Here is a 57,437-nt window from a genome sequence, read left to right as displayed (position 1 = left end):
GCGGCCGCAGCGCCGGGACCGCGCGCGCCAGACCATTCGCCACGGTCTTCGCGAACACGCGCGCGCCGGCATCGCCGACATGGGTATAGTCGAACTTCCGCGTGATCTGGCCCCTTGGACCGTCGGGCTTGGTCGGCACATCGGGCAGCCGCGCCTCCGCCGCCGGTCGCGGCTTCAGCGTCGTCCCCGCCTGCGCCGCCGCCACTTCATCCTCGTTCGGCGCAGCCTGAGCGAGCTTCGCCGCCGCGACAGGTCCGAGCGTCTGCACGAGCGCCGCGCTGTCCGCGTTCAAGTCGACCAGCGGCGTCTTGGTCGCCGCCGCGACCTTGCGTATCTCTGCCGCCCACACATCGAGCGTGTTGTTGAGCTTGCCGCCCTTGAAGTCGCGCCGCGACAGCGGCGTCAGCAGAACCGGGATGCCGCCCGCCGCGCGCACTTCCTGCACATATCGCGTCAGATTCTCCGGGAACTCGCTCTGCATGTGGGTCCAGCGCTCGCTGGCACTCGACTGGTCGTTATGCCCGAACTGGATCAGCACATAGATAGCGTCATAGCCCTTCACGCCGATCTCGCCCCTGACGATGTCCCACGACCCTTCCTGGCGATAGCTGCGCGTCGAACGACCGCCACGCCCCAGGTTGAGACAGGCGACGCTCGACTTGACGTGCTGGGCACAGAAGGCCGACGCCCAGCCGCTGCCGGGCGCCATCGTCGAATCGCCGACCAGGATCAGCTTGATCGCCTTGATCGGCGGCGCGTCGGTACGCGTCTTCGGGATCTCGCCCGGTGCACGCGGCTCGGCAGGCACGCTCTGGGCCTGGGCAGCCGCCGGCGCTGCAAGCAGCGCCAGCGGAACGAGGATTTTCAGCATCGGGACTCCTCAGGAGAAGAACAGGCCACCATTGATGTCGAGATTGACGCCCGTGAGGAACGATGCCTCCTCGGACAGCAGGTAGGCGACCGCTGCCGCGACTTCGTCGGGATGCCCCTCGCGGCGCAGCGGCGTGTTGCCCGCAACCGCCTTGCGACCCTCGGGCTTCGAGAAAATGTCGTGAAAGCTGGTGCCGATCAGGCCCGGGCACAGCGCGTTGACGCGGATGCCCTGAGGCCCGAGCTCCTTCGCCCAGCCCCGAGTCAGCGTCATCAGCGCGCCCTTGGCAGTGGCATAGACCGTTGCACCCGGCCCGCCGCCATCGCGCCCGGCCAGCGACGCCAGGTTGACGATCGCACTCCCCTCCCGAAGGTGCGGCAGCGCCGCCTTGGTGACCAGGAAAGCCGACTTGAGGTTCAAATCCATCACATGGTCGAAGAACGCCTCGTCCATCTCGGCGAGCGTTTTGCGCGCCACCATGCCACCGGCGCAGTTGACCAGCAGGTCGATGCCCTCGCCATAAGCCTGGGTCGAGGCGGCGATCAGCCCGGCAACCTCATTGGCCACGGTCACATCGGCGCGGTGAAGCAGCGCGCTGCCGCCGGCCTCGACGATTTCGTCCGCCGTCGCCTGCGCGGAGGCATCATCGCTGCGATAGTTGATCACCACCCTGGCGCCTTCGCTCGCAAGCCGCTTCGAGATCGACTTGCCGATGTCGCGGCCACCGCCGGTGACGATGGCGACTTTACCCTTGAACTTCACTGTACAGCCCCTTGCTTGGAAATGGTTGGATCGGCGACGGGTGCCTCGCGGCCGCCGAGCACCCAGACGGCGAGCACGCCCAGCGGCACGATTGCGGCGGCCAGCGCGAAGATCGGCGCGTAGCTCTGCGCGGTCATCGCCGGCACCAGCCAGGTGGTGACGAGCGTTCCCGCCACGGCCGCGGTGCCGCCGATGCCCGCAAGCGAGCCGACCGCACCGCCCGCAAAATAGTCGCTCGGCAACGTCTGGATGTTGTTGATGGCGACCTGGAAGCCGAACAGGATGACAGCGATCAGCAGCACCGCCGTCAGCGGGTCCGATGCCTGCATCGTCAGCAGCAGCGGCGGGAACATGATCACGCCGCCTGCGGTGATCGCCGCGCGCCGCGCCTGCAGCGCGCCCCAGCCGCGCCGCATCAGCGCACCGGAGGACCAGCCGCCGACAAGGCTGCCCAGCATCGCACCGACGAACGGGACCCAGGCGAACAGCCCGATCTGCTTGACGTCGAAACCGAAGGTCTCGGACAGATAGATCGGCAGCCAGGATACGAACAGCCACCACACCGGATCGAGGAAGAAGCGGCTGACCAGGATCGCCCAGCTCTGCCTGTGGCGAAGCAGCGCCGCCATTCCCGGCACATAGCCCGCGCCGTCCTTCGCCGCTTCGCCCTTGCCCGCGATATGGGCGCGCTCGGCGTCGCTCAGCCAAGGATGCGCGTCGGGGTCGCTGCGATAGACGAACAGCCAGGGCAGCAGCCACAGGAAGCCGAGCACGCCGATCACCAGGAAGGTCGCGCGCCAGCCGATGGCGACATAGAGCAATGCCACCAACGGCGCCGACACGATCGCCCCGATCGCCGCGCCCGAATTGAAGATGCCCTGCGCCAGCGCGCGTTCGCGCGGCGGGAACCAGGTGGCATTTGCCTTGGCGGCGCCCGGCCAGTTGCCGGCCTCGCTCACACCCAACGTAACCCGCAAGAGCGCCAGCAATCCGATCGAGCGGACCAAGGCATGCGCCGCGATCGACAGCGACCAGAAGCCGATCGCGACGACGAACCCCAACCGCGTACCGATGACGTCCAGCACTCGCCCGAACAGGGCCTGGCCAACCGCATAGGCGATCATGAACATCGTCACGAGCAGCGCATAGTCGTTCTTGTCCGCGCCGATGTCCTTCGACACCGCGGGCCACATCACCGCGAGCGCATTGCGGTCGATATAGTTGATCACCGTCGCCACCGCGATCAGGCCGATCACCAGCCAGCGCAGCCCGGCTATCTTGCGGATCAACGCACGTCTCCCTCGATACGGGCAAAGTGCCCCGTCCACCGGACCGTGCGACCGTCGATCACGGCGCTATGGGTCTTGTCGGGCGCGACATCGTCGGCGATGGCGAGGATCACGGGCGATCCCTTGAGCGGCTGGATCAGCACCAGATCGCCGTCGCTGCCACGAACATGGCGCAGCGACCTGATCTGGCTCTGGCTGGCGACGGTCGTCTCCGCCGCGGGATCATAGGCGCCGTGCGGCTCGAGCAGAGAGACGAAGCTGGCGTCGGCCTTGCCTTCGACCCGCTGGAGAAGCAGCGGCTCGCGGCGCAGGTTGAAGCGCGGATCGTTCGCTCCGCTCTCGCCGAGATAGATCGTCGCGCCGGCCGGCGGAAGCATGTGATAGGTGTAGAAGCGCTCGCCGTTGATCCAGGTCAGCGCCGCGCCCTCCGGGCCGGAGGCGCCCACCGCATCGACCCAGATGTGCTGATAGCCGTTCGCGCTTCCGAGTACCGGCCGGTTCGCCGGGTTCGCCTTGGTCGGGAAACCGACCTCGACGATGTGGCCGGCATAATGGAGCGGGAGGTCGTAGGTCGCCGGCTTGTCGCCCGCCACCCGCAGCAGGTCGAGCACCAGCGGGCTTCCCTTGCCGAGCCGCAGTTGCACCAGCGTCCGCCGGAACGTCACGCCCGGATAGGCGCCCGCCATTTCGGCCGTGCTCACCTTCGTCGGTCCGTCACCTGCGAAGAACAGCTGGCGCGGCGAATGATCCTCGCCATCGCGCCACTTGCCGGCGAAGTGCGAGCCCTGGTTCACCACAAGCGTATTGTGGGCGACGCTCTGCTTCGCCCAGCTCTCGTTCTCCTTGAGGTAGCGGCCGCCGTCCTTCGCCTCGATGTTGAGGAAGCGCGCGGCGCCATAGTCGGTGACGATCACCCGCCCGCCATCGTAGAGCATCCAGTTGAGCTTGTCGAAATGGCCGTGGCCCATGCCCATCGCGCTGTTCTTGGCCACCAGCACCTGGGCGCCTTCGTCCTGGTCGCTGCGCATCACCGCCAGCGCGCCGCGATCGCCGTCGGGCCCGTCGCGGTAGAGCTGGGAGGGGAAGGGAAACGGCTGGGACTTGCCCGCGGCGAGATCCCGCGCGACCGCAATGCCGTCGGGGGTCAGCGTCGAGCGGCCCTGCCACTTCGCGATCGACAGGAAGCTGGGGTCCTTCGTCGCGGCATAGCCGATCGCCACCGCCTGGTAGAGCTCGTCGGTGCGCAGGCTCTTGTCGCGCATCGCGTCGTTCAACGGGAAGAAATAGCCGTCATAGGTCAGCTGGATCGAAGTGCGGATCGCCTTCAGCAATACGCCGTCGCGGCGTTGCCAGATACCGAGATCGGGTTGATTGGCTGCAATCGCGCGGGCGAACACCACGAAGGGCTGGATCGCGTAGCGCTGATAATAGGGGCCCTCGGTATAATAGCCGTCGGGCGAGAAGAGCTGGTCGACCTGTGCAAGAAACCCGGCCTTGCCGCTCTTGTCCGTTCCCTTGAGCGCCCGCGCGACCAGCTCCGGATCGCGCAGGACATAGCCGGTCATCCCCACGCCGGCGGCGGCCCAGGTTGCGTGATTGTGAATCCGGTTGAAGCTTGCGGTATTGTCGACCGACAGGAACTGCGCCATCCGGCGGAACACTTGGTCGTCGATCGTCTTGCGATCGGCGGGGCTGAGCGTGTCGCGGATCGCGTCATAGCCCTGGATGCCATAGACGAGCCACACGCTGTCGTTGAGGCTCTGCCAGAATAGTCGGCCCGCTGCCTCGTTGGCCTTGGCCGGGTGCGGCCCGAGCGTCGGGTAGAGCGTCGCATAGGCGAGCAACAGCCGCCGCGCATAATCGGCATAGGCCGCATCGCCGGTAATCCGGTAGAGCAGCCCGGCGCCATAAAGCGCCATATAGTTCCGCTTGTGCTGCTCATGGGTGTAGCCGCCGCCCGGATCCTTCGGCACCGGCACCTCGATCGGCGCGCGCATCGCGGCGTCGACGGTCTTCTTGACCCGCTTGACCTCGGCGGCGAACATTGGCGGCCGGCCGCCAGGCTGGCGCACATTGCCATAGGCCGTCGCGTCGAACAGCACCGGTGCCGCCGACTGGCCATAGGCAGGCGCCACCAGGACGATCGTGGTCGCAGCCGCGGCGAGTATGGGCCGGATCACGATGGTTCCTCCAGATTGTCGGCAAGCAGTGCCCGGGCCGGGCCGCGGTAATGCAACTCGCGCACGCTCGGCAGCGGCGTGTCGGCGAAGCGATTACGCTGGATCCGCGTGTCGGGGTCGCCGACGCTATGAACGACTTGCACACCCTTGCTGCGCACGAAGCGATTGCCGCGAATATCCGTTTGTTGCACGCCGGAGAGCAGCACGGCACCACCATCGGTGACGGTCGATCCGGTCATCGAGAAGCGTGGCCCGAAGGTGCTTTCGTCGGTACCGCCGCGGTGGAGGTCAGCGACCATGCCGACCCGCGAGAAGCGGCTGCCAGCGATCGTCACCTGCTCCGCGCTGTAGAGCCCGTCGCTGCCCGTCTCGGCGTGACCCGCGACTACAGCCCCGTCAATGCGATCGAAATCGCTGTCCTCGATCTCGATTGCTGCAGCCAGCGTCGCGGGCGTGGCGGCGATCACATCCCCCGCGAGGTTCGAGATGCGGCCCTGCGCAATGCGGACCCTGTAATTGCTCAGCATCGGTCGAGCGCTCGCCCGGATCACAGCGCTGCCCTCGGGAGCAGCGCCGCCATCCACCGCAATGCCTTCGAGCCGCAGCGCACCGCCGTCCTCGAGCTGGAACAGCGTCTTGCCGGTCATGCGGATCGTCGCGTTGCCAGGCCTGGCGCTGAGGGTAATCGGCCGATCGACGACGATCGGCTGCGCCACGATATAGCGCCCCGCCAGTCGTACGGTGTCGCCCGCCGCGGCTCGCGCCACTGCGTCGCCGAGCGAAATGCCGGGCCGCGCAACCCGCGTGCGGCCGCCCTCGAAACGTATCGCCTGTCCTGCCGGCTTGGCATACCAGGCAACACCGACCGCCTCGCGTGCGGTCGGCTGAAGGTCGCGACTTGCGCCGACTGCGAGGGTGCGATCTTTGGGATAAAGCAGGCCGTTGGCCGCGCGCTCGAGCGCCACGTCGCGCGCCGCAATCCCCGCCACGGCACTCGCCTTCCCGGCGAGCATATTGCCCTCGAACAGCACACCCGAAGCATCCGCCTCGATCCGCACCGGGTCCTTACCGCGTAATCCCGAAATGAGGTTGCCCGCGATCCGGACCTCGCGCGGCGCCTGAGATCGCTCGGCATCCGCGCCGGCACCGATCGTGACGCGCATGACGTCGATGATGGTGTTCCGCTCGATCGCCGCGTCGTGGACCGGCATGTACCGGTTGACCGGCGAGTTGGGCACGCCGTTCATCACCGCGATGGCGCTGGTAAAGTTGCTGCCCGTCAGCCCTTCCAGATAGTTGCTCCGGATCACCTGCCGCTCGTTGATCACCCGGATCCCGCCGGTATGCGGCGCGCCGCGGCCCAGAAAGACATTGTCCTCGACACGGTTGCCGCTGCCATGGCGCAGCACCACCGAGCCCTGCGATTCCAGGAACAGGTTGCGCCGGATCACGTTGCCGCCCGACTTGACCGAGACGATCTCGACCTCGCCGTCGCACCGCTCGAAGAGATTGTCCTCGACCACGGTCATCGAATCGCTTCCCGACTCCGTGCTGGTGCCGATGCGGATCGTCTCGCCGCCATTGGAGCCGAGCGGCGGCCGAGGGCCGAAGTAGTTGTGATCGATCCGCGCGCGATTATCGAGCGGCATTCCCTTTTGCCGCACCACGACCAGCATCGCGCCAGCATTTGCCTTGCCTTCGAAATGCGAGTGGTCGACGCGGTTCCCGCGGCCATAGATCGCCACCCAATTGTCCTGCCTTCGCCGGTCGGGCTGGTTGAACCGATCGATGACGATCGCCGTCACCCGGCTGTCATCGGCCCATGCCTTGGAACTGGTACGAAAGGACACGACCTCGCCATCGGGGGACTGCCCGTTGCGGAAAACAAGTCCCGACACTTCAAGATGGCGTCCGCTCAGCTTCAGATTGGATGCGCCGGTCAGCACCACCCGGCCCGGCGTCTGCGCCGCCAGGCGGATCGGCGCGTCGCTGCGCCCTTGCCCCGTCAGACGGATCTGAAAATCCTTCCACTCGCCGTTCGCGAGCAAGATCCTGTCACCGGGCGCGACCTTCGACGCCGCGGCGACATATTCGGATTGGTCACGCACCAGCCATTCGCGCGCCTGCGAAGGCGTCGCCGCTGCAGCGATCAGGCCAAAGGCGATAAATCGAATGCCCCGCACAAGTCCCTCGTCCCGATTCGCAGTCTTATCCGACTGTCTGCAGCCAATGTCTAACACGATATCGCTGAACCTAGGCCACATGTCTATACCAATCATGTTGACCACGCCTTCTGCGTGTCAAGCAGGCGGTCCGGTGTCATCGGGCAGTTCGAGCGTGGAACGCGCATCGGGAGCCGCGTCCCGCAAAACCGGTTGCGCTCAGGATCACGGGTGGATCCTCCAGCCTGTCCATCTCACGCGCGAGAGTCAGGGTGTCAGCCGCGCATAGTTGCCTGCGCCCCGCTCGATCGGGAGTTTCCGGCCCGTACGCGACCGCGTTGTGGCCGGACCGTTCAGGGCGACACTGTGCGCGAGGCGGGACTGGCGACGCCCCTGAGCGCTGACATCATGGCATTACTATATGCGATATGCGTCGGATTCACTGCGTGATCCCCCTGTGCCGATGGAGCGATGCCGAGCGCAGCCGCCGGAGAGAAAGTCAGTTCACCGAAGAAAATGCAGTCACTGCCATCGTAGAGATCCACCCGGACGAACTGGAAAGGCTCGGACAAGGCGCGAGCCGCCCGGATCATTGATGCGATCCTTTCGGGCGCTGGACGCCGATAGGTCGATGGCCATGCAAGGCCGTCGGCAGGATCGAACGGCTCCAGATCGGGAAGCCGAAGCAGGCGGCTCCACGGACTGCCAAAGCGGCTATGGTCGACCTGGCAGACGATCGGCACTCCGTCGACACAGTGGAATTTATAGTCGTCCGGCGATTGTCCGGAGGCAGTATCCACCAGCATCTCGACGATGATTTGCTTGCAGAGCCCATGATATTGCATCTCGCGCAGGACAAGCGAGTAATCCATGACCGAAAGCGCGAATAGCGCCTCGAGTTGCCGCGCCGACCGCAAGTCGCGAAGCATCACCACCGATCCACTCGCATGCGCGGGCTTTGCGATCGCTGGCAGGCCGGCGAACGGCTCGAGCGCCTGATAGAGCGCTTCTGCACACGCGAGTCCTTCCATCGGTATGACGGCCACCGTCCGTGGCGCTTCAAGCCCCGGCGCAAGCCTGGCGGCTTCCAGTTTCGCCGTCGCCTTGTCGACCATGGCGTGTTCAAGCCGGGTCCAGGCGGGATCGATCATCCGGTTGAAGATATAGTCGTTTATCAGCGCATGGGGATCGCTGACTGGAAGCGGCCAGCGCTGGAAGCGGTGCGCAAATTGGGCGCCGGCGACCAGATGGTTGAACCCCCGGGTACATGGCAGCGAACGCGCCCGATCACGCCCTCCACCCCCGACGGAGGTCGCGATAGTCGATGGAAAGTCGCATCTGGGCGAAGGACGTCCGAACATTTTCTATCTTCCTGAACTTTCTAGAGAAACTCCAGCAAGAGCGGATCGTTCAATGACTTCGGATCATCCGGTCCGACCATCCCAATATCGGAGTCGCGACTGGTGTTTGTCATCTCGATCGTGCTTGGTGGCTGCCTGAGGGGACCACCAGTAGAATTCGGCATCAACGAGGATACGGGTGGTCACATCACCTATGCGCTCGGTGCTGCCCAGGCGCTTTCCGAATGCCGCGACGTGACTCGCGTCGAGATCGTCACGCGGCTTATCGACGAGCCCCATCTGGGGCCTGCCTATGCCGCTCCCCTCGAGACGCTGTCGCCCAAGCTCGCGATCCGCCGCCTCGATACCGGGAATCGTTCTTATCTGAGCAAGGAAGCGAATGCGGTCGATCGTCCCGCCTTCGCCAACGCGCTGATCGCCCATATCGAACGGCTCGATCGGCGACCCGACGTCATCCACGCGCACTTCGCCGACGCCGCCGACGTGGCAGAGCAGGTCAGGCAGCTATTCGGGATACCGTTTGTCTATACCGCCCATTCGCTCGGCATCGACAAATTGGTCTGCAGCGATGGCCAGCCCTCGCACCTTGCCGCGCGCATTGCCGAAGAGGATCGCGCCATCGCCGCGGCGGGCGCCATCATCGCGTCCTCGCGGGATGAAGCCGAACGACAGCTCATGCTGTATCCCTCGGCCTGTCCGACGAGAATTCATTGCGTGCCACCGGGGGCCGGGCTTCCCGGCGCGGCAATCGCGAGCGCCGACCGCGCACGCCATCTAGTCGCGCCTTTTCTCCGCGAAATGGAACGGCCTGTCATCCTGGCGATAGCGCGCCCGGTCGAGCGCAAGAATCTGGTCGGGCTGATCGATCTGTTTGCGCAGCACGCGGATTTACGCTCGCGTGCGAACCTGGTCATCGTCGCGGGCTTGCGGCACGCACCCGACAGCGGGGAACCGGAACAGCAGCGGGTGATCGGCAGCCTGCTCGCCTCGATCGATCGACATGATCTGTACGGCAGCGTCGCGCTCCCGAAGCGTCACAGCCAGGATGACATCGCGGCGCTCTATGCCCTGGCGCGGCAATCCCGCGGCGTGTTCGTGAACCCCGCGCTGAACGAGCCCTATGGGCTCACGCTCACCGAAGCCGCGCTTCACGGGCTGCCCGTTATCGCCACCTGCCATGGCGGGCCGGCGGATACGGTTGCGCGACTGAAGCATGGCCAGGTCGCCGATCCGCGTGATCCAGCGCGGTTCGCGGCGGCGATCCGGGCTCTGCTCGACGATCCGGTGGAATGGGACCGCGCGTCCGCCGCCGGTATCGCCAACGCGCGGGACCTGGATTGGCATGGCTATGCCAGGCGGTTTGTCGAGATCGTCACGAACTTGACCAGGGTGGCACCCGTTATCGAGGCCCCTTCCCGCCTGTTGTTGTGCGACATCGACAATACCCTGACCGGTTGCGTCGCCGGGGCACGCGGAATGGCGACGTTCCTGGTGAGCGAACCCGGGCTGGCTTTCGGCATCGCGACCGGGCGCTCGCTGCAGGAAGCGGACCGCTTGCTTCGCGACTGGCAACTGCCGCTGCCGGAAGTCCTGATTACATCGGTCGGCTCCGAGATTTACTGGCGGCGGGGCGGTCGGCTCGTCCCGGACGGCGATTATGCGAGCCATATCGACGCCGGCTGGGACGGCGACGAGATCGGCCGACGGGTCGCAGGCATTCCCGGCGTCGAGCCGCAGCCGCCCGTCGAGCAGCGCCGGCACAAGCGAAGCTATTTCGCCTCCGATCCAGAAGCCATCGCCGCGGTCGCCGACGCAGTCGCTTCGCTACCGGTTCGTGTCATCCACAGTCATGAGCGCCTGCTGGATATCGTTCCCGAACGTGCCGGCAAGGGCAACGCGATGGCCTGGGTTGCCGAAGCGATGGGCATCGGCCTCGAGCATGTCTACGCCGCCGGCGACAGCGGCAACGATCTCGACATGCTGGCGACCTGCCGTAACGGGATCCTGGTCGCCAATTTCAGTTCCGAACTGGCCCCGCTGGTCGGGCGTCCGACCATCTATGTCGCGAGCCAGTCCCACGCCGCGGGCATCGTCGAGGGCATGCGCGCATTCGCCCAGAGGCTCGCAGCTTGACCTGCCCGCTCGGCTATTTCGTCCATCATCAGGGGCGCGGCCATGCCGAAAGAGCGGCGGCGATCGCCAACGCCGTCGCCGAATCGCGCCCCGTCGTCCTGTTTTGCGCCAGGGACGATATCTTTCCCCCGCTGGCTGAGACTGTGTCGGTGCGGAAGATTCCGTCCCTGTTCGAGGCAACGGGACATGAGGACACGGGGTTGAGCGAGGTGCGCACGCCGCCAACCCTCCACTGTGCCCCGCTTGGATGGCCGGGGATCACCCACGCCGTCGCGACCATCGCCCAATGGTTCGATACCGAGCGCCCGGGCCTGTTCGTCACCGACGTTTCCGCCGAACTCGCGCAACTTGCGCGGATCGCGTCCGTACCATGCGTCACCGTCCTTCAGCATGGCGACCGCAGTGATATCGGGCACATGGCGGCCTATGAATCGGCGCTCGGGATACTTGCGCCTTATGCAGCGACGCTGGAGCAGCCAGCGCGGCCTGACTGGATGCTTGCGAAGACCTTTTACGCCCCCGGCGTCGGTATCGCGGTGGATCCGCCAGCGCGCGACGATGCGCGCAAGCGCCTTCAGCTTCCCCTGGACCGCGAAATCATCGTCGTGATCGCCGGCGGCGGCGGAAGCGGAACCCCCGGCACGCCGCTGACGCTCGGCGCGCGCGCCGAACCTGAAACGCTATGGATCACGATCGGCGCGGTCGAGCATGAATGGCACGCCACGGCGCCCGGCAATCTCCAGCATCTCGGCTGGGTGGACGTGCCAGAACTCTATATCGCCGCGGCGGACCGCATCGTCTCGTCGGCCGGAAACACGACGGTCCACATGATCGCCGCGATCGGGCGCCCATGGATCGTCGTGCCGGAATGGCGCTATTTCGACGAACAAGTGTGGAAAGCGCGCATGCTGGATCGAGCGGGAGCAGCAGCGATGCTCGATCATTGGCCCTCTCATGCCGAGGCGTGGCTCGCAGCCTGGAAACGCGCGGCGGTTCTGGAGTCAGGCCTGCAGCACGGGCTGGTGGATCGATCGGCGGCAACCAAGGCCGCCGCCTGGCTGAACGGCCTGATCGATCGCCGCAAACCTGGGTCAGCTGGGACAGCTATGATCGGACAAGGCGCATGATCGCTTCGGTATGCACCCTCGCCAAGGGACGCGAGGCGCACCTGGTCAATCTCGTCCACGGTCTGAACGCGCAGGAACGGCAGCCCGACGAGCTTGTCATCGCAGTGATGCAGGAGGCGGCATATGAGCTGCCGCACAGTGCCTTTCCGATCCGTCAGATCATGCTCGGGGCGAACGGCATGAAGCTGGCGCAGGCGCGCAATGCCGCCGCCCTTGGGGCCAGCGGGGAGCAGCTCATGTTCCTCGATGTCGATTGCATTCCGGACCCGTCCTTAGTCGCCGATTACGCCAGACAACTCGATGCGACAGATGCCCTGCTGATGGGAGAGGTCCTGTATCTCCCGGCCGGCGCGACAGACCCCGGGCTGGACTTCGACCGGTTCCGCGCGGACGGCGTCAGGCATTCGGAACGTGCCGGCCCGCCGCCGGGGCCGCTGGGAGACTGCAGCGATTATCGCTGCTTCTGGTCGCTGAACTTCGCGATCCGGCGCGAGACCTATCTCGCCATCGGCGGGTTCGACGAAGGCTATGTCGGCTATGGCGGCGAGGACACCGATTTCGGGAGGATCCTCGCGACCGCCGGCGTTCCGTTGAAATGGTGCCGCGGCGCCCGTGCGTTTCATCAACATCACCCCCATCACATGCCGCCGGTCCACCACATCGACAGCGTGATCGCCAATGCGACCCGGTTCCGCGACAAATGGGGCCATTTCACCATGGAACATTGGCTGCGCGCATTCTCCCTGATGGGACTGGTCGAACTTCGAGACGGCGAACTGGTAAGGCTGCGCCAGGTGAGCGAGGAAGATCTCGCGCTGACCCGACAGCAAAGCGACCAGCCCTACGCCAGCACCGCGACCGTGCTGGCATTGCTCGAGGCGCGCGCGCCGGTGATGGCGGTCGCATAGGCGCGTTCATATCCCTCGATCATCGACCGGATCGAGAAGAGTCGTTCGACACGGCGGCGGCATTCCGCGCGCGGAATATCGCGCGCCAGGTCGATCGCAGCGGCGAGCGACATCGCATCCGTCGCCAGCGAACCGCAATCGCCCACCACCTCGCGCAACGCGCCGCGGTCGAGCGCTGCCACCGGAACACCGCACGCCATGGCTTCCGCAGCAATCAGGCCAAAGGGTTCGTCCCATGTCGGGGTCGCGAGGAGTACCGAGCTTTCGCCGACCATCCGGACCAGCTCGGCGCCTTGCCTGTGGCCGTGATATTGTCGCTTTGCGTCGAGCCTGGGTTCGACCTCGGAATGGAAATACTCCGGACAATCGATCGGACCGATCACATCCAGGGCGATATCGGCGTGCTTCGCCGCGTCGAGCGCGATCGCCGTGCCCTTGTTCGGGGTGATCCGGCCGGCCCAAACCGCACGACCGTTGCCAGCAGGCCGGAACATCCAGTTCCTGCAATCGATGCCGTTGTAAACCACCAGGGCAGTCGCCGGAGGATCGGACCACCAGCTTGCCATATGGGCATCCGACGTCAGGGTCTGCACGGCCCAGGGCGCTGCCTCGTCACGAATCGCTGAAGCAAGTACTGCGAACGGCGGCACGTGCAACGAGGTTACCATCGGCTGCCGATCTCTGCGCGCCCAATGATGGAGTGCCGGGTGCATCGAGTTGTTGTGCACGACATCGAATTCGCCATCGATCACGCCAGCCCAGGCACGCTTGAATGCGCGCGACTGGAAATCGGCCAGACGCGCCGTTCCGTTCCAACGCGTCCACGGCAGCACGGCATCATAATGACGCGCGACGATCGGACGCAGCGGCAAGGACGCATCGCTATCGCCGCTGGCGAAAAGGGTAACCTGGTGGCCGCGTGCCGCCAGAGCCGAAACCAGCTGGTGGCAATGCGCCTCCATGCCGCCCATGAACGGGGAAGCGATCGGATGACGAAGATGGCCGATCACCGCGATCCGAAGCGCCCGCTCCTCGGCAATCCGGTTGCCGTCGATCATCGATCGGCGCTCTGGATCATGGCAATTTCAACGCTTGAACGCCCGGCGCGCCTTGCGTCCGGGAATCGCCGGAGCTCGCTTGTCCCGGGCGGCGCGAACCTGCGCTCGATGCCAACCATGGGAATGCCCATCGATTGCCGCCTCGTCGAGGAATGTCCGGCCATGGGCTCATCGCACGCGTCCAGCCTTCCGCGCCCCGCCCCGTCTCGCCCTTCATGCGCGGAGGCGATGGTGTAGATCGCAGCCGGTTCGCCCAATGCGCAGGTCTTCATTCTGGTTCGTCCCGAGATCGTCGTCGGCGATAACGCACCGGGGCAACGATCAGGCGCAATGTCCGGAAATCGGTAGGGACCGCATTGCGGACGCGCAGGGTTCTTGTTTTCACCGCGAGGCGTTCGACGCACGAAATTCCGCGCATGGCACCAAAGCAGTTGCGAGGGATTTTGCGTTGATGTCGCTTTCAATTGCCTTTGTCGGAGCAGGCCCGACCACCATCTACGTGCTGAGCGCGTTTCTTCGGGACGTGACAGTCGGCGCGGACGTGACGATCTACGAGGAACAGACGCGCGCTGGTCTTGGCACTCCGTATCGACCGGGCTGGAATGATCCGGCGATGCTGTCCAACATCGCATCCATCGAAATTCCACCGATCGGCGAGACGCTGATCGCATGGCTCGCGCGACAGCCGCGAGCGCGCTTGATCCGGCTCGGGATCGACCCTGATCAGATCGATGATCACGCCTTCTATCCCAGGCTGGCACTCGGAGAATTCTTCCTGGACCAGTTCAATGCGCTGATCGATCAGGCGCGTGGGCGCGAAATCGGCGTCCGGATCGCCACCGGCTGCCGGGTGACCGACATCCGTGCCGAGAATGACGGGCTGCACCTGTCCGTAGAGCCGCGCAGCGGCGGCGCCGAGGAGTGCATTTACGACCGGGTGGTGCTTGCGACCGGTCATCAATGGCCCGAGGAGCCTGAGGTGAGGCCCGGATATTTTCTCAGTCCCTGGCCGGCAACCGCGCTCCAGCGCATTCCCCCCGTAGAGGTCGGGATCCGCGGCAGCTCACTGACCGCGATCGATGCAGCGGTAGCCCTTGCTGTCGCACATGGGACGCTGATCGAGACTGAGGGCGAAAAGATCATCTATCGGATTCACCCTGGCGCCGAAGCGCTCCGTATCACCATGATGTCGCGCAAGGGCCTGCTCCCCGAGGCGGACTTCTATCATCCGATCCCGTACGAGCCGCTCAGCATCTGCACCCCCGAGGCGGTGGAGCAGCTGATCGCGGGCGAGCGCGCCGACCTGCTCGACAAGGCTTACGACCTGTTCCGCGACGAGCTCACAGCCGCCGATGCACGCTATGCCGAAAAGACAGGGTTGGCTGACCTCTCCCTGGACGATTTTGCCGAACGCTATTTCGCGGAGCGCGTTGCGGCAGATCCGTTCGAATGGGCAGCCAGGAACCTGGCCGAGGCACAGCAAAATTTCGCGCGCGAATATACCGTCCCGTGGCGCTACGCGATCCTGCGCATGCATGAAGTCTTGAGCATGATCGTCCCGCATCTCGAAGAGGACGCGCTTCAGCGCTTCAATCGCTACCTGAAACCCGTGTTCGTCGATGAATATGCCACGGTGCCGCACCTGTCGATCGAGCGGCTGCTGGCACTCCACCGGACGGGACACCTCGAGATCGCCTCCCTGGGTGAGGATCATCGTATCGATACCCGCTCGGCGGAATGCGGTGCCCTGGTCACGATCGACGGTGAGCGACGCCACTTCCCCGCATTCATCGATGCAACCGGGCAGCGCGCCCTCGCGGCCGACGCCTTCCCCTTCCCGACGCTGCTCAAGCAGCAGGTCGTGCGTGATGCGGCCGAACTCGATGCGCCCGGCATAAAAGGCATCGTCATCGACGAGCAGTTCCACCCGGTGAGCGACCATCCGGAGCGAGAGCGGCTGTTCTGCCTCGCCATCCCGTTCATTCTGGATCGGCATCCCTTCATCCAGGGCATTACCAGTTCGCACGAAATCGGAGAAATCGTTGGAGCAGCGCTGGCGCGCGCTGCCGGAATCGCGGCCGCCGACCCATCACATGATGACAGCCATCGGGAGCGGGCAGCATGAAGCTTTTCGCGATCTATATCGGGGGCGAGCACCCGGCGGCGAATATCGAAGTCCACGATGTCCGGTTCATCGTAGCCGAGTCGATCAAGGCAACACATGAAACGCTTCGCGCGGAATGGTGGGGAACCCCGGGCACGCTTCATGTCGATTGCTATGCCGAGATCAGCCACGCGGACGGCTACATCGTCACCCTGCGTCCCGAACCGTCCACAGCGCGCGAGAAACTATGGTTCGTCAACCTTGGCGGCTATGACGGCAAGGGTTTTGCCGAACAGCACAAGAACATGTTCGTCGTGGCATCCTCGATGAAGGAAGCGAAGGATCGAGCGCTGGCAACCCTGTCCGGGTGGAAGGATTCGCACCGCGACGACATCTATGAAGCGGAGCAGGCTTTCGCGCTCGATCGCGCGGTCGGCGACGGGCTACACATTCACTTGACGCCTGGTGCCGCGGCCGGACAGCCGCCTTTCACCTGCCGATACACGCCGCTGAAATAAAGCGCGCACCAACGAAAAACGCCGCCCGAGATCGGGCGGCGTTTCGCTTGGGAATGCTGGAGCCGTTATTCGGCGCCGCTTCCGACCGGCGTCGTCTTCGGCGCCTTGCCATCCTCGACCCGGCCTTCGTTGCGCAGATCGCGGCCTTCCTGGGCTTTCTTCCGAGCTTCGGGCGTATCGCCGTGCTCGTTCAGCTCTTCCTTGACGTAACCCGCGGCCTCCTTGGCCTTTCCTTCGATGCTCATGTCGGTCTCCTGTGACGGATGCTTGGATGGGAAGCTAACCCTTTGCTTGGGCGCTCGTTCCATTCCCTGCCCCGACCGATCGGCAAGGATCATCTGTCCCACGAAACTACGACGCGCGCGTACGGGCCGCGGCAGCTTGCTTCTCTGCCACCTGCTAGAAGCCAGCCGTGCCGTCGGGCAGGCCAACTGAGCGTGCATACGGCCATTCACGGATCCGTTGCTGCCAATCGGCCAGCACACCGACGCGCATTCCGATACCAGCGCGATACCAAGCTGGCCTCTGCAAGCGCGCGCCGATAGACAAGAATGGCGGATTTCTGGGATTGGCGGTTGGTGGAGCTGAGGGCGGTAGACTGGACATCCCAGGAGTGCCCGGAACGTCTCTAAGGCTTTGATTTTTCTAATTATTGCTCAAGACTGACTGCCTGGTCATTTCACAGCGTTTCACTGGATCCGAGGGCTCCAAGGACGCGATTGATGGACGGGATTTAGTTATATGGACGGTTTAACCACCCTACAGGTGAGGCATGCAAAACCGGGCCGTCACCACGACGGAAATGGCCTATATCTGCACGTTCGATCGACCGGCTCGCGCGCCTGGGTGTTCCGGGCGACGGTCGGCGGAAAGGTCAAGGACTTCGGGCTCGGCTCAGTCGCGAAAGTCAGCCTTTCTCAGGCCCGCATCAAGGCGGCGTCCTACAGAGACAAGCTTAGATTTGGGGAGGCGATCCCGCAGGCCAGCAATCTCTCCGTCATCGACGATGAGCCTGAGCCGTCGGCCTCGGCTGTGGTGCCAAGCTTCGCCGAAGCTGCCCGTGCCTGTCACACCGCCTTGAAAGATGGCTGGAAGAACGCTCGCCACCGAGACTCATGGCTGTCGTCGCTCGAGCTTCATATCTTCAAGCACTTCGGCGACGCTCGTGTCGATACCATCAACAGTTCGATGGTGCGCAGTGCCCTCGCCCCGATCTGGCTTAAAGTGCCAGAGACGGCTCGGCGAGTCTTCCAGCGCATCAAGACAGTGCTGGACTTCGCCCATATCGAAGGATGGTGCCCGAACGAGGTCAGCCTGCGGTCCGTGCCGCGCGGCCTGCCCAGGCAACCGGTGGACGACAAACATTTCGAGGCGATGCCCTATGCCGATGTTCCCGCCTTTATGGAGCAGTTGGCCGGCGCCCCAACCTCAGCCGGCAGAGATGCGCTGATGTTCACGATTCTGAATGCAGTGCGGTCGGGAGAGACTCGGCTGGCGAACTGGACAGAGATTGATCTGGAGGCCGCGGTCTGGACGATCCCGGCAGCGCGTATGAAGATGAACAAAGTTCATATCGTCCCGCTGACCGAGCCAGTGCTGGCAATTCTCAGGCGGCGGTGGAACCTGCGTATCAGCGACACCGGACTTGTCTTTTCGACCCACGGCAAGATCCCGCTGAGCGACATGACGATGTCCAAGGTCATGCGAGCCCTGGGAATCCCCAAGATCACCGTGCACGGGTTTCGCAGCAGCTTCACCGACTGGGCAGCCGAGAACACCGAGGTTCCGAAGGAAGTGGTGGACAAGGCGCTGGCGCACAAGCTCGCCGACCGGATCGAAGCCGCATACCGCCGCACCGATTTCTTCGAGCGCCGACGGCAGTTGATGGCAAGCTGGGCGAATTATATCGCGAGGTAACATCTGCGGAGCGGGGCCACACCCCCGCCAGCGTCGATGACAAGCTGATCGATCGAGGCATTTTCCTCGCAACCGTTGTTGGCTGAAGAAGTCGCGACCCTGTCCGGTGAGTGGCTGCTGCCTACCGGACTACGGATCAACTTGGTCTAAGTTGGCCGCTCTCGAGACGCCACCACAGTCTTGGCGCCCATCTGTGCGAATGCTCCCCGCCGAAAGGCGCACGTCCGTTCGCGCTCAGCTCGAGGATCGGGTGCCCAGGACGAAACCAAGATCCGCGTCTGGACAGCCTTGATTGATGCTAGGCGTCGTGGACAAAGGGTATCCACAGTTTGATTGAAGCGAGAGTGACGAAGCCGAGGTATGATTCCCTGGTTTTGTCGTATCGGGTGGCGACGCGCCGCCAGTTCTTGAGTTTGCTGAACAAGCGCTCGACGAGATTACGCCAGCGGTATTTCACGCGATCGTGCGAGATGGGTGTGCGGCGATTGCTCTTGGCAGGGATGACTGCCTCGACGCCGGCTGCGGCGAGCTGTGCGCGGATTGTGTCTGCGTCGTAGCCCTTGTCGGCGAGCAGCGCCTCGATCCGGTCGCCGAGCATCCGGAACAGCGGGCCGAAGCCCTGCACATCGTGCGTCTGTCCCGGCGTCAGGACGAAGCCGAGCGGTCGGCCGTGCCCGTCGCAGCGGGCGTGGAGCTTGGTGGTGAAGCCACCGCGCGACCGGCCAAGCCCCTGGGTCTCTTGATCCCCTTTTTTAGCCCGACGGCGCAATGATGCGCCCGGACTACCGTGCTGTCGATCATGTCGGCGCTGGTATCGCGCTCCACCATCTCGGCCAGCGTCTCCAGCAGGGCGTCGAATACGCCGGCATCGACCCAGCGCCGGTAGCGCCGGAATACGCTGTTCCACTTTCCATAATCGTCCGGCAGCAGACGCCACTGCGCGCCTGAGCGCGCCATCCATATCATGCCCTCGAAGTAACGACGGTTGTCGCCCGCCGGCCGACATCCGCGACCATGCTCGGGCGGCAGCAACGGTCCGATCAGCGCCCACTCTTCGTCCGATACCCCGATCCGCTCGCCCAACGCCGCCTCCAAAAGACAGCCTTGAATCAACCCGTGAGCCTCAGGTCAAGCTTTGTCCACGATGCCTAATTGAAGCGTCCCTAACGATCAATTGAGGACGATTCCGTGCGCAAACCCCGCGACTATGATTCGGAGCTGCAGGCGCTCAGCGACAAGGCGAGGCAGCTGAAGGGCCGCAAGCTGCAGCAGCTCGGCGAGCTGGTGATTGCGACGGGAGCCGACACGCTCCCGGTCGAGCAGCTCGCCGGCGCGTTGCTGGCCGCAGTCGAGGCGAAAGAGGCGGCGACAAAGGAGGGCTGGCGCAAGCGGGGTGCTGCCTTCTTTCGCGGTGCGCGACCCGCTGGCCAAGGCGCTGGCAATGACGCGCAACCAGGCGCGACGAATGCAGGCGGCGCGCAACCGCATGCAGGCTGTAATCGCGCGTCATGACAAGCGATCCTGGGTCGTGAAGCGTCGCGAACGAACCCGTCAGTTGATCGAACTCGGCGGCCTGGTTGTGAAGTCCGGGCTGGTCGAGCTGACGGAGGATGATCGGTCCGTAATTCTCGGCATCCTGGTTGAAGCTGGAACCGTGTTGAACGGGCACGATGCGGAACAAAAGACGCTGCTCTGGCGTCGCCGCGGACGGCGCGCATTCGACGGGACAGCAGCTGATAAAACGGCTCAAACTTGATTCGATGTTTACATTGCTACACAGATCGTGGCGCCGAAGGGCTTGTCACGAACAGCGCACGCACAAATAAATAAAGCGGGAGGTCGCTAATGTCTGAAGAAACTACCTTGAATGCCGTCGAGCTTGCGACGGAACTGACCATTGCCTGGCTGGGCAATCAGAATAATCGCGTCTCGGCTGACGACGTGCCTGCGTTTCTGCGCACCATGCATGCAACGCTGAGCGATCTGGCTAGCGGCGGGTCGTCGACTGAAGCCAGCGAGGAAGCTGCGCCCGCGGTCGAATATACCCCCGCGGTGTCGGTGCGTAAGTCGCTCGCGTCGAACGATCACATCATCTCGATGATCGACGGCAAGCCGTACAAGACGCTGCGCCGTCATCTCTCGACCAACGGCATGACGCCGGAAGAGTATCGTGCGCGCTACAATCTGAAGGCCGATTATCCGATGGTTGCGCCGAGCTACTCGGAAGCGCACCGCGCGATGGCGCACAAGATCGGGCTTGGTGCCAAGGGTCGCGCAGCGCGCAACGCAGCGGCTTCCGCCCCTGCTTCAGCAGCGATCAAGACGCGGAAGCCGCGCGCTAGAGCGGTTTCCACACGAACTGACTCGACGGGGATTCTCATTTCCGGCCTGATGTGATTCAGACTTCCTGCTGGTGGCAGGAGGCCAGCATGAATGGCACGCACGCTTTCACAGGATCTTCGGGACAGGGTTGTGGCCGCGATTGACGGCGGCCTGAGTTGCCATGCCGCGGCGGCGCGCTTTGGTGTCAGCGTGTCGAGTGCGATCCGCTGGCGTCGTCTTGCGTTGGACCATGGGCGTGCCGTGGCCAAGCGACGCGGCGGCGACCGGCATTCGGGCAAGATCGAAGCGCACGGCGACTTCATCCGGGAACTGATCGCCGAGCAGGGCGACATGACCCTGGTGGAGGTTCAGGTGCGGCTGATCGAGCGCGGCGCCAAGGTCGGGATCGGCACGGTGCATCGCTTCTTCGTCCGTCACGGGATTACGCGCAAAAAAAGACTGGCCATGCGATCGAACAAGACCGTCCCGACGTCCTGAGGCAACGCCAGCGCTGGTTCGACGGCCAGATCGATCTCGAGCCCGAACGCCTCGTGTTCATCGACGAGACTTGGACTGCGACAAACATGATCCGCAGCCACGGGCGCTGCGCCAAGGGCGAGCGATTGCGGATGGGCTTCCCACATGGCCATCGCAAGACCACAACGCTGGTCGCCGGCCTGCGCATGACAGGCATGGTCGCACCTATGGTGCTGGACGGGCCGATCAACGGCGATTGGTTCGAAGCCTATGTGGCGCAGGTCCTGGTGCCAGAGTTGCGGCCCGGCGACGTCGTCATCATGGACAACCTCTCCAGCCACAAGCGGGCCGCCGTGAAAGAGCGGATCGAAGCGGCCGGAGCAACCCTGCGCTTCCTCCCGCCCTACAGCCCCGACTTCAATCCCATTGAAAAGGCCTTCTCCCGCCTCAAGTCCATGCTGCGCAAGGCGGGCGAACGAACCGTCAGCGGGCTGTGGGGGTTGATCGGCAGGCTCGTCGACATCTTCCAGCCCGCCGAATGCGCCAACTACTTCAGCTCATGCGGATATGAACCGGAATGAGTGGAAACCGCTCTAGTCCGCCGCCCTGGGTGCAAGGTCAAGCTCCGTAACGGTGAGAGAGTCGGACGGCGTCAATCCATCACCGCTGAGACAGAGGCGACGGCTTCGCGACCTGGCGAGGGGCCTGATTCCCGCAACAGGAAATGCCACCGGGCGCCTCCTGCTCCCCCTACCCGCAATGAAGGTGTCATGGGCTGAAGCTAGGGGGCGTCGGCGCGATGAACCCATCTACCTCCCATTTGGCCGCAGAGCGCGCCGATCTGCTGCGATCGATAGCCAGAACAACGAACGCGACATCGACAACAGCCTCCATCAAGCCTGGAAGCCCGTTGAATCAACCAATGCGCATATTTTCAAGAGGCTGATTGGGTTTTAACCCTAGCTTCCAAGCAGCTCAAAGACGGTGAGGAGTTATCTGACAGCGCTAACTACAAAGTATGGGTAGGGCGAGATGTCGGAAAATATCTGGCATACTGCTGGATGATCTATGCCCTCAATACGTATGATGTGCATGTAAGCGGGCAAATTCGGAATAAAAACAAGATGCCCTATCAAAACACCCCTACCGCCAGCTTTTGGTTTATTGTTGGAATTGGGCCCTCTATCGTAAACTAGATCAATACAATTGCCAGCCTCGCTTTCCCCTCGTAACTTCCCATAAGGGAATAAAGCTAAATATCCTTCACTCGTTCTATCAACTCCGCCCCGAACGGCGATTTTCCGACCCGAAAGCGACCTAGTATAGTCGCTATCAATCCTAAGTTTGCCGACATCTACAAATTCGGGTGCCGATCCATCGATTAGCCCCACATTATTGGCACATGCGGACAGCGATAAAACTAGTAAGGCTGAGGATAACCTAGCTGCACGGATTTGATGTCGCACCTTTGCCTCCATTTGACTTTCCTGACGCCGCCTTAGCAAGGTCCCGGACCGCAGCCATGGTTCCAGATTTGCCAGTGTACCCCCAACCACCATAGGCATAAATTGCCATAGCACCCCCGCCCGAGGTTCTCGCAATTCCCCTCACGCCGCTATGGTCCGCTTGAATAGCTATTCCACTGGCGTGAACTAGCGCGGCCATTGCATCGTGCTTCCCAATACCCGTGTGATATCCCTCACCATGAGTGTGGCCCGTTGATGATTCACTTCCTGTAATAAAACCAGCGGGATAAACATATCCCTCCGTATCACCGACTTTGCACTTGGGTATCAACGATACCGAAGATAACACGCCACCCTCAGTCCTAAATCCGACCTCGCCAGGACTATAGAACGACTTACGAATTGCAGTACCTGCTGGGTTAGCCTTATCACGTATCCTCTGGCCGGTCACCACAATCTCGTCATTTATTCTGCTAGGCATCGTGGACAAAGCTTGACCTGAGGCTCACGGGTTGATTCAAGGCTGTCTTTTGGAGGCGGCGTTGGGCGAGCGGATCGGGGTATCGGACGAAGAGTGGGCGCTGATCGGACCGTTGCTGCCGCCCGAGCATGGTCGCGGATGTCGGCCGGCGGGCGACAACCGTCGTTACTTCGAGGGCATGATATGGATGGCGCGCTCAGGCGCGCAGTGGCGTCTGCTGCCGGACGATTATGGAAAGTGGAACAGCGTATTCCGGCGCTACCGGCGCTGGGTCGATGCCGGCGTATTCGACGCCCTGCTGGAGACGCTGGCCGAGATGGTGGAGCGCGATACCAGCGCCGACATGATCGACAGCACGGTAGTCCGGGCGCATCATTGCGCCGTCGGGCTAAAAAAGGGGATCAAGAGACCCAGGGGCTTGGCCGGTCGCGCGGTGGCTTCACCACCAAGCTCCACGCCCGCTGCGACGGGCACGGCCGACCGCTCGGCTTCGTCCTGACGCCGGGACAGACGCACGATGTGCAGGGCTTCGGCCCGCTGTTCCGGATGCTCGGCGACCGGATCGAGGCGCTGCTCGCCGACAAGGGCTACGACGCAGACGCAATCCGCGCACAGCTCGCCGCAGCCGGCGTCGAGGCGGTCATCCCTGCCAAGAGCAATCGCCGCACACCCATCTCGCACGATCGCGTGAAATACCGCTGGCGTAATCTCGTCGAGCGCTTGTTCAGCAAACTCAAGAACTGGCGGCGCGTCGCCACCCGATACGACAAAACCAGGGAATCATACCTCGGCTTCGTCACTCTCGCTTCAATCAAACTGTGGATACCCTTTGTCCACGACGCCTAGAAAGCGTGTGAGGCTGCCCGAAAACGTCAGAATAGTTGACGACTGTTTTTACAACGATGCGCGTTCTTTCCGTGTTCAACTCTTCCCAAGTTTGCTCGGGGAACATCAGTATCATACGCTTAGTTGCGTAATCTTGTGGCGCTATCGATGCAAAATCGGCGAGGTCTACCTCGTGGCTCCAATTTATCTCCCCGCCGTCGTTAATTCCAATTAGGTTTGACACATGCACGTGTTCCGCTGGAGTATGGCCATAATTCTTGATTTGGCAGCATAGGGCCGCGCATATTTCTCCGCCTGCGGCAGGTTTAATTGCCTTAATGTCTAGCCCATCGAAATCGAGGTAGGCGCGCAGCTGCCTCTCGGCGTTTCGAGCACTGGTGATAACCAAGCGCGCTGTTTCATCTGCATTGCGCCGCGCCTCTTTGAGGGCGTCAGCTGTTTCATTTGCTGCAGCGATTGAGCGCCTGGTATTTCTGGCGTTCTCCTTCATCAGTAGCATGTTTGCGGTGGTCGCTCGGCGGAGGGCAAGGCCGCTTTGTACGATGGTGATCAGCAACGCCGCCGTGGCGAGCCCGCTGAGTATCGTGGCGATTTTAGCCCACTTGGTTGAAGCCTCCGTCGCCTTCGCAGCTTTCTCCGCGGCTATCGCTGCCCGCCATTGAGCGCACAAATCCGCTGCGTCATGGTTTCTGGCGGTGTAGCATTCCGCTGCGGCGTGATCGGGATAAGCCACGTACTGACTTAACGTGGACGCATCTTCAGGGCCTGGAACCCCCGAAGAGCGCACCTCAGCGTCATATGCAGCGGGCGATGTTTGCAAGCCGAACGCATAAGCACCCAGGCCTGCGCTAATCAAAGCCAGCGCGAAGAGGGCCGCGATGATTAGGCCCGGCGATTGAGCGCCAGGCCCTAACCGGCGCAATGCCTGCGATCCTGAGCGGCCCGTGCCCTTAAGGAGCACCGGGCTCTTTCAATCCTATTTGGCAACGCGGCCAGTTCCACAAACCGCATTTTTAAATCCCCCTCATCAATCAAGCGGATGGGGCTGAAAAAGTCGATATGATACCGGTCCAATTTGGTTGCTCGAAGCTACTGTCGATCGACCCGCGCGCGGGTCATCACGATCGCGGCGCTCGATGAGCCCTCGACTTGGTGGCCCATTCTGCCGCCGCCATGGTCAACGCGCTCGAGACCGTGCGCAGCTTCCTGATATTGCGGCTCGGAGTGCACCTAGGCGTCCGGCAGAAGAATTTGCGGCAGTTGCTTCTCTGTCCGCGCGACCGGCCGCACCGCACCGATGCGCCTTATAACCAGGCGATCTTCTATGAGGCATGGCGACTGATCATTCAGCGCTACGGGATCTATAATCCATATACCGAGCGCGGCGCGATCAAGGTCCTGCTGCCGCACGGGCCGCATAATGTGCGCGATGTGCTGGCGACCCATATTCTCAAGCGCACCGGGTTTATGAGCAGGCGAGCTACGCCATCCAGGATGCGCCGGAAATGGTAGCCAAGCACTATGGCCGCTTCCTCCCTCAGGACAAGGCGGCGCTCGCTGCCCGCATCCTCAACCAGGTGTGGCAAAGCGAATAGGTTCATGGGACGGCGGTTGAGATCAACCGCCGTCCTGCGGGGGGACTTCGTAGAACATCGGGTTCCTGAGCCAATCAGCAATGGCGGACTCTCGCCAGCCTGCGCAGCGGGTGCTGATCTGGACGTTCGGGGGGAACGTGCCGGCCTGCATCTTGCGGTACATGGTCGATCGACTGAGGCCGGTGCGCTCGAGGACGGTCTTGATGCGGAGAATCCGGTCTGGCGTTTCGGTCTGCATGGTATCGCCTCACATTGCTTGCGTCTGAGTGGTGCTCCCTTGGTCCAGATGACCCTGAAAAAGGGTCGCTGGGCAGACCCTCTCTGGTGCAGCCAAGGGCATTTCAGGCCGTGGCTGTAAGAAACGAGTGATAGCGTAGGGTTCATTGGAAGGCCGCACATGTCAGGGCGTCCCACGCATTGGCGTGGGCGCGCTCTACGCCGCTGGCGCGTCGCCGAGTCGCTGTGCGTCTCGGCCCGGTAGGGTTGCGATCTCATGACGCGGGACCGGCTAGCGCCGGCAGCGGAACGCGGGTTGGGCTGAGCGTACGCTGACGGGCTTCTGCGAAGCCGTCAGGGGCCGCAGCTCCTTTTGGATTTGCGCGTAGCGCACTCGATCCGGCCGGAGGGCGCCGCGACGGCTGGCTCACGGGCAAGCGAGCGCACGCCGCGGCGACGGCCGTCCGGATGCGAGAGCGCTGCTTCGATGCGGCTGGCGGGTGCGAGCCTGGCGCTGGTGCGCGGATTGGCTGCGGTCGCCGCGCGGTGCGCGGCGGCGTGTGTGCCTCCGGCACTCGAACTGTCGGGAGGTGGGCGTCGCTGCCCTTAGTCCCGCCGCGGCGGGCAGCAAGCTGCGCTGCGCGCAGCTCCTCCACGGTGTTTCGGCCCTCCGGGTGCAGCCCGCCTCCGCCGGCGAGACTGCCGGTCCGCTCCTGCCGCCCACCTCCCGCCATTCCGGCGCCGGTTGCGGTGGTTTTGAGGAGTGAGGAGCATGACTGCCAGGACCGAGAACAGGGCGAGCCTCTATGCCGAGGTGACCGCGCGGGTGATTGCCGAGCTGGAAGAAGGGCGGCTGCCCTGGGTGCGGCCTTGGGACGCGGCGGCCTGTCCCTGCGCGATGCCTGCCAATGCCGTGACCGGGCGGCGCTACTCCGGGATCAATGTCCTGATCCTGTGGGCCGCGGTGATCGACGGGCAATATGCGTCGCAGCGCTGGCTGACCTACAAGCAGGCCCAGGCAGCGGGCGGCACTGTTCGCAAGGGCGAGCGGGGCACGACGGTCTGCTATGCCGACCGCTTCACCCCGAGGGTCGAGGCCGAGCGGGCGCTAAGCGAGGACCGCGAGGCGCGGCAGCTGGCATTTCTCAAGCGCTTCACCGTGTTCAACATCGACCAGTGCGAGGGGCTGCCCGACAAGCTGATGCCGGAACTCCAGGCCGAGCCCGTTGGCCCGATGGATTGCGTGCCCGATGTGCATGCGTTGATCGAGGCGAGCGGTGCCGATGTGCGGGTCGGAGGCGGCGAGGCCTATTACAGCCCCGGCGCCGATTATGTCGCGGTGCCGCCGCAGCTGGCGTTTCCGGTTCGGGTCAACTGGTATCGCACCGCGCTGCACGAGCTTGGCCACTGGACCGGGCATGGCTCGCGGCTGGACCGCAATCAGACGGGGGCATTCGGGAGCGCTGACTATGCCCGCGAGGAACTGGTTGCCGAGATGGCGAGCGCCTTCACCTGCGCATCGCTGTCGATCCAGCCGAGCGTGCGCCACGCCGATTATATCGGGAGCTGGCTCGAGGTGCTGCGGGGTGACGAGAAGGCGATCTTCCGGGCAGCGAGTGCGGCGAGCAAGGCGGCGGACTATCTGCTGGCGTTTGCGCCCGAGCAGGAGGCTGCGTCGTGATCGGCTGGCTCCGCCTGCGGCGCATGCGTCGCGCCTTTCGCGCACTGCCCGAGCGGGACCGGGCGATCTTCGGGTCGGTGCGCTTTGACGATCTCGACTATGTCCAGGCGGCCAAGCTTCATGGCTGCAGCGTTGGAGATGTCGAGCAGACGATTGCGCGCGTGCTGATCGCGCTCGACCGTGCTGACCGCGGCAAATTTCCATGACCAGCGAGACACCTCGTCCGGAAACCACCGGGCGAGGTGTACGCCGTGCTATCTCAGCGTTAGGATTGCGATCATGAGGACCAGCCTCGATCATCTGCCTGCTGCCAAGCAGCGCGAGCTTGAACGTGTCGTCCAGATCCTGTTCGAGGAGTTTGGCGACACGACCGCTATCGCGACATGCGACTGGAAGAAGAACGCACGCATCCTGAAGGTCATTCTCTATGGCAGCTATGCGCGTGGCGGCTGGGTCGACGAGCCGCACACTGCCAAAGGCTATCAGTCCGACTTCGACCTGCTGATCGTCGTCAATCACGATAAGCTGACCGACCGGGTCGAGTTTTGGGCCAACGCCGAGGAGCGCCTCAACCGCGAGCTGTCGATAACCAAGGCGCTACGCACGCCGGTCAACTTCATCGTTCACACGCTGCGCGAGGTGAACGATGGGCTCGCGCATGGGCGCTATTTCTTCATGGATGTCGCTCGCGACGGCATCGCTCTATATCAGAGCGAGGATACCGAGTTCCATAAGCCGAAACCAAAGACGCCAGCACAAGCGCTAGCGATGGCGCGAGAATATTTTGTAGAGTGGTTTCCGAGCGCCGAAAAGTTCAAAAGAGCTTCTGATTTTTTGATCCAAGAGGATGGCCTGCGAGAAGCGGCATTCAATCTGCATCAGGCAGCGGAACGCCTCTATCATTGCGTCCTATTGGTCTGCACTTTCTACACACCGCACGTCCACAATCTTGGTTTCTTGCGAACGCAAGCCGAGCGGATTGATCCCCGCTTGGTGGATGCGTGGCCGCGCGACAGTCGCGCTGATCGCGGGCGCTTTGAGAAACTCAAGGAAGCCTATGTGAAGGCTCGCTACTCGAAACACTACCGGATCAGCGAGGATGAGCTGGCGTGGCTCGGCGAGCGCGTCGAAGTTCTGGGCCAAGCGGTGCAGGTGATCTGCGAGGAGCGCATCGCCGCGCTTGAGCGGAGTGCGGCTGCATAATAACGGCGCGCCGGGTGCAGGCACCCGGCGCGGTTTGGTTATGCGTTCTCAGCTGCTTTTGCGCGCGGCTTCCGCGTCTTGGTCGCTGCTGAAGCAGGGGCGGAAGCAGCTGCGTTGCGCGCTGCGCGACCCTTGGCGCCGAGGCCAATCCTGTGTGCCATCGCCCGGCGCGCTTCCGAGTAGCTCGGCGCAACCATCGGATAATCGGCCTTCAGGTTGTAGCGCGCACGATACTCTTCTGGCGTCATGCCGTTGGTAGAGAGATGGCGACGCAGCGTCTTGTACGGCTTGCCGTCGATCATCGAGATGATGTGATCGTTCGACGCGAGCGACTTACGCACAGACACGGCTGGCGTATATTCGGTCGCTGGCGGAGTTTCTTCACCGGCTCCAGTCGAGGATCCGCCGCTAGCCAGTTCGCTAAGCGTCGAATGCATGGTGCGCAGAAACGCAGGCACGTCTTCAGCCGAGACGCGATTGTTCTGATTGCCCAGCCAGGCAATGGTCAGTTCCGTCGCAAGATCGACGGCATTCAAGGTAATTTCTTCGGACATTAGCGACCTCCCGCTTTATGTTTTTTGCGCCCGCGCTGTTCATGACAAGCGCTTCAGCTTCCCGCTCTGTGTAGCAATGCAAAGGTTGAATCAAGTTTGAGCCATTTTATCAGTTGCTATCGTGTCGAATGCGCGCCGTCCACTGCGACGCCAGAGCACCGTCTTTTGCTCAGCATCGTGCCCGTTCAACATGGCTGCAGCTTCAACCAGGATGCCGAGAATTACAGCGCGATCATCCTCCGTCAGCTCGACCAGCCCGGACTTCACAACCAGGCCGCCGAGTTCGATCAGCTGGCGGGTTCGTTCGCGGCGCTTCACGACCCAGGCTCGCGTGTCATGACGCGCGATTACCGCCTGCAGACGATAGCGCCCCGCCAGTATCCGACGCGCTTGGCTGCGCGTCACTGCCAGCGCCTTGGCCAGCGGTTCGTTCACGGCGAAAGAAGGCAGCGCCGCGCTTGCGCCAGCCCTCCTTTGTCGCCGGCTCTTTCGCCTCGACTGCGGTCAAAAGCGCGCCAGCGAGCTGCTCGATCGGGAACGCGTCGGCCCCGGTTGCAATTACCAGCTCACCGAGCTGCTGCAGCTTGCGGCTTTTCAGCTGCTTCGCCTTGTCGCTGAGCGCCTGCAGCTCCGAATCAAGGTCGCGGGGTTTGCGCATCGGTTCGTCCTCAATTGACCGTATGGGACGCTTCAATTAGTAACGCAGTCGATCAGCGCAAATGGTGTGAAACATCGTGGGACTAATCAGTCCCGAAAAAGATGAATTCTTTTGAGGGCGCGCTTATACGTCGTGCCGACGTCGCTTGTGTAGTGTAAGTGGATTGCCGCCATGGCGATCTACCACTTCTCGGCCAAGATCATATCCCGCGCTTCGGGATCGTCCGCGCTGGCATCTGCCGCCTATCGTTCGGCCTCACGGTTGCACGATCAGCGGCTGGATCGGCATCACGACTTCTCGAACAAGCCGGGTGTCGTACACTCTGAGGTGCTGCTACCGGAGGGGGCGCCGGACTATCTCTCCGATCGCGAGCAGCTGTGGAATGCGGTTGAGGCAGCCGAGCTGCGCAAGGACGCGCAGCTAGCGCGCGAGGTGGAGTTCGCGATCCCGCGCGAGCTGGACCAGGCCGAATGCATTCGCCTGGCGCGCGAGTTTGTCGAGCGCGAGTTCGTCTCACGCGGGATGATCGCCGATCTTAATGTCCACTGGGATGTCGGGGCGGACGGCGAAGCGAAGCCACACGCGCATGTCATGCTGACCACGCGCGAGGTCGGCGAGAACGGGTTCGGCCCCAAGAACCGCGACTGGAATCGCACCGACCTGCTTGAGAAATGGCGCGAGCGCTGGGCCGAGCACGTCAACTCGCGGCTGGCCGAACTGGATATCGACGCGCGGGTCGATCATCGCTCGCTGGAAGCGCAAGGCATCGAGCTGGAGCCGCAGCACAAGATCGGGCCGGCGGCATCGCGAATGGCGGCGCACGGGCTGGAGTCAGAGCGCCATGCCGAGCATCTTGAGATTGCGCGAGCGAACGGCGCAAAGATCATCGCCGACCCACGCGTTGCGCTGGATGCGATCACCCACAACCAGGCTACGTTCACCACGCGGGATCTGGCGCGGTTCATACACCGGCATAGCGACGGCAAGGAACAGTTTGACCAGGCGATGAGCGCGGTTCGCGCATCGCCGGACTGTGTCGCGCTTGGCAAGGATGGAAGGGGCGAGGATCGCTTCACCAGCCGCGGCATGATCGAGGCCGAGCAGCGGCTTGAGCGCGCCACCGATCGGCTGGCATCGCGGCGTGACCATCATCTCCCGACGGCGATGGTAGACAAAGCCATCAACGCCGCCGGGAGGCGCGGTCTGACCCTCGGGGGGGAGCAGTCAGCTGCTCTGACGCATATAGCGCGCTCGGCCGGCATTGCGACGGTGACCGGCTATGCCGGCACCGGCAAGTCGGCGATGCTCGGCGTTACGCGCGAGGCGTGGGAGGCGGCGGGCTATCAGGTGCAGGGTCTCGCGCTGTCGGGCATCGCCGCTGAGAATCTCGAAGGCGGTTCCGGGATCGCGTCGCGCACGATCGCCAGCATCGAGCATCAGTGGTCGCAGGGGCGCGACCTGCTAACTTCCAATCATGTGCTGGTGATCGACGAGGCCGGGATGATTGGATCACGGCAGATGGAACGTGTGATCGGCGAAGCTGAGAAGCGCGGCGCAAAGGTCGTACTCGTCGGCGACCCCGAGCAGTTGCAGGCGATCGAGGCCGGCGCTGCATTCCGCTCGATCGCCGAGCGGCATGGCAGTGTCGAGATCACCGAGATCCGACGCCAGCGCGAGGATTGGCAGCGGGGTGCCACGCGGCAGCTCGCCACAGGACGGACCGCCGAGGCGCTGCAGGATTATGAAGCGCGCGGGCACGTTCACGCCGCAGAGACACGCGAGGCCGCGCGCGCGGACCTTATCGATCGCTGGGATCGCGATCGTGCCGCTGCGCCGGATGCGACACGCATCATCCTGACCCACACCAGGGACGAAGTGCAGGCGCTAAACGAGGCGGCGCGGGAGCGGCTGCGTGAGGCCGGGCAGCTGGGCGAGGATGTCACCCTGCGGGTCGAACGGGGCCAGCGCAGCTTCGCGGCAGGCGACCGCATCATGTTCCTGAAGAACGAGCGCGGCATGGGCGTGAAGAACGGGTCGCTCGGCACCGTGCAAAGCGTCGCCGCTGCTCGCATGGCGGTGATGCTGGACGATGGCCGCGCCGTCGCGTTCGATCTGAAGGATTACAACCAGCTTGACCACGGTTACGCCGCGACCGTTCACAAGGCGCAGGGCGTCACCGTCGATCGGGTGCATGTGCTGGCCACGCCAGGGCTGGACCGCCACGCGGCTTATGTCGCGCTGTCGCGGCACCGTGATCAGGTCGACCTTCATTATGGACGTGACGACTTCGGCGATCAGTCGAAGCTCGTCCGCACGCTGTCGCGCGAGCGCAGCAAGGATATGGCGTCGGATTACGCGCGGACATTTGCCGACCGGCGCCAGATCTGGCTGCCGGAGCCGATAGTGCAGAAGGCGAAGCCGGCACCCACTCGCGATCCGTTTGCCGGGCTCGACCTCCGGCCGATGTCGACACCACCAACACGAGGCCGGTTCGATGGCCTGAAGCTTCGCATCCCCGCGCCGGTGCCCGCTGCTGAGCCGCTCGGCTTGGAGCGCGCCGTCCAGCGCTTTGCACGCGCGACCGATGACATCCTGCGGATCCGCAAGGATGGATATACCGAACTACCGCATCAGCGGATCGCCTACGAGAAAGCCTGTGAGGCGATCGACCGCATCCGCCCGCATGCCGCGCGCGATCTGCGTGCGGCTTTCACGCGCGACACGGGGCTGATCAGCGAGGCCGCTCAGGGCAGCACCAACGCTGCGATCCGCGTGATGGCGCTGGAAGCGGAACTGCGGGCCAGCCCTGAACTTCGGGCGGACCGTTTCGTGGAGGAGTGGCAGAAGCTCGCCAGGCAGCACCGCACCCTCCGGCAAGCGGGGGACGATGCTGGCCTTCGAGCAATCGGAGAGCGGATGAGCACGCTCGGCAAGAGTCTCGAACGTGACGCCCAGGCCGAGTCGCTTGTTCGAAAACGGCTCTCGGAGCTTGGAATTCGGTCCGGCGGAGGGGGTTCGATATCCCATGACATCCAGGACTGGCTCGACCACTCGCGCGGTCGCGGGCTTGGCAGATAGAAGCTGCCAGATGGACCATGACAGCACCCTAGACCCCGACGTGAGCCTCGCCGCTCATGCCTTCGGCGAGCTTCGCGCAGAGATCAGCCTACTTCGTCGCGCCGTCGAGCGGCTGACCGATGAACGAACATCGCAGCCTGACTACGCGCCAACCCTGGAGGCGATCGCAAAGCGGCTGGAGGATGTCTGCGTCTGGGCGAAGAAGGTATCGGAGCAGCCGGCGATGAGGCTGACGCCCGAGACTCTTGCCAGCGCGATTGACAAGGCTGCGGGCGACGCTCGCTCGAGCGATCGACGCATGCTGGAGAGTGCCACCGCGGCCATCAACACGGCTGCTGGCCGCATCGACGCGATGATCGCAAGATCGCAAGCGGCCGGGGAGCAGGACCGCGAGTTGCTGCACAACCGTATCGCGTTCGCTGTTGCCGGCATGGTCACCTTTGCAATTCTGCCAGGAGCTATCGCACGTTCGCTGCCTGCGAGCTGGGCTGTGCCTGAGCGAATTGCAGCGCGAACGCTGGGAACCGATATGTGGAGCGGGGGGCAGCGAATGATGAGAAGGGCCAATCCAGATCGCTGGAACGAGATTGTCGACCGCGAGAAGGCGCACACGCAGCCGACGAGGTAGTGTCGGCTATGCGCCCCAATGTCGGTCGTCCGCGCCGCTTTTACCAATTCCCAAAAGCAGTCAGTCTGCTTCAAGTTCATGATAAAATATGTGGCGACAAGCCTGCTGGCTCTGGGTTATCTTCTAGTCATTCGCGCGCGCAGCATTGCCGTGTATGGGGAAAGCAGAATGCAGCTTAAGTCGGTCGCGATCCGAAATTTTCGGCGCCTCGAGAATGTCGAGATCGATATCGAAACCCAGAAAACTATCTTTGTTGGCCCCAACAACAGCGGCAAGACGTCGGCAACGGCGATCTTTCGCTGTTTTCTTGGCGGACGTGAATTCAGGATCCACGACTTTTCAGTCTCGCGCATGATTGATTTCGAGGCCTTCGCGAAGACCGGCGATCCGACGCACCTCCCCGAGATCAGCTTGGACCTTTGGTTCTCGATCGATCCCGACGCCATTGAGTACGGTCGCGTATTCTCGCTGCTGCAAGACCTAACTGATTTCGAGCGTGTCGGTTGCCGAATGACCTTCGGCTTTGCTGATCCGCAGAAGCTGCTGGAGGCCTACCATGCAGCCTACCCGGTCCAGGAGGACGGCAGCCACAGCAAGACCCTTGTCCAGTTTTTGGGAACGGACACCAACCTGACTCGTCACGGCATCGTGCGGATCGCTTCGCTCGAGCAGCGCCTGGACGACGATGGAAACACCGCGATCCACATGACGGCGGTCGAGCCGGAAGAGGGAAAGCGCCTCCTGAAGCAGCTGGTAAGGGTCGAGTTCGTCGATGCACAGCGGAACATCCACGACGACGATAATAGCCGCAGCAATCGACTCTCATCAGCCTTCGCCGCCTTCTACCGCAAGAACCTGCAGGATGCCGGCCCCGCAGCCGCCGCTAACAAGGTGATCGACGAGAACAACGAACGGCTGACCGATCACTACAAGGTTCAGTTCGCGCCGCTGATCGACCTGATTAAGGGACTGGGCGTCCCGTCTGTCAATGATCGGGACCTGCGCATCATCTCGTCGCTCAGCCCGGAAACAGCCCTCAAGGGCAATACCGAACTCCTCTACGTCGATCCCACGCGCAAGCACGAACTACCGGAGCTCTACAACGGCCTAGGCTTTAAGAACCTCATCTACATGGCCATCCAGGTTCGCCACTTTCATTCGCAGTGGCTGGCGACGCCCGACAGCCGGCCGCTGTGCTTGCTGGTGTTCATCGAAGAACCGGAGGTGCACCTCCACGCGCAGGTGCAGCAGACCTTTATCACCAACATCTGGAAGGTGATTGAGGAATCCGCAAAGGCCGCCGATCAGCCGACCTTGGTACCGCAGCTTGTCGTAACGACCCACTCTTCGCACATCCTCGACGCCGTCGATTTCGAAACAGTGCGGTACTTTCAGCGTTGCCACGCCCCGGATGAGGACGGCTCGGGTGGCATCCGGAACGTGTCGGACGTCCGCAGCCTGCGGGCATTCCGGCCGGACGGCGACGTCATCGAAGGCAAGGCCGTTTCGACCGAAGACGCCATTGCATTCCTAAAGCGCTACCTCCGTCTGACCCATTGCGATCTTTTTTTCGCGGATGCCGCCATCTTGGTCGAGGGAGCCGTTGAGAAGCTGCTGTTGCCGTTGATGATCGAAAAGTCGGCGTCAGAGCTCAGGAAATCCTACCTCACGATTCTGGAAGTCGGCGGCGCCTATTCGCACCGCTTCGAAGGCCTGCTCTCGTTCCTCCGCATCCCCTATCTCGTCATCACCGACTTGGACTCGGTCACGCCCGATACCGGTGCGGCGTGCCGCGGCGACACACCCGATGCCAAGACGTCGAACGCAACCCTCAAGGTCATGTTGGACAAGACCACCATCGCCGAATTGATGGCGATACCGCCTGAAGATAAGATCAGCACCGAGAAAGAACGGTGCATCGCGTTCCAAGTCGACGTTGCCGTCGAGGACCAGGGTCACCAGCTGGTGATGCGGCCACGAACGCTCGAGGAGGCGTTCGTCTATGATAATTTTGCGCTGTTGCGCGATAGCACGATCACGATAGGCAAACCTGTTCCTGACGATCTCACCAGCGCTTATCAGGCGATTTATGACCGTGTCCGTGCGGACACGTTCAAGAAGACCGATTTCGCGATGAGCCTACTTGATGGCCAGATCGACTGGAAGACGCCGGGCTACATCGCCCAAGGTCTAACGTGGCTGGAGGCCAAGCTCCAGCCGATGATCGCGCCGCCTGGACTCGCACCCGCAGCTCCGGACGCCGAAAGCGCGCCTGCTCCTGCGCTGGCCGACGCTGCCCCTGCTGCGACGCACGGTGAGGCCTGAGATGGCGAAGGTCGCGACCCAAGCGGACCAGGATGTCGAGATGTGCCTCGAGACCAACCTCAGTTTCGCCCTCATCGCCGGGGCCGGCTCCGGCAAGACCTCATCGCTGGTCGATGCGCTAGAATGGGTGCGTAACCATCGGGGAAAGGCCCTCCGGCAGAACGGCCAACGCGTCGCCTGCATCACTTATACCAAGCGTGCCGTGGCGGTTATCAGCGAGCGACTGGGCTTCGACGATCTCTTCGTCGTTTCTACCTTGCACAGTTTCCTATGGGCACAGATCGGGCGGTTTCATCGGGACATCCGCCTAGCGCTTGAAAACCGCCGCCTTCCGGACCTGATCGAAAAGGAACGGGCGAAGGACAATGGTGGTCAAAGCAAGACGGCCCGCGATGCCCGCGCCAAGGCCGATCGCTACGAAGCGGATCTGGCAGCGTTGAAGACCGTCGATCGTTTCCAGTATGGCGACACGGTCTATGGCGACTATCCTAACGGCGTCCTCGGGCACGACGACATTCTCGTGGTCGCGGCCTACCTACTGGAAGAAAACGCGACCTTTCGCCGGATCTTCGGTCTGCGCTTCCCCTACATCTTTGTGGACGAGGCGCAGGATACAGCCGAGGGCATCGTTCGGGGTTTGAACCTAGCCGCCGGCGGCGATCGCCTGCCGGTGATCGGCTATTTCGGAGACCCCTGGCAGCAAATCTACGGCGAGACCGCAGAGGACTTCGCTCCGCCCACAAGCGGGAAAACTATCTCCAAGGTCGAGAATTTTCGCTGCTCTAAAAGCGTGATTCGCTTTCTCAACGGATTTCGTACCGATGTCGAACAGGTTCCCGCCGGCGACAACCAAGAGATCGAAGGAAGTGTGATCTTCCGGCTTGTGAGAGCGGAGGAGCCTGAAGGAGAGCGCCGACGTTATTCGGAAGCGCAGACCGGACGCGCGCTGGTCAAAATGGATGAAGCACTGGCAGCATGGGGCTGGGCCGATCGTGATGACGTGGTGCAGCTGTTTCTCGTCAAACAGATGATCGCGCGGCGCATGGGGTTTTCGAACCTCAATCGGCTCTTCGCGGGAGAATTCGCGTCTTCGCGCGCTCAGGACGCCTTCGACCGCGGCGAGCACTTTCTGCTGGCGCCGCTTACCGACACGATTTGGCCGCTCGTACGAGCGCAGCGCGACGGCGACAGCCGGGCGATCATCGATATCCTCCGGCGGAATAGCCCGGCCTTCGCGGTGGATGGCGCGAATGCGGCCAAGACACTGCGCTCGATGGTCGAGACGTCGATCGACGTCGTTTCCAATCTCGTTGAGCGTTGGGACACCGCGCCGATCGGCGAGATTCTGCGTTTTGCTGCCGAGCGACAACTGATCCGTGTCGGAGAGCGTTTCCAGGCGCATTTCGATCGCGACCCACGTGGCGAGGAATATGACCCCGACCAGTACGGTGAGGAAAAGGGCGATTGGCTCGCCGACGCGCTGTTCCTCATGGATACGAGCGAGATCGCTTCCTACGCTGCGTTCATGGGTACGAAAACCGCCTATAGCACCCAGCATGGCGTGAAGGGTGAGGAATATCCCAAGGTAATGGTGGTCTACGACGACATCGAGGCTGCCTGGCACAACTACAATTTCGGCAAGCTCCTGACCCCAGGGGTGGCGGGCGGCGCCGGAACCGACAAGCAGCAGGCTCGTGGCAGGAAGCTCGCCTATGTGTCGTTCTCGCGTGCGCTCGAGGATTTGCGGGTTCTGCTATTCACTCCCAACCCGGAGGCGGCCCGCGACGAACTCGTTGCGAACGGGCTGCTGACGGCTGATCAAATTGAGATTGTGGGTTGAGAGACCGCTTTCGTAGCCTTCGCGTTGCTAGTCACGGGCGATCGTCCCCGCCCAAGCAGGAATTCCATTCCAAGGAAGCCTCGTCCACCCTGCATCGCGATTTCCGAACCTTTCCTCCCAGATAAAGGGGGCGGAAAGCACAAAGCCGCTTAGTATATCAGCGACGCAAGAAACCGATGTCCGCTTCTGACCTTTGGCGACAGGGAGCTGCCGGTCCGCACTCGGCCCAGGTGCCGCCGTTCGGCTCCCGTAGGGGTCACCATCGTCAAGCGGAAATCGGCAGATTTCCGCCACTTTCGACGATAAGGGCGAATTCACCTCCACATTTCGTCCCACAATTATTCGCGGCTTCGATGGAACGCGGTGGCATGCCTAGGCCCACATTTCCGCCCTCGCCGACATGTTGGTTGAATACGCCGCCCATTTTAAGTCGGGCTATTGGGCCGTGAGCCGCCAGCTCGCTTTTTGGCTCGAAAATCATGATAGCGTCGTTTGCCGCCTACCTGCGCAGAATGACCGCTACCGCCCCGGTTGCTGCCGTCGATACCGACCGCGGACGACCTTGAAAGCCACCGCCGTTTGAAACTGTGAAAAAAGGCCACCCGGACGCATCGCTCCTAGTCGGGGGCGAGACACGATCCAGGTGCAGTCGTGCTAATGACGGCTAACCGATCGAGCAGCGTTGAGGCGTCGAGGTTACTCGGACAATCGGGGATGACAGGAGCTTCCGAGAGCTTGCGGCCGTCAGCGCGGTACTCGTAGGAAGTCGTTAGCCTCAGTGCACGCTGCGGGCCGACCGGGATGATCGTCTGGACGCTGCCGGCACCCTGAGTCGTGCGCCCGAAAACAGTCGCGCGCCTATTGTCTTGAAGGGCTGCGGCGAGAATTTCCGCGCCGGCCGCCGTACGCTCGTTCACCAGCACGAGGATCGGAATGCCTTGCGCCAACTGCTTCTTGGCCGCGCGATATGTCTCGACGTCGCGCTTCTCCCGTCCTTTGGACGTGACGATAGGGCCCTCGTCGAGAAAAAGATCGGCGAGTGCTACTGTTTCCCCCAACAATCCACCTTGGTTGTCTTGAAGATCGAGAATTAGCGCGGATACGTCGCCGTTTTGCGACAGAGCAGAACTGACCCCCTGTGTGGCGCCAAATGACAGGCCGGACAGTCTTATGATCAGCACGGATCCACGTCGCTCGGTCTGCAATTCCATGTCGGACTGGCGCACGATCGTCCGATGGAGCGGAAACTCGGCAATGCTGCCATCTAGGCGTCGGATCGTTAGCGTGACCATGCTGCCATCCGGCCCACGAAGCTTCTGGACCACGTCGTCAAAGGACAGTTCGGCCGTGACGGTTCCATCAATTGCGATCAGTTCATCACCCTTGCGAATGCCGGCTCTTCCCGCCGCAGAGGTGGAACCGGTGGCAAGGACGACATAGCGGCGATCGCGATCCCTGAGGATCAGACCGGCAGATGCCCATGCTGCCGGTTGGCCGAGCAGTTTGGCGGGCGCCGTGAATGTGACCCACCGGCTGTGCGTATCGAGCTTCGCGACCATCGCCTCGATAGCCGCGTCCACGACCGTGTCCGCCTCGGGTCCTGCCTGATCAAAGCCCGCACAACGCATTGCCTTGGCCACTTCGTTGGGTCCGGGGGAGGACGACTTGCCAACGCAGCGAGACCAGGATTCATCATCCAGCTCGGCCTTACCGCGGATCGTATCGATCGCAGCGCCGGCCAGTGCGGCCATGTTAAGCGGCTCCACATAATTGTCGCGGATCAACGCGAAGACGTCTCTCAACCGAGAGAACGTGTCCTCGGAGGTCTGCGCTTGTGTCGGCGAACTCCCGCAAAGGCTCGCAGTGACCAGCGCCCCCATAAAGTGTTTGCTGACCATTATACCCCCAAAAGCTCCTGATTCGGCACAGCGGCCTGGCAGTGCTGTGTCAACGGCTATTTCGAAACGTCGGCGGTTCTGTCTGAGGCGATGTCTTCGTGTCCGTTTTCTCGAAGTTGACGCCGCACGCAGTCAGGCAGCTAACGGCCCAGATCCGGCCGTACCCGGCTAGGCACTATGATGGCAGCTGATGGGCCGGTTGCCGCCAGACAGCCTTTTACCCGACCAAACCGCAAAGCTGCCGTGGGGAGGTGGCTCATAGGTGGGCAGCTAACGAAGCTCAAGTCGCTAACTGATCGGCAAGCGAACGGCCGTTTCTGCCGAAACCGGCCAGTCGTTGGAAATCAAGGGATGGGATTTGCTCGGCACGCAGCCGTTGGAAGGCGGCTTCTTGGGCGAGATTCCGCAATAGAGAAGGAGGGCTGACCGTCCCTACTTTTGAGTAGGCGTCGTGTTGGCGTTGTGCCGCCCCGGCGTCACTCTCATCCGCCTCGGAGATTCTCCGGATTCGTCTCCAGCAAAAAGCCGGCAGCTTGAAATTCGGCGAGACGTTCCTGCCGGGACGCTTCGCGCTCCTCCTCGGTCTGGTCGAAGGTGGTGTGGAGATAGTGCATCAGGTTCAGCTTGAACCCGCGAGTGATCGCGATCGCATCTCCCTGCATTGCTCGGTGCCATTCTCGCGCCTGGCGGACCGGCGCGGCGTCGGGATCAGCGTGTTCGGGGTGGAGCACCACCAGTTCGTGAACAGCGTCGGTCCGATAGAAAGCTTCGAAAATCGTCACCAGCAAGCCGGCCGAGAGTTTGTGGCCGCGCAGACGCAGGAAAGACAGCACACCGTTGAACACCAGACTGACGCGAAGCAGCGGTTTGGGATAGCGCGGATGCTCATTGTAAAAGCCGCCCTCGACCATGCGAGCCACAGCGCGACCGATGGCAGCGATCCGATCCTCGAAGCTGAGTTCGCCGAGAAGCGGATCTGCGATCTCGGCGCAACGACTGCCATAGCCTGTAAGAACCATCATCACCTTGGCGCCATAGAAGTCGGCCCAATATTCCAGCGCCCGGTCTCCCTCCTGCGTCATCTCCACGGCGTGAAGATGCCGATGGACGAGGTGGGCGAGTTCATGTCCGAGGATCAGGAGGTGGAAGAAAAGCGTGTCGGCGTCCTCGATTTCCTGAGCCGCCATGTCGGTCGTAATGACGATGCGTGCATCGTCGCCTGAGCCTTTGATGCCGGGATTGCGTGCCGATTCGACGTCGATCCTAACGGTCATCGGCTCGTCTGGCAGGAAGAAGCTCTCGAAGTCGGCAGCGACCGCGCGTGCCAAGATCGCACCGGTTTGCGGAGCGGGTACGGCTTCGGTGGTCTGTTCTGGATCGCTCATCGCACAGAGATCGTTTGTCAGCGCGCGATCATCAAGGCCGTGATGCCGCAGAGCGTTAGAAGGTGCGTTCGGCGCAGTCCCTCGGGTAGCCGCGCCAATCATGAAGGAAAGGCAGCTTTTCGCAGCGAGGTGCGTAAGTTCGGGTCCCGACCCGTTACCGCGACATGAACGGGATGATCTTTTGCCGAGACAGCCAAGGCAAGTGACGGGCCGGATGCGGATAGGCACCTTTGAAGCAATCGAGGCAGGAAGGCTGCCGTCCTTGCTTTATTGCCGAGCACGGCAGCTACCGACCAGCTTACGCCGTTCGCGTCTACCGGCGCGAACGTCCAAGTCTGACAGGAGCAGTCGCCCGCGCATTGTGAAGCCAGTCAGCCGGCAGTCGTCCAATCCAAGACATTCCGCCGCTCGATGTGCCGTTTTAAAACCGGTCGCACGAAGCGCCGTTCGGCAGTCCCGTTCTCCATCTCCAGCGGTGAGTTTCAGGAAAACTGCCGCTCGTAAACGACGGCATCGGCGGCCGGCGGATGCCGTCCCGTTAAAGGTTAGAGGCTGTGTGAAAACGCGGCGATGTAGTAAGGTTCAGGTTTGATGGAGGCGCCCGTGCATGTAGAAGGGCGCAAAGCGGTGGTTAGCCCAAGGAGCTCCGCAGGTATCAATCTCGGCGCCGATCACTGCTATGAACAGTAGTCTCCTAACGAAGGCCGTCCTGTAGACTCCTCAGTGTCGATAGCCACGCGAGATAGTCTGCGTCGTCTTCGCCGTTTTCCGCCCACGCGTCGTGTGTGTCCGCCTCGGGGTCGTCGAGAATGGCTTGAATGGCATCGACAGCGTCTTGCTTCAGCGCCGCCGGTGGTGCCGCCTTTCCGGCGCACCAGTCCGCGACGTCCGGATGAACGACGATTTTATTGTGGCCGCCGAGCGTGGCCAGCACCGCACTGGCCGCGACGACGCTATCCGTACAACCCCTGTTCAATGTCTCTTCGATGAACGTCAGCGGGCTCGACGCTTTACGTAACTCGCCAAACCAGTCCAGTGCTGCGTCATTGCCAAAGCTCTCGGTAGACCACGTACCCAACTTCAGGCTCCCATACCAATGTCCTATCTTGCTAAAAGCTAGCCAATTATAAAGCGAACAACAAACAGATGATTGCCGCGCCCAGCGCAGAGACGACCGTTCGACCTTTCCTCTATCGGACAGGAGCGGTCACCATGGCGGATGATCGAGGGCCGGAGATTGAAGGCGCAGTAGTCGTGAAGCGCATGGCTGTCTTGCGACCGCACCTGATCGATTTTCGGGAAGGCCGGTCGTGCGAGCAACGACTGCTATCGGCAGTCGCTGATCCGAAGCTACGAGACGACTCACCACTCACCACCGCTGAGTTTAAACGGTAGGATGCCAAGGCAGTTGGGGAACGGCGGAATCTGGTGAGACCCGCCGTTTTGACGGAAAGTGTCTGGATGACGGGTCAGTCCCAGGCACCCGTGTCCGGCTCCCACCGGAAACGGGCGCCCAAGGGTTCAGATTTCGGTGTTTTCGGCAAGAGCAAGCGCGTCCTCTACGTCGATCCCGAGATAACGCACCGTATTCTCGATCTTGCTGTGGCCGAGAAGGATCTGGACAGCCCGTAGATTGCCGGTCGCCCTGTAGATGATCGATGCCTTCGTTCGCCGAAGCGAATGAGTGCCATACTCGCTTCGCATCAAACCTACTCCTGTCACCCATTCGTCGACGAGCCGAGCATACTGGCGAGTGCTGAGATGCCCATTATGATCAACTCGGCTCGGAAACACGTAATCGTCCACCGTGCCGCCCCGGCGTTCGAGCCATGCCAGCAAGCTTGCTCGAGCATCTGGCAGCAGTTCGAACTGAACGGGTCGGCCCGTTTTCTGCTGCACTACGATTGCCCGCGTTCGGATCTGCCCTCCGCTGACAAGGTCGCCGATCTTCATCTGCACCAAGTCGCAGCCTCGAAGTTTGCTGTCGATCGCCAGATCGAACAGCGCACGATCTCGCAGGCGACGGTGCTGATTGAGGTAGAAACGGATTTCCCAAATATGCTTCGGTTTCAGAGCCCGCTTTGCACCCACGGTCCTTCCGGCATTCCAAACCGGGCGCTTGTTGGCAGTGAGTTCTGTTTCAACCGTCTCCATGGTCGTTCTCCTATGGCCACATTGGCCATCTGGAGAACGCTTGCCGACGAGGATGCGCACGATTTGCTGGGGGGCTCATGCCGACCACAGTCGGCCACTCGCTACTGGAGGCTTGAGCGGCAGCTTATACCGATAGCAGACCTATGGTTGAGACCACCCACCCCGACGCGCCGGATCGCCGCTCAGTCACTTGTTAAAAGTCGGTCGCCCCAGATCGTTTGTGCGGGAGGGATTCGAACTGAGACGTTTAGGCTTTGATTTTCCTACGTCTTTCAATTCGAGGCCCGAAAAGCGCCACGCCTGAAGCCACGCGATTGAAATTCCGCCCTTCCAAGGCCGATCGTCTGGGCACGATCCATCGATGCAGTGGGATTCTAGCCCCGGGGCATCTGATCAACAATGGATTGGAAGCCGAATCTGGAACTCGGCTACTGTCGAAGCCGGAGGGCGATATGGCGCGACCAGACAAGTACCAAAGCTTTGCGGAACTCCGCCAACACGAAGTGGAAGGTCGTGACTATCAGATCCGCGCCGCTCCTGTTGAGGGTGCCGGGGTAGCAATCCTTGCGCCGCATGGCGGGAAAATCGAATTCCTGACGTCAGAGCTAGCTTGGTCGATCGCCGGCTCAGACTACAATTGCTTTGCTTTCGAAGGCATCAAGCGCAATCACAACGCGGATCTGCACGTAACGTCGTCCAGCTTCGACGAGCCCAACGCCTTGAGCCTTGTTGCCCGCTGCAATGTTGTCGTGACCGTTCACGGGCTGGACGGCGATGCCATGGAGATTCAGGTCGGTGGCCGCGATACCGCGCTGGGCGAACGCATCGATCGCGAGCTCCGAGAAGCGGGCTTCGCCAGCCGCGTGGAAACCGCGGGGCCATATGCAGGCGCCGATCCCGACAATATCTGCAACCGAGGAAGGTCTGGCGCAGGCGCGCAGATCGAGATCAGAGCTGGGTTGCGCCGTGCTCTTGAGCGGGATCGCGGTCGTTTCGAGGCCTTTGTCAATGCGGTGAGGCTTGCTGTGGCGCATTGATACGCGATGCACGATCGCTCGCCGAGCGATCGCGCCGGGAATAGCTAATCCCCGTGACGTTCGCGGACGATCTGCCAGATCCTGCTTTCGGAAAACGGCTTGATGACCCGGCCAACGTCGAGGATCGGGAAATCAACGGTGGTGTAGAGCTGCCGCATCGCCGACCGGAAGATTGTGTGGTTGACGGCTGCCACGACATCTTCAGTCGCTTCACTTGTCCCGCCGCCATGCTCGAAGCTGCCGATAAGCGCCAACTCCCTGTTGAGGGGGAAGGTCAATGTCGTGTCACTGCAACCCAGCCCTACGCCATAAGGGCCTTGGTTCATGGCATCATCGTTCCAGCGAAGAGAGAAGGGCCGATCAGACGTGGCGAAGCCACCAGACCCCGGCGGCGCGATCAGAAGTGTCCATTTGCGCGCATGAAGAAGAGGTGAAATCTGAGGCCAGAGCTCGATTTCCTGCTGGATCAGCACCTCCTTAGCGGCACCGGCCACGATATCTCCGTTCAACACGGCATCGCGGGCATCCTCGTAGGTTACCGGTTCACGATCCAGCTCGCCCGCCACGCGAGCCTGATCCGTGACAGCGTTCCAGCGCTCCGGCGTTTCGACCATGTTGTGCATCATGACCGTGCCCAGCTGGCTGATCATTTTGTCGCGCTGATCGCGGAACAGGGGATTGTTGAGTGAGACTTGCCCGATCAGCGAAAGCACCAAAGAGAAATCGTCGGAGTTGTCGATCGAGCGCGCTTCGATGATCCGGCGGAAGGCCTGATCGGCATGACCTTCAAGAACCGAAAGCTGGCTTTCCACTACGTTCGGATCGACGCCATCGATCTCCACACGGTTATAGTCCCGCCTCGACGCCACGTTCCGCGGCCTGGTGATGAAGCTCTTTCGATCCTTCAGATCGAAGACCGTCAGCCTACCGTCTTTCGACCGCGGCTTTGCAAAGCCCTTCAGGTAATATTGCGGCACGAAGTGATGATTGCGCGCGCCGGCGCTGGATTCGTTGCTCATCGGATCAACATAAGAGGTCGCAGCACATCATGGTCGTAAATCGGTGGCATTGCGGCGCCGCGTGGTGGCCGCGCATTTGGTAACCGGCTTGAGCTGCGCGATGCTGCCCTGCTGCAGGACCAGGCGAAAGATGCTCACCGCCAGACTGACGATATCGACGAGCAGGGCTGTCCCGGCGACCCCCAGTACAGTCGCGTCGTAACGATCAGGATGGAGGATGACGTAGGTGGATACCGCCGCGACGAGCGTCATCAGGACAATGCCGATATAGCCCATGCACAGGCGAAGTGCGAACCAGCGCGCGACGTGGGTTCGAGCCTGCTCGAAAGTCTCCCGCTCTTGACGGAGTTGCTCGCGGGCGCGATCGCTAGCCATCGTCGTCATCCATGCCGGCCGTCGGCGGTTGTGTCTCCAGCGATAGCATTGCTTCGACCGCGGTCGGCAGATGTCCTTCGTGCAGTGCCTCGATCTGGAGCAAGGTGCCGTTCACGATCTCCCCGAACGGAAAGATGAGAGCCGGCTCGGCATAGATCCCGGCCTTTGCGAGCGCTTCCCGGCGTCGCGGGTCGATCGGCCTGTCGTCGGTCCGCGTGCGTTTCCGCCGCCGGAAGACTGATTCCATGGGTTCGGTGAAGTGGGAGACGATCATCTCCCGCGCGTCCCCGACCATAGCTCCGTATTTGAGTGATAGGACGCTGTGTCCCGCCGATGCGACGATCTTAAAATCAATGTCCTTATGAGTGGCGTCCTGCATCTTGATCGAGAGGTGCAGCTCCCAAGGCACCTTACGCTCGGCGAGCAATTCGCGTTCGGCCTCGTCAGCCAAATCACGACCGATATTCAAATCGAGGCCCAGATCAGCGATCCGCCGCATCAGCCCGAGTTTTACGATGTCGATCGCCGAATAGAGCCGTCGTCGGCCGCTGCCCGGATTTTGCTCTCCAAGCTTCACTACCTCCCGGTTAATCCACGTCTGGAGCAATTCCTTCCGCAGACGCGTGATCGCCAAAACGTCCGGTTGCGTGAATCGCTGTTCGAAGAGATCCAGGGCCATGATTCAAAGTGGCATTGCTATTTCGAAAATGCAAATGTCAAAATAGCAATGCTACTTTGCCGGCCGGATTGGCAGCAGGGATTGCATTCGGCAACTGCGCTTATGGGTGGTCGCTGATGCTGAGTTGAATGCCATCGGCGCCGCCCCGATGGTTTCTCACGGCAGGCATGGTCGCGCCGTGGGAGCGAAGCGCCCGCGAGGAGGCCGGCGCAGCCGGCCGGGGGAAATCAGTTCGCCCGCGGTGGTTTCGCGGGGACCGCCCGCGGTGGTTTCGCGGGGACCGGCCGTCCCAGGTCATCCGCCCCCGGAGCCGGTTACCGGTCGGGAGCGCCAGCAAGGTGAGGATTGCACACGCTGTGGGTGCCTAGCGGCAGTTATCCGCAGCGTGGTTCGACTTCGCTTTTGCCCGCCGGGGGACCTGGCCTATAGAGGAGCAAGGGGGGCATGATGACGACGGTTCTCGACCAGGTGCGGGCATTGATCGAGCGGCTCTCGCCCGAGGCCATCTGCGACGACTGCATCACCGAGCGGCTCGGCCTATCGGTCCGCCAGCACGCCAATCACAAAACGCGCGAGCTGGCGGGAAGCAACGGCTTCGAACGCCAGCTGGAGCCCTGCGCGATCTGCGGCGCGACCAAGAAAGTTATCCGGCGCCGGGGCTGACCCCAAGCGATCAGGCCGCTTCGCAAAAGAGGGCCGGCTCGCTCAGCAACGAATGAAGGCGCCCGTGGAGACGGCCGACCCCGTCGGCGACGACGCTATCGAATGCCCCGATCTCTTCATCGAGCTCTACCTTGGCGACCATGCCGTCGCGGCGGCGGATATAGCGGCCGATGATATAGGTGGCGGCATCGGCGAGCTGCAGGCCGATGACCTGCTCCGAGGCTGCCAGGACGATGCCGCCGCCGATCAGATGGTTGCCGCCGTCGACCTTCGCGAGGCCGATCGACTTGCTGTTCTTGTCCTTGTCCGCGACGACCATCGCCGATGTGGAGGTGTCGAGCAGCGCGGCGATCGAGGCGCGAAAGCAGGCTTTTACGGCATCCTTATGATCCTCGGGCAGCGAGCCAGGCGGCAGCGCCGCCACAAGCCCGTCATATTGCTCCTTGGGGATCTGGACGTAATAGACATGCGCGCCGCTCGCATGGAGCGCGTCGCAGATCGTCGTCAGCGCGGCGAGGCGATCTTCCGGGCTGCGCTCGTACCAGACCGACTTCTTGCCGTTGTTGACGATGTCGACAGCGTGAAATTCCTCGACGCCGAAGGTGTCGAGCGCAGCGCCGAGCGACGCAGCAATCACGCCATAACCGCCCGACGGCAGCACGACGGCGGCGTGCAGATGGATGTCCGCGCGCATCGTCGCGGTCCCATCGTTACCGGTGAGATCGGTCTCGTCACAAAAGGCGAGAACACGGCCCGGGGCAGCCAGCTCGGCCGAGAGCGAGGACAGGGTTTCGATCATCCCGGGGGCTATAGCATTGCCCCGCGCCCGCAGAAAGAAAACGCCGTATGGCCGGCGCCGAAAGGCGCGGCCATACGGCGCGAGTTTTTAGGGTCGGGCGTAAGATATGGGCGGCGGTTCGCCGCCGCCCATGTAGATGCCAAGCTGCGAGCCGTTCCTACTCCTGCGGAAGCGCAGCGGCGGGCGGCGCGGTCGGGTCGGGCTCGTCCTCGGCGGAACGCGCCGCCTCGACCTTGGCGTGCGCGGCAACCGTGTCGACACCGCCGCGCACTGTGTAGGCGGCGGGCGGAAAGGCCATCCATTCGGCACCCGGCGCTCGACCCTGCGCCGCCCGTCCGCGCCGTCGAGATGATCGCACGATCTTCTTGAGGGTCTTGGACTTCTCCCCGGCATTGGCGCTGGCGACGGTTTCGCCCGCGACCTCGGCAACGATCCCCCCAGCACCTCCTTGTCGCGGATCGCCGCTGCACGCCGGGCGGCACCGGAAGCGCCGTCCGGCCTCGAGTTCGACATCAGCCAACGCTGTTGCCGTGGCGATGTCGGGTTGAGGGACATCGTCGTGCGTCACCGCCCAGACGCCATCGGTGCGCCGGCGCATCACGATCAGGCCGATGCTGCCGTCCTCGGCATGACGCGTGACGATTGCGTACGCCTTGCCATCTTTCGACTGCCACGCCTCGTAGGGCAAGCGCTCGCCGAAGCCGTGCCCGCGCGGCAGCGCCAGCGCGTAGACTCCGAACATGCTGCGGCCGAGGGTTCTCATCTTGCCTCGGCGATCGCGGCAACGACTTCGCCCGGCGGGAAATGGGCCAGATGATAGCCGCCGACATGGGAAATATACTGGCCGCGGTAGCCGATCGCAGTGAGCAGGAAGCGCACGACCAGCTCGCGCACGATCGTCATTTGACCCCATAGGTCGGGGCCGTCCTCGGTCGCCGGATGGTGACCGCTATGGACGATGGCGTTGCGCGCTTTGATCGCCTGGCCGATCTGCTCGTCGCCGATCCCGTCGAGCGGCACATTCCAGCGCGCCGCCAGCAGATGGAGTTTACGCCGCAGCGGGCGTCGATTGAGGTCGATCAGCTTTTCGCCCAGTTCCTCACGCGCCGCCGCTGCCCGGTCTGGCGACCATCGTTCGAGACAGGCCCGGATCACCGTGCGCAGCAGCTTTCGCGTCTTGTCGAACTCGCGCCGGGGCTCGATCAGGGCTTCCTCCTCGGTGAGGTTGGAATCGATCAGGTTCTCGAGCGCCGTCATCGCATTGACGAGCCGGACTTCGTTATAGGTCGTGGCCATCGCGAACCACTCGATCGCAAAGAACAGGTTCTTCACGTCGATCGGCGGATCGAAGAAACTGGTGATCGCCGCATCAAGCACCGGCTGCAGATTAAGCTTGTGGAACACGCGCATCACCGGTGCATGCTGGCGGGTTCGCGATAATATTTCGATGTCGTGCATGTCGCCGGCCGCAAGTTCGAGGATCGGCGCCTGCAGCATGGTCGACGCCGCGACCGACAGGATGCGGCGCAGATGCTCGACAAACTTCTCGGCCTCCGCGCGCCAGGCGTCGATATCGGCGGGCGGCTCGGCGGCCTCGATCACGATCGAGCCGGTGAGCCGATCGGGCTCGCCGAGCTTTGTCTCGCCGGCGACCTGGATCGCGCCGAGGGCGCATTTCGCGTGGAGCGCCGGGAAGCACTCGAAGCCCTTCAGCTGCAGCTTGAGCACGGGCCGGTCGCGCGCGGTATCGAGCGTCCTGAAATACTGGACCTTGCCGCATTCGCCGCGCGGCTTCGACCAATGCCGGTTGTGGATTCCGCTCCAACGTTCGCCGAGACTGTTAAACGAAAGGCTGTCGCTTGCGAAGCGCAGCCCATCGGCGGCAATGCCGCTCAGTACGAACTCGGCTACATCGCTCCGGTCCTGAAACCGCTCCCGGACGAACCAAGTGGCCTTGGTGATCCGGAACGCGTGAAGATCGAGTTCAACCTCGCCGTCGTCGCCGATGCGCGCCTTGAATCGCACCGGCATCGCCTTGTCGCCATCGCTGAGCGTCCCGCTGAACCGCTGAAAGCTGCGCAGGTCGTCCTTGTCCGGTTTTCTGGCCTTGCTGAGGCGGCGGGGCATCGCCGGATAGTGAGGGTTTTTCGCTCACCGGCCAAGCGCTTCCGGTGCACGGTGGTTGCCCAACCTTTGCTTCATGGCCGGGTGGCACCCGTTTATGAGGAGGCATGATCGAGGCAGTCCAACAGCTTGTGCAGCCGCCCCGTCCCGGTGGCCGGATGTTCGTCTACAAGGAGCAGGAGCGACCGGGCGGCGGTCCGCTACGCACAATCGCGTTTACCGATGTCGACATCAGGCCGCGAACCTATGAGGAACTCGCAGCGGCAAAGCTCCATGCCTGCATCACGATCCCACTCGAAATGTACAACGGACGGATTGTCGACACCGATGTCGAGGGCGTCGACACCAGCAAATACGCCCATGTCACTTCGACGCTGGTCAACCCGTTTACCTCGAAAGCGATCGGTCTGGTACGGGGCGGCTGGTTGCCTTCGGTCCTCGCGGCGACGCGGGAGACCGCGGTTATCCTCCCCGATCGCAATATCATCACCGAGATCGCGGGGCGGTTCGACGGCGGGAAGAAGGTCGGCCGCGAGCCGGATTTCCTCGACCTTTTCGAGGATGATCCCGTTCGCATCAATCCGCTGCTGTTCGCGATGGAAGGCAACAATCGGGCGCTGCCAGAACCGGATGCGGCACGCGCCCAGCTCGAAGAAGCAGTGGAGAAACTTCGCAAGGCGTTGCCCACGGCCACGCTGATGGTCGGGCCAGAGTCGATCGACGGTCTGCTGGGGCTGATTGAGGATGTTCGCCCGGGCATGGCGCGCAAGCAGGCATTCCTGCGCCGTGTCGCGCCGATCCTCGCCGAGCCCGTCGCGCGCCGCGATGTCGACCGGCGATGGGCGGAAATCCTGGGCGCCGCGCAGGATTTCGGCGTTGTGCAGGCCTCGCTTGTGGTACTCGCCGTGCTCAGCACCCTCGTGAACCCGGGGCGCTGCGCGGCGAAAAGCCTGTTCAAGTTTCACGCCGCCTATAGCGATGCCGACGCGTATAACGCGCTGTCGGATCTGCAGGCGCTGGATCTGCTGCTCTACAGCCTGGCCTACTTTCCGGACATGCATACCCAAGTCTGCACCGCCGATCGCAACTTGGCCTTGTTCTGGGTCGGCGCGGGCGCGTCGGACATCGCCCGCACCGGCGATGGGATTCGCTTCACGATGACGCCACACGAGGCCGTCCTTCCCGAAGGCTATGCCGAGCGCTGGGCCGCGGAGGTGGTCGCGGCAACGTGAAGGTATATTTGCCGCTGAGGTCGCTTCGAGGCAAAAAGCCGGCGTGGCGAACAGCACGGTCGCGTCGCTTCACGTCGCCAGATAGAGGCCGACATCCGAACAGGCGGAACGGGAACGGGACGTGGCAGGGACGATAGATTTGCGGGCGGTGGCGGCCGCACGGGCAGAAGCCCCCTTCCGCCCAAGCTCGCCGCCGCATGCGCGCCGGCACGTCGAGAAACTATGGCCGGGTACGCCGACCGAGATCATCGATCCCCTGGCGATCATCTGGGACGAGGTCCTGCACGAAATTATCGGTGCGATGATGCGGTTGGCGAACAACGCCGCGCCGCTGCACGTCAACGTCCGAGAGGAAATGATCCTCGAACTCGCGAAGATCCAACTCTATGTCGGAGAGCAGATCGTTCACAAGCGCCTCGCGGGGCGCGACCCGGCCACAGTCGATCCCGCACAGGAACGGATCGCCTGTTTCGGCGACGCCGGATGGGCCTCGATCAACGACACCGCCAGGGAGTTTTACAACCACCACTGGCGCGAGCGACTGGAAACACGCTGGATACCGAAATCGGCCGCCGCGGCGGCACGCGAGCGCAATCCGAAAGCCCGGCGCCTGGCGGTCAAGCGCGTTGACAAGAACCACTTCATCTCGCGCTGGTTCATCCGCGATCTCTGGGCGAGCGACGGAAAGATCATGCGATGGCACCGGACCGAGGAAGGATGGACATCCGCCCGACGCGGGTTTGGAAAATGGGGATATCGCCACAAGCTCTACAGCGACGGGCTCGAAGCCTATTTCGCGATGATTGAGGGAGACGCGAAAAAGCCGATCGAACATCTGATGCGGATGACGCCGCTCAACCAGCCCGATCGCATCGCGCTGGTCGCGTTTATGGTCATCCAGGTCCTGCGCAGTCCGTTCTTCATCGATCGGATAAAATCGCAGCTGGCGCCCAAGATCGTTGAGCTTGGCTATGGTCACGATCCAGACATGGCCGACAAGGCCTATGAGACTCTCTTTCAGAACGACGCCTTCTACAGCGCGCTGGCGAACCCGGTGATGTGGAGCCGCTGGGCGCTGGTCCATGCTTCGCGACCGATCTTCGTGTTGCCCGACACTTTCGGCGCGCGCCGGGAAATCAGCGAAGGCCTGCGCCTGATCGCGCCGCTGTCGCCAAGTCTGTGCTTCGTTACGCTGCCGCGAAGCGAGACCGATAAACGCATCGTGCCGTTGCACCACACTGCAAGCGATGCCCTGACGCGCCGTCTTTCCGGCGTGTTGGTCGGCAGCGCCGTCGACGAGTTTCTATCACATGCTGACTTCAGCATCGAAGACCCGCTGCCCGGATCGAGCGTCGCACAGATCCTTGCCGACATCGAGGCGGAGATTGGCGACAAGGAATAGGGTGATGGATCGCCTTGCGGTAACGGGTCTGGCACATGCCGATCCATGACACTTTCCATGGCCTGGATTCGTACGGTCGGCACCGCGCACGAGCTGGTTTTCGCGAGCGACAGCCGGCTTAGTGGCTGTCAGGCCTGGGACGGCTGTCCCAAGATCCTGACGTTGGCCCGCGGAGACAGCCTGATCGCCTTTGCCGGCGACACGCTGGACGCCTATCCGTTGATACTGCAATTCCGCAATTGGGTCGAAAGCGATCCCAGGGCACGCACGCGCGAACGCGACATCTCGGAATTGAAGAAACGCATGCGGCTCATGTTCATGGACATGCGCGCACACATCACCGCGTTGCCGCGTGGCGTGACGGCGCCGGATCCCTATGGCTGCGAGCTGATCTTCGGCGGCTGGTCATGGCGCTCGAACGCGTTTCGGCTCTGGCGATTTCATTGGGTCGAAGTCGAGGCGGCTTATAATTTCTCGTCGATCGGGTCACACTTCTCGGTCGGCCACCACCATCCGATCATTTTCGCCGGCAATCGTGACGCAGCCGCCATGGCCAAGGAACGTATCACGGCATTGCTCAAGGCACGGGGGCGATTCCGGACGCCCTATTTCGATATGGAGCCGTTCGAGGTGCTGCGCGATATCATCCGTGAACAGGCGTTTCACGATATCGGCGGCCCACCGCAGCTCGCCAAAGTCTGTCGCCACAGCAACAGCCAACCCTTCGCGGTGCGGTGGGATACACCGACATCCAAATCCGAGCTGACGATGTTGGGCCGGCCGCGTTTCCCGGGCGAGCGCACCTGGGCACCAGTCATCGATCCCGACAAGATCGAATTCCGCAACCCGAGGACCTTGGCGAAGCATGCACGCTCTGCAGCCAAAGGGTCCGACGGCGCGCGGACATGGCGGTGCCGTTCTGAGGGTTTCGACAATCCGCGACGTCAGCAAACACCGCGGCTGACATGCCTCACGCGACTGCACTAGGAGGGCGGGATGCGCGTTCACTCGATCTCATTGAAATATCTGGCAGAGGATGGTGGCCCGACCTTCCTGCACAATCGACGGCAGATGCCGGTCGGACAGGGCGGTCTTCACATCGGCGCCCTGAAGCTCTTCAGCTCCGGCGACCTCGAATATGTCGAGCCCGGCTTTTTCGGATTCGCGACCGGTATCCGGGCGTTTGGCCGGGCGGATCTACGTTATGTGTATGACTGCGGGTCTGAGCCGAAGCGGCTGGTCAACAGCGGCGTGAAAGAGTTGCGCAATGCTTGCCCGGATCGCCGTCTCGACATGCTCTTCCTGTCGCATTTCGACCGCGATCATATGAACGGCATTCCCGCGCTCCTGCATAAGACCAAGGGCTTTCAGGTCGACACGATCGTTCTTCCCTATCTGGACACGGCCGCTCGCGTGGCCGCGCTCGCCCGCGCTTTCGCGCAATCCGGTACATTCGGCGGGAGCGTCGACCGCTTTTTCATCGACATGATATTCGACCCCGGCGGGACGCTCGCCCAGTTTCGCCCGCGTCAGATCCTCTTCATCCGCAGCGATGGCGGCGACGTTCCTCCCGATGTCGACGGTGGACCCGAAATCCGGCCAGGATCCGGTCCCGAGGTGCGCGCCGAACGCGATACCGAGGCGATCAATTGGCTGATCAAACCGGCGTTTCCTGGCGACCCGCAGCGGCCGCTCTTGCTCAACATGATGGCGCAGGCGGCATCTTCGTCGCGGATTGAAGTGCGCAACGCGGCGATCGTCGCCCATGATCCTTCCTGGTCGCTTCTCTGGAAGTTCCTGCCTTACGTGCGAACGCCTGACCCGGCCGCGCTGGCGACGTTCTGCACACTGGTCGAAGGCTTGTTCAAATGGCCTGCGGGCAGCTTCGCGTTCCATATCGGTGATACAGGCGTGCGCCAGAAGATGGTCACCAAGTTCCGGGAGAAGATGGGTGCGATCTACAAATCGGCGTTCAAGGACAAGAATCTCGGGTCGATGAGTCTCTATTCTGGTCTGATGGAGCCCGACACGGTCGATGCCCTCGCGCACAGCCCCCAGCTTCCTACCCATGACCTGACCAAGATCGGCTGGATGGGAACCGGCGACGCCCATCTCGAGAAGCCTGTGGAACGTGGCGCATTCACCAGCTTTTACGGCAGTGACATCGACCACGTTGCTGGTTTCGCCCTGCCGCATCACGGAGCGATCAAGAACAGCGACCCGGTAAATCTGGTTGGTGATGCGGACACCTACATCGCCGCTGCTGATCCAATTCATGACTGGGAGCACCCGCACTGGTCGCTGCGAAAGGCGGTCTACGATAGGGGCAGCAGCTTCCGCCACGTCCGTGCCTGGCCGGCCACCGGATTCGACGAATCGTTCATCATCTCCCCCAAATAAGCCGCCGTGAAAGTCGTCAGCCGTTCGGATCGATACCGAGAAAATCGGGAAAGCGATCCCGTCGCTGTGGTCACGCTAAGCTGGTGGCTCGATTGCACGCGAATGGGCGGTTTCAACGTGAGCGGCCGTTCTGGCAAGAGACTTGAACAGTAAGACTTGGTCGACATCTGCCGACCGCAACGATCAGTGATCAGCGAGATCTTTCCCCATGTGCATCCGCGATGCCGACGAAAAATCTTCCAATATATCTATGGTTCAAGACGGTTTTGGGATGGAGGCAACGTCCGTCGAACTGTAGCTACTCGAGCTACGCAAATTCGTCGCCGTTCAAATGTGTCAAGGCTGGGTTAAGCTGCGTCATCGATCCTGGCGTGCGCTGCCGTGTCTGAGGGTCTGCTTCCGGCAGGTGCTGCCATTCACGGTGGATGCCTGGAATGGCTGCTACGTCCCACTTTTCGCCGATCCGCATCCGCGACACGTCGCTTCTGGCGAGCGGATCAGTATACATGAATGAACGACCGAAGCTGGGACGCGAGCAGGGCGGCCTGGACGTCCACTTGTGGGTCGAGCCGGCCCGTTCAGATTCCTGTTCGTTCCGAAAGCCTCAAGGCGTCCTCAATTTCAACGCCGAGGTACTGATTGGTGCTCTCGATCTCGGCATGGCCGAGGTGGCAAAGAAGGGCGTCGAAGGTCAATGCGGCCAATAGAGGCAAGATGCTTAAGTGGTTCGTCGGCGCCCATATAGACGGCGCCACAGGCCTTGCGGAGGTCGCGCGCTGGATGTGCTTCGCGCCGGAGGTGGTGGCCCCCACCAAAGGCGGAGGGGAAAACGAGGACTTGCTCGCCGCCTGACAGGCATGGAGCGATTGATCGGCCGCCCGGACCCCTCCAAAATGCGGGCCGCCTTCACGGATACCCGCACTTCAGGATCGCCGTGCCCTGGTACCGTCCAGCAATTCGAGGCGCGACACGACCGTGGTTCGTGATAGGTTCGCCAGAACGCACAAAGGAGATTTGCGATGACGGTGCTTCGCTACTTGCAGCCTCGCATTAAAGAGATGTCGAACGGCATGTTCGCCAACTGGATGCCGACCAATCAGGTTGAAGTCGGCGACTATGGCGTGGTTCGAAACGGCCAGTTCGAGAGGCTGGGATCGCTGCGCGACTACGGCGCCGACTTCGAAGTCGCGGATGCATCAGGCGGTCGCAACAAGATCGAGTATAAGGACCGCTTCGACATCAAGGTGAACGCCGGCGTCGGCGCGCACGCCCCCGGACAGAGCGCCAAGGTCAGCCTCAAATCGGGCGGCCGAGGGTCGTTCGTCTACCATCTCGCGAATGCCGTGCAGCGGCGGCCGGTCAACACCCGCGCCTTTAACGAGGAAGTCGCCCGGACCCTGCTCGACAGCGGCATCGACTTCCCGAAGAACGGCGTACTGATCACCGAGGTGCAGTTCGCCGACAAGGCCACCATCATCGTCAGCGATCAGGACAATGGCTCGCTGGAGCTCGAAACCTCCTTCAAGCCCGCCGGGGATGCGTTTCTCTCAGGCGCGAGCGGCAAGATCACCACGGTCGCCAGCACCGGCACGTTCCTGCAGTGGGTCGGGCAGGACAAGATGATCTCGCTCATCAAAATCGTGATCCCGAAGGTGTCGCCGCCCCGTGGCCCCGATAACAACCCCGGCCGGGTCGCCGCGACCATCGAGAAGGTGCGCGACTGGATTCAGGAGAAGCGCGTCGGCGCCGCCCAGTTGCGGATCAGCTATCAGGAAAACGTCACCCCCGTGACCGTCATCTCCATCCCGGGCGCGCCCGGCATGATCACGATGGAGCTGGAGGCCATGAGCGCCGCCGAGATAGTCATGACCATGGAAGAAGCCGAGGATAGCAGCTTCGAAATGGAGATCGAGGAGGAGGATTTCGGCGAACAGCAATCGGGCGTCGCCTACGGCTGACCGCCGCTCCTGCTCGCTAGCGTAAGCGGCGAGTGGGACCGGCATGTCCTTCATCGCACCCGACTTGCGGGCGAAGACCGCGGCCTGCGCCATGAAAAGCGGGTCGACCGCCTTGGCTGCCTCAAGAACGTCGGCAAGTTGCGTCTCGGCCGTGCCGTAGAAGTTGTCCGCGAGCGTGCCCGTCGCGGCGAGCTGCGCGAGCTTGGCGTTCGGCCCATAGGCATAGGCCGATGCGCCCTCGCGTTTCACGGCATCGGTGCACAGCAGCAAGAGCCAGCTCGCGCGACGGATCTTCGAGCTGAAGAAGCTCAAGCGGCAGGTGCAGGGTCCTTTGTCGAGGTGAACTGCGCCAAGAGGGGAACGGCAGCTCACCATCATATCAACCCGTTCCGGAATCAATTTAGAACGCCTGATATCGGACGTTCAAGCGTCATGAACGGGCGACCGGAATTGGGAAGCTAAAACGCGTCGCGGACGGCCAGAATCTAGTCATTTTGCCAATAGCAGGAGGCCCGCTGTTCACCGGAAGCGAACCGATAAAGGCCTGGTACG

51 protein-coding genes and 2 pseudogenes (1 of these 53 running past the window's edge) are annotated in these 57,437 nt (G+C 62.6%); 29 read left to right on the top strand and 24 right to left on the bottom strand.

All coding sequences use genetic code 11. The features are described 5' to 3' along the window. From TPR58_RS14525 to TPR58_RS14500, 6 genes are all read right to left on the bottom strand, one after another. Window positions 1–871: the 5' portion of a rhamnogalacturonan acetylesterase gene (locus TPR58_RS14525; RefSeq protein WP_346247415.1), read on the bottom strand. It extends 14 nt beyond the left edge of the window; the window shows 871 of its 885 coding nt (coding positions 1–871); its start codon is at window positions 869–871; its stop codon lies beyond the left edge, outside the window. 9 nt (window positions 872–880) lie between these two features. Further along, complete coding sequence (locus TPR58_RS14520; RefSeq protein ID WP_346247414.1) at window positions 881–1,633, bottom strand: SDR family NAD(P)-dependent oxidoreductase; 753 nt, start codon at window positions 1,631–1,633, stop codon at window positions 881–883. Beyond that, the gene (locus tag TPR58_RS14515; protein WP_346247412.1) at window positions 1,630–2,922 is read right to left on the bottom strand and encodes an MFS transporter; all 1,293 of its coding nucleotides are present in this window, start codon (window positions 2,920–2,922) and stop codon (window positions 1,630–1,632) included. Before TPR58_RS14515 ends, TPR58_RS14520 begins: the two co-directional genes overlap by 4 nt. Then, window positions 2,919–5,102, bottom strand: coding sequence for an alginate lyase family protein (locus tag TPR58_RS14510; RefSeq protein WP_346247411.1), 2,184 nt, complete (start codon window positions 5,100–5,102; stop codon window positions 2,919–2,921). The genes TPR58_RS14515 and TPR58_RS14510 overlap by 4 nt, the downstream gene beginning before the upstream one ends. After that, window positions 5,099–7,285 (bottom strand): chondroitinase-B domain-containing protein, encoded by a 2,187-nt coding sequence (locus TPR58_RS14505; protein ID WP_346247410.1) that lies wholly within the window; start codon window positions 7,283–7,285, stop codon window positions 5,099–5,101. The genes TPR58_RS14510 and TPR58_RS14505 overlap by 4 nt, the downstream gene beginning before the upstream one ends. Before the next feature lie 332 nt (window positions 7,286–7,617). Further along, complete coding sequence (locus tag TPR58_RS14500; RefSeq protein WP_346247409.1) at window positions 7,618–8,625, bottom strand: ATP-grasp fold amidoligase family protein; 1,008 nt, start codon at window positions 8,623–8,625, stop codon at window positions 7,618–7,620. Window positions 8,626–8,727: 102 nt separating this feature from the next. On the opposite strand from TPR58_RS14500, the gene TPR58_RS14495 reads away from it, so the two are divergent. The 3 genes from TPR58_RS14495 to TPR58_RS14485 are packed head-to-tail and all read left to right on the top strand — an operon-like array spanning window position 8,728 to window position 12,793. Further along, window positions 8,728–10,758 carry an HAD-IIB family hydrolase gene (locus tag TPR58_RS14495; protein WP_346247408.1) on the top strand — a complete coding sequence of 677 codons (2,031 nt, stop codon included), beginning with the start codon at window positions 8,728–8,730 and terminating at the stop codon, window positions 10,756–10,758. Next, a complete protein-coding gene (locus TPR58_RS14490; protein WP_346247407.1) occupies window positions 10,755–11,885 on the top strand; it encodes a glycosyltransferase in 1,131 nt (376 codons plus the stop codon). Before TPR58_RS14495 ends, TPR58_RS14490 begins: the two co-directional genes overlap by 4 nt. Continuing rightward, on the top strand, window positions 11,882–12,793 hold the full coding sequence (locus TPR58_RS14485; protein ID WP_346247406.1) for a galactosyltransferase-related protein: 912 nt from the start codon (window positions 11,882–11,884) through the stop codon (window positions 12,791–12,793). The genes TPR58_RS14490 and TPR58_RS14485 overlap by 4 nt, the downstream gene beginning before the upstream one ends. Here TPR58_RS14485 and TPR58_RS14480 read toward each other — a convergent pair. Next, window positions 12,727–13,764 carry a glycosyltransferase gene (locus TPR58_RS14480; RefSeq protein ID WP_346247405.1) on the bottom strand — a complete coding sequence of 346 codons (1,038 nt, stop codon included), beginning with the start codon at window positions 13,762–13,764 and terminating at the stop codon, window positions 12,727–12,729. The two genes, TPR58_RS14485 and TPR58_RS14480, sit on opposite strands and share 67 nt — an antisense overlap. Window positions 13,765–13,782: 18 nt before the next feature. Between TPR58_RS14480 and TPR58_RS14475 the strand changes: the two genes are divergently transcribed. The 3 genes from TPR58_RS14475 (at window position 13,783) to TPR58_RS14465 (ending at window position 16,473) form a co-directional block, all read left to right on the top strand. Continuing rightward, window positions 13,783–14,088 carry a hypothetical protein gene (locus tag TPR58_RS14475; RefSeq protein ID WP_346247404.1) on the top strand — a complete coding sequence of 102 codons (306 nt, stop codon included), beginning with the start codon at window positions 13,783–13,785 and terminating at the stop codon, window positions 14,086–14,088. 214 nt (window positions 14,089–14,302) lie between these two features. After that, complete coding sequence (locus tag TPR58_RS14470) at window positions 14,303–15,976, top strand: FAD/NAD(P)-binding protein (RefSeq protein WP_346247403.1); 1,674 nt, start codon at window positions 14,303–14,305, stop codon at window positions 15,974–15,976. Next, complete coding sequence (locus tag TPR58_RS14465; protein WP_346247402.1) at window positions 15,973–16,473, top strand: DUF1543 domain-containing protein; 501 nt, start codon at window positions 15,973–15,975, stop codon at window positions 16,471–16,473. The genes TPR58_RS14470 and TPR58_RS14465 overlap by 4 nt, the downstream gene beginning before the upstream one ends. Before the next feature lie 65 nt (window positions 16,474–16,538). On the opposite strand, the gene TPR58_RS14460 is transcribed toward TPR58_RS14465, so the two are convergent. After that, window positions 16,539–16,718 (bottom strand): hypothetical protein, encoded by a 180-nt coding sequence (locus TPR58_RS14460; RefSeq protein ID WP_346247401.1) that lies wholly within the window; start codon window positions 16,716–16,718, stop codon window positions 16,539–16,541. Window positions 16,719–17,214: 496 nt separating this feature from the next. Here TPR58_RS14460 and TPR58_RS14455 point away from each other — a divergent pair, with 496 nt between their 5' ends. Continuing rightward, entirely contained in the window at window positions 17,215–18,390 is a 1,176-nt protein-coding gene (locus TPR58_RS14455; protein WP_346247400.1) for a tyrosine-type recombinase/integrase, read from the top strand. A gap of 298 nt (window positions 18,391–18,688) precedes the next feature. On the opposite strand, the pseudogene TPR58_RS14450 reads toward TPR58_RS14455, so the two are convergent. Continuing rightward, window positions 18,689–19,422 (bottom strand): annotated as a pseudogene (locus tag TPR58_RS14450) (IS5 family transposase). A 156-nt stretch (window positions 19,423–19,578) separates the two neighbouring features. Between TPR58_RS14450 and TPR58_RS14445 the strand changes: the two are divergent. From TPR58_RS14445 to TPR58_RS14425, 5 genes and pseudogenes are all read left to right on the top strand, one after another. Continuing rightward, window positions 19,579–19,902: a conjugal transfer protein TraD gene (locus tag TPR58_RS14445; RefSeq protein ID WP_346247399.1), complete on the top strand. Its 324-nt coding sequence runs from the start codon at window positions 19,579–19,581 to the stop codon at window positions 19,900–19,902. Beyond that, window positions 19,784–20,146 (top strand): conjugal transfer protein TraD, encoded by a 363-nt coding sequence (locus TPR58_RS14440; RefSeq protein WP_346247398.1) that lies wholly within the window; start codon window positions 19,784–19,786, stop codon window positions 20,144–20,146. Before TPR58_RS14445 ends, TPR58_RS14440 begins: the two co-directional genes overlap by 119 nt. 89 nt (window positions 20,147–20,235) lie before the next feature. Next, entirely contained in the window at window positions 20,236–20,787 is a 552-nt protein-coding gene (locus TPR58_RS14435; protein ID WP_346247397.1) for a Ros/MucR family transcriptional regulator, read from the top strand. A 36-nt stretch (window positions 20,788–20,823) separates the two neighbouring features. After that, a protein-coding gene (locus tag TPR58_RS14430) for an IS630 family transposase (protein ID WP_346247396.1) occupies window positions 20,824–21,770 on the top strand; the annotation gives its coding sequence in 2 pieces (ribosomal slippage) (window positions 20,824–21,160 and window positions 21,160–21,770; 948 coding nt in all). Window positions 21,771–23,167: 1,397 nt separating this feature from the next. After that, window positions 23,168–23,982, top strand: a pseudogene (locus TPR58_RS14425) (IS5 family transposase). On the opposite strand, the gene TPR58_RS14420 reads toward TPR58_RS14425, so the two are convergent. Beyond that, window positions 23,948–24,943: a hypothetical protein gene (locus TPR58_RS14420; protein WP_346247395.1), complete on the bottom strand. Its 996-nt coding sequence runs from the start codon at window positions 24,941–24,943 to the stop codon at window positions 23,948–23,950. The pseudogene TPR58_RS14425 and the gene TPR58_RS14420 overlap by 35 nt on opposite strands. A 191-nt stretch (window positions 24,944–25,134) precedes the next feature. Between TPR58_RS14420 and TPR58_RS14415 the strand changes: the two genes are divergently transcribed. After that, window positions 25,135–25,494: a hypothetical protein gene (locus tag TPR58_RS14415; protein WP_346247394.1), complete on the top strand. Its 360-nt coding sequence runs from the start codon at window positions 25,135–25,137 to the stop codon at window positions 25,492–25,494. Window positions 25,495–25,599: 105 nt separating this feature from the next. On the opposite strand, the gene TPR58_RS14410 is transcribed toward TPR58_RS14415, so the two are convergent. Further along, window positions 25,600–25,815, bottom strand: a complete 216-nt coding sequence (locus TPR58_RS14410) for a helix-turn-helix transcriptional regulator (RefSeq protein WP_346247393.1) — start codon at window positions 25,813–25,815, stop codon at window positions 25,600–25,602. A gap of 750 nt (window positions 25,816–26,565) precedes the next feature. On the opposite strand from TPR58_RS14410, the gene TPR58_RS14405 reads away from it, so the two are divergent. The 3 genes from TPR58_RS14405 (at window position 26,566) to TPR58_RS14395 (ending at window position 28,677) form a co-directional block, all read left to right on the top strand. After that, entirely contained in the window at window positions 26,566–27,474 is a 909-nt protein-coding gene (locus tag TPR58_RS14405; RefSeq protein WP_346247392.1) for an ArdC family protein, read from the top strand. Beyond that, complete coding sequence (locus TPR58_RS14400) at window positions 27,471–27,680, top strand: sigma factor-like helix-turn-helix DNA-binding protein (protein WP_346247391.1); 210 nt, start codon at window positions 27,471–27,473, stop codon at window positions 27,678–27,680. The genes TPR58_RS14405 and TPR58_RS14400 overlap by 4 nt, the downstream gene beginning before the upstream one ends. 73 nt (window positions 27,681–27,753) lie before the next feature. After that, the gene (locus TPR58_RS14395; RefSeq protein ID WP_346247390.1) at window positions 27,754–28,677 is read left to right on the top strand and encodes a HEPN domain-containing protein; all 924 of its coding nucleotides are present in this window, start codon (window positions 27,754–27,756) and stop codon (window positions 28,675–28,677) included. 38 nt (window positions 28,678–28,715) lie between these two features. On the opposite strand, the gene TPR58_RS14390 is transcribed toward TPR58_RS14395, so the two are convergent. The 3 genes from TPR58_RS14390 to TPR58_RS14380 all read right to left on the bottom strand — a co-directional run bounded on the left by TPR58_RS14390 (window position 28,716) and on the right by TPR58_RS14380 (window position 29,889). Next, entirely contained in the window at window positions 28,716–29,231 is a 516-nt protein-coding gene (locus TPR58_RS14390; protein ID WP_346247389.1) for a Ros/MucR family transcriptional regulator, read from the bottom strand. 90 nt (window positions 29,232–29,321) lie between these two features. After that, window positions 29,322–29,549: a conjugal transfer protein TraD gene (locus tag TPR58_RS14385; protein WP_346247388.1), complete on the bottom strand. Its 228-nt coding sequence runs from the start codon at window positions 29,547–29,549 to the stop codon at window positions 29,322–29,324. A gap of 16 nt (window positions 29,550–29,565) precedes the next feature. Next, window positions 29,566–29,889 carry a conjugal transfer protein TraD gene (locus TPR58_RS14380; protein WP_346247387.1) on the bottom strand — a complete coding sequence of 108 codons (324 nt, stop codon included), beginning with the start codon at window positions 29,887–29,889 and terminating at the stop codon, window positions 29,566–29,568. Between the two features lie 171 nt (window positions 29,890–30,060). Between TPR58_RS14380 and traA the strand changes: the two genes are divergently transcribed. From traA to TPR58_RS14360, 4 genes are read left to right on the top strand one after another with little or no spacing between them, the layout of a single operon-like run. Then, the gene (gene traA, locus TPR58_RS14375) at window positions 30,061–32,967 is read left to right on the top strand and encodes a Ti-type conjugative transfer relaxase TraA (protein ID WP_346247386.1); all 2,907 of its coding nucleotides are present in this window, start codon (window positions 30,061–30,063) and stop codon (window positions 32,965–32,967) included. Between the two features lie 10 nt (window positions 32,968–32,977). Continuing rightward, complete coding sequence (locus TPR58_RS14370; RefSeq protein ID WP_346247385.1) at window positions 32,978–33,595, top strand: DUF6118 family protein; 618 nt, start codon at window positions 32,978–32,980, stop codon at window positions 33,593–33,595. A gap of 18 nt (window positions 33,596–33,613) precedes the next feature. Continuing rightward, a complete protein-coding gene (locus tag TPR58_RS14365) occupies window positions 33,614–35,920 on the top strand; it encodes an ATP-dependent nuclease (protein ID WP_346247384.1) in 2,307 nt (768 codons plus the stop codon). 1 nt (window position 35,921) lies between these two features. After that, a complete protein-coding gene (locus tag TPR58_RS14360; RefSeq protein WP_346247383.1) occupies window positions 35,922–37,760 on the top strand; it encodes a UvrD-helicase domain-containing protein in 1,839 nt (612 codons plus the stop codon). A gap of 617 nt (window positions 37,761–38,377) precedes the next feature. Here TPR58_RS14360 and TPR58_RS14355 read toward each other — a convergent pair. The 4 genes from TPR58_RS14355 to TPR58_RS14340 form a co-directional block, all read right to left on the bottom strand. After that, window positions 38,378–39,658: a S41 family peptidase gene (locus TPR58_RS14355; RefSeq protein ID WP_346247382.1), complete on the bottom strand. Its 1,281-nt coding sequence runs from the start codon at window positions 39,656–39,658 to the stop codon at window positions 38,378–38,380. Between the two features lie 482 nt (window positions 39,659–40,140). Further along, window positions 40,141–41,043: a M48 family metalloprotease gene (locus TPR58_RS14350; RefSeq protein WP_346247381.1), complete on the bottom strand. Its 903-nt coding sequence runs from the start codon at window positions 41,041–41,043 to the stop codon at window positions 40,141–40,143. A 694-nt stretch (window positions 41,044–41,737) separates the two neighbouring features. Next, on the bottom strand, window positions 41,738–42,121 hold the full coding sequence (locus tag TPR58_RS14345; protein WP_346247380.1) for a DUF4259 domain-containing protein: 384 nt from the start codon (window positions 42,119–42,121) through the stop codon (window positions 41,738–41,740). A gap of 443 nt (window positions 42,122–42,564) precedes the next feature. Then, window positions 42,565–43,197, bottom strand: a complete 633-nt coding sequence (locus TPR58_RS14340; protein ID WP_346247379.1) for a tyrosine-type recombinase/integrase — start codon at window positions 43,195–43,197, stop codon at window positions 42,565–42,567. Between the two features lie 452 nt (window positions 43,198–43,649). Here TPR58_RS14340 and TPR58_RS14335 point away from each other — a divergent pair, with 452 nt between their 5' ends. Beyond that, window positions 43,650–44,234, top strand: coding sequence for a poly-gamma-glutamate hydrolase family protein (locus tag TPR58_RS14335; RefSeq protein WP_346247378.1), 585 nt, complete (start codon window positions 43,650–43,652; stop codon window positions 44,232–44,234). 44 nt (window positions 44,235–44,278) lie between these two features. Here the strand turns inward: TPR58_RS14335 and TPR58_RS14330 are convergent, their stop codons facing one another. Genes TPR58_RS14330 through TPR58_RS14320 form a run of 3 tightly spaced genes read right to left on the bottom strand, consistent with a single transcriptional unit; the run spans window position 44,279 to window position 46,307 of the window. After that, window positions 44,279–45,253, bottom strand: coding sequence for a DUF4238 domain-containing protein (locus TPR58_RS14330; RefSeq protein WP_346247377.1), 975 nt, complete (start codon window positions 45,251–45,253; stop codon window positions 44,279–44,281). Between the two features lie 27 nt (window positions 45,254–45,280). Further along, window positions 45,281–45,628, bottom strand: a complete 348-nt coding sequence (locus TPR58_RS14325; RefSeq protein WP_346247376.1) for a hypothetical protein — start codon at window positions 45,626–45,628, stop codon at window positions 45,281–45,283. Continuing rightward, window positions 45,621–46,307, bottom strand: a complete 687-nt coding sequence (locus TPR58_RS14320) for a hypothetical protein (RefSeq protein WP_346247375.1) — start codon at window positions 46,305–46,307, stop codon at window positions 45,621–45,623. Before TPR58_RS14320 ends, TPR58_RS14325 begins: the two co-directional genes overlap by 8 nt. A gap of 447 nt (window positions 46,308–46,754) precedes the next feature. Between TPR58_RS14320 and TPR58_RS14315 the strand changes: the two genes are divergently transcribed. Then, on the top strand, window positions 46,755–46,970 hold the full coding sequence (locus TPR58_RS14315; RefSeq protein WP_346247374.1) for a hypothetical protein: 216 nt from the start codon (window positions 46,755–46,757) through the stop codon (window positions 46,968–46,970). 10 nt (window positions 46,971–46,980) lie between these two features. Here the strand turns inward: TPR58_RS14315 and TPR58_RS14310 are convergent, their stop codons facing one another. From TPR58_RS14310 to TPR58_RS14300, 3 genes are all read right to left on the bottom strand, one after another. After that, window positions 46,981–47,769, bottom strand: coding sequence for a hypothetical protein (locus TPR58_RS14310; protein WP_346247373.1), 789 nt, complete (start codon window positions 47,767–47,769; stop codon window positions 46,981–46,983). Window positions 47,770–47,926: 157 nt separating this feature from the next. After that, window positions 47,927–48,532, bottom strand: a complete 606-nt coding sequence (locus TPR58_RS14305) for a hypothetical protein (protein WP_346247372.1) — start codon at window positions 48,530–48,532, stop codon at window positions 47,927–47,929. Further along, on the bottom strand, window positions 48,529–49,896 hold the full coding sequence (locus TPR58_RS14300; RefSeq protein ID WP_346247371.1) for a hypothetical protein: 1,368 nt from the start codon (window positions 49,894–49,896) through the stop codon (window positions 48,529–48,531). The genes TPR58_RS14305 and TPR58_RS14300 overlap by 4 nt, the downstream gene beginning before the upstream one ends. A 104-nt stretch (window positions 49,897–50,000) precedes the next feature. On the opposite strand from TPR58_RS14300, the gene TPR58_RS14295 reads away from it, so the two are divergent. The 7 genes from TPR58_RS14295 (at window position 50,001) to TPR58_RS14265 (ending at window position 56,885) form a co-directional block, all read left to right on the top strand. Further along, window positions 50,001–51,125, top strand: coding sequence for a hypothetical protein (locus TPR58_RS14295; RefSeq protein ID WP_346247370.1), 1,125 nt, complete (start codon window positions 50,001–50,003; stop codon window positions 51,123–51,125). Window positions 51,126–51,246: 121 nt separating this feature from the next. Next, the gene (locus TPR58_RS14290) at window positions 51,247–52,527 is read left to right on the top strand and encodes a DUF4238 domain-containing protein (RefSeq protein ID WP_346247369.1); all 1,281 of its coding nucleotides are present in this window, start codon (window positions 51,247–51,249) and stop codon (window positions 52,525–52,527) included. A gap of 57 nt (window positions 52,528–52,584) precedes the next feature. Beyond that, window positions 52,585–53,514, top strand: coding sequence for a hypothetical protein (locus TPR58_RS14285; RefSeq protein ID WP_346247368.1), 930 nt, complete (start codon window positions 52,585–52,587; stop codon window positions 53,512–53,514). Window positions 53,515–53,523: 9 nt separating this feature from the next. After that, entirely contained in the window at window positions 53,524–54,927 is a 1,404-nt protein-coding gene (locus tag TPR58_RS14280; RefSeq protein ID WP_346247367.1) for a ComEC/Rec2 family competence protein, read from the top strand. A 434-nt stretch (window positions 54,928–55,361) separates the two neighbouring features. Next, complete coding sequence (locus TPR58_RS14275; RefSeq protein WP_346247366.1) at window positions 55,362–55,634, top strand: hypothetical protein; 273 nt, start codon at window positions 55,362–55,364, stop codon at window positions 55,632–55,634. 7 nt (window positions 55,635–55,641) lie between these two features. Continuing rightward, window positions 55,642–55,779: a hypothetical protein gene (locus TPR58_RS14270; RefSeq protein WP_346247365.1), complete on the top strand. Its 138-nt coding sequence runs from the start codon at window positions 55,642–55,644 to the stop codon at window positions 55,777–55,779. Window positions 55,780–55,946: 167 nt separating this feature from the next. Beyond that, complete coding sequence (locus TPR58_RS14265) at window positions 55,947–56,885, top strand: hypothetical protein (protein WP_346247364.1); 939 nt, start codon at window positions 55,947–55,949, stop codon at window positions 56,883–56,885. Window positions 56,886–57,437: the final 552 nt, after the last annotated feature.

Source organism: Sphingomonas rustica, from assembly GCF_039652585.1.
Classification (GTDB): domain Bacteria; phylum Pseudomonadota; class Alphaproteobacteria; order Sphingomonadales; family Sphingomonadaceae; genus Sphingomonas; species Sphingomonas rustica.
The sequence above is the reverse complement of the archived record's forward strand: the minus strand, read 5'-3'. Positions and strand labels throughout refer to the sequence as shown.

Coding starts and splice junctions, on each gene's coding strand:
- TPR58_RS14500 (WP_346247409.1), bottom strand. CDS start 8,625: ATGTTCGGACGTCCTTCGCCCAGATGCGACTTTCCATCGACTATCGCG.
- TPR58_RS14485 (WP_346247406.1), top strand. CDS start 11,882: ATGATCGCTTCGGTATGCACCCTCGCCAAGGGACGCGAGGCGCACCTG.
- TPR58_RS14480 (WP_346247405.1), bottom strand. CDS start 13,764: ATGGGCGGCATGGAGGCGCATTGCCACCAGCTGGTTTCGGCTCTGGCG.
- TPR58_RS14475 (WP_346247404.1), top strand. CDS start 13,783: ATGACGAAGATGGCCGATCACCGCGATCCGAAGCGCCCGCTCCTCGGC.
- TPR58_RS14470 (WP_346247403.1), top strand. CDS start 14,303: ATGTCGCTTTCAATTGCCTTTGTCGGAGCAGGCCCGACCACCATCTAC.
- TPR58_RS14465 (WP_346247402.1), top strand. CDS start 15,973: ATGAAGCTTTTCGCGATCTATATCGGGGGCGAGCACCCGGCGGCGAAT.
- TPR58_RS14460 (WP_346247401.1), bottom strand. CDS start 16,718: ATGAGCATCGAAGGAAAGGCCAAGGAGGCCGCGGGTTACGTCAAGGAA.
- TPR58_RS14455 (WP_346247400.1), top strand. CDS start 17,215: ATGGACGGTTTAACCACCCTACAGGTGAGGCATGCAAAACCGGGCCGT.
- TPR58_RS14435 (WP_346247397.1), top strand. CDS start 20,236: ATGTCTGAAGAAACTACCTTGAATGCCGTCGAGCTTGCGACGGAACTG.
- TPR58_RS14410 (WP_346247393.1), bottom strand. CDS start 25,815: ATGCAGACCGAAACGCCAGACCGGATTCTCCGCATCAAGACCGTCCTC.
- TPR58_RS14405 (WP_346247392.1), top strand. CDS start 26,566: ATGACTGCCAGGACCGAGAACAGGGCGAGCCTCTATGCCGAGGTGACC.
- TPR58_RS14395 (WP_346247390.1), top strand. CDS start 27,754: ATGAGGACCAGCCTCGATCATCTGCCTGCTGCCAAGCAGCGCGAGCTT.
- TPR58_RS14390 (WP_346247389.1), bottom strand. CDS start 29,231: ATGTCCGAAGAAATTACCTTGAATGCCGTCGATCTTGCGACGGAACTG.
- TPR58_RS14380 (WP_346247387.1), bottom strand. CDS start 29,889: ATGCGCAAACCCCGCGACCTTGATTCGGAGCTGCAGGCGCTCAGCGAC.
- traA (WP_346247386.1), top strand. CDS start 30,061: ATGGCGATCTACCACTTCTCGGCCAAGATCATATCCCGCGCTTCGGGA.
- TPR58_RS14370 (WP_346247385.1), top strand. CDS start 32,978: ATGGACCATGACAGCACCCTAGACCCCGACGTGAGCCTCGCCGCTCAT.
- TPR58_RS14365 (WP_346247384.1), top strand. CDS start 33,614: ATGTCGGTCGTCCGCGCCGCTTTTACCAATTCCCAAAAGCAGTCAGTC.
- TPR58_RS14360 (WP_346247383.1), top strand. CDS start 35,922: ATGGCGAAGGTCGCGACCCAAGCGGACCAGGATGTCGAGATGTGCCTC.
- TPR58_RS14355 (WP_346247382.1), bottom strand. CDS start 39,658: ATGGTCAGCAAACACTTTATGGGGGCGCTGGTCACTGCGAGCCTTTGC.
- TPR58_RS14350 (WP_346247381.1), bottom strand. CDS start 41,043: ATGAGCGATCCAGAACAGACCACCGAAGCCGTACCCGCTCCGCAAACC.
- TPR58_RS14340 (WP_346247379.1), bottom strand. CDS start 43,197: ATGGAGACGGTTGAAACAGAACTCACTGCCAACAAGCGCCCGGTTTGG.
- TPR58_RS14335 (WP_346247378.1), top strand. CDS start 43,650: ATGGCGCGACCAGACAAGTACCAAAGCTTTGCGGAACTCCGCCAACAC.
- TPR58_RS14330 (WP_346247377.1), bottom strand. CDS start 45,253: ATGAGCAACGAATCCAGCGCCGGCGCGCGCAATCATCACTTCGTGCCG.
- TPR58_RS14325 (WP_346247376.1), bottom strand. CDS start 45,628: ATGGCTAGCGATCGCGCCCGCGAGCAACTCCGTCAAGAGCGGGAGACT.
- TPR58_RS14320 (WP_346247375.1), bottom strand. CDS start 46,307: ATGGCCCTGGATCTCTTCGAACAGCGATTCACGCAACCGGACGTTTTG.
- TPR58_RS14315 (WP_346247374.1), top strand. CDS start 46,755: ATGACGACGGTTCTCGACCAGGTGCGGGCATTGATCGAGCGGCTCTCG.
- TPR58_RS14310 (WP_346247373.1), bottom strand. CDS start 47,769: ATGATCGAAACCCTGTCCTCGCTCTCGGCCGAGCTGGCTGCCCCGGGC.
- TPR58_RS14305 (WP_346247372.1), bottom strand. CDS start 48,532: ATGAGAACCCTCGGCCGCAGCATGTTCGGAGTCTACGCGCTGGCGCTG.
- TPR58_RS14300 (WP_346247371.1), bottom strand. CDS start 49,896: ATGCCCCGCCGCCTCAGCAAGGCCAGAAAACCGGACAAGGACGACCTG.
- TPR58_RS14295 (WP_346247370.1), top strand. CDS start 50,001: ATGATCGAGGCAGTCCAACAGCTTGTGCAGCCGCCCCGTCCCGGTGGC.
- TPR58_RS14285 (WP_346247368.1), top strand. CDS start 52,585: ATGGCCTGGATTCGTACGGTCGGCACCGCGCACGAGCTGGTTTTCGCG.
- TPR58_RS14280 (WP_346247367.1), top strand. CDS start 53,524: ATGCGCGTTCACTCGATCTCATTGAAATATCTGGCAGAGGATGGTGGC.
- TPR58_RS14275 (WP_346247366.1), top strand. CDS start 55,362: ATGGCTGCTACGTCCCACTTTTCGCCGATCCGCATCCGCGACACGTCG.
- TPR58_RS14270 (WP_346247365.1), top strand. CDS start 55,642: ATGCTTAAGTGGTTCGTCGGCGCCCATATAGACGGCGCCACAGGCCTT.
- TPR58_RS14265 (WP_346247364.1), top strand. CDS start 55,947: ATGACGGTGCTTCGCTACTTGCAGCCTCGCATTAAAGAGATGTCGAAC.